The organism is Actinoplanes sp. GCM10030250, assembly GCF_042666575.1.
Lineage (GTDB): Bacteria > Actinomycetota > Actinomycetes > Mycobacteriales > Micromonosporaceae > Actinoplanes.
Map to the genome: position 1 here is coordinate 1 of NZ_JBHTDO010000026.1, position 57,119 is coordinate 57,119.

The window sequence follows — 57,119 nt, forward strand, 5'->3', positions numbered from 1 at the left end:
AGGGGAGGGGGAAGGGGGCGGGGGAGCTAGCGGAGGTGAGAGCTATGACTGCGACGGAGCAGGAGCGGCGCGAGAAGGTCACCGCGATGGTGAAGGACGCGCGGATCGCCATGGTGACCACGATGACCGAGGACGGGCGGCACGTGAGCCGGCCGATGGCGTTGCAGGAGGTGGAGTTCGACGGTGACCTGTGGTTCTTCGCGTACGCGGACTCCGACCTGGTGGAACAGATCAACCACCACCCGCAGGTGAACGTCTCCTTCAGCGACCAGAAGCAGAACAACTGGATCTCCATCGCCGGTGCCGCCGCGCGGGTGGAGAACCGGGCGAAGGCCGAGGAGCTGTGGAACCCGCTCCTCAAGGCGTGGTTCCCGGACGGGCTGGAGACGCCGAACCTGACGCTGGTGAAGGTGACCGCGCAGACCGCCGAGTACTGGGAGGCGGCGCACAGTTCGAAGGTGGTCACTCTGCTCGGATTCGCGAAGGCGGCCGTGACCGGAAAGACGCCGGACGCTGGGGAGAACGAAACAGTCAGGCTTTAGCGGGGCGCCTTCGACCGGGTCCGGGGCGGCGACTAGAGTGCCGGTTGCGGCCCGCCCCGGGCCCGGCAACGCTGCCGACGTCAACGTCCCTGGGGCCTCAAGGGCTATCCGCATCTCGCTACCCGATCCAGGGGGAAGAATAATGCGTATCGGCGTGCTCACCGGCGGCGGCGACTGCCCCGGTCTCAACGCGGTCATCCGTGCCGTGGTCCGCAAGGGCGTGACCGCTTACGGTCACGAGTTCGTCGGGTTCCGCGACGGCTGGAAGGGCCCGCTGGAGGGTCTGACGAAGCCGCTGGGCATCGCGGAGGTGCGTGGCATCCTGCCGCGCGGCGGCACCATCCTGGGCTCCTCCCGGACGAACCCCTTCAAGATCGAGGGTGGCGTCGAGAAGATCAAGGCCAACCTCGCCGAGCAGGGTGTCGACGCGCTCGTCGCCATCGGCGGTGAGGACACCCTCGGTGTCGCCACGAAGCTGAACGACCTCGGCGTGAACGTCGTCGGCGTGCCGAAGACGATCGACAACGACCTGAACGCCACCGACTTCACCTTCGGCTTCGACACCGCGGTCAACATCGCGATGGAGGCCATCGACCGGCTGCACACCACCGCCGAGTCGCACCACCGCACGCTCGTCGTCGAGGTCATGGGCCGGCACGCCGGCTGGATCGCGCTGCACGCCGGTCTCGCCGGTGGCGCGAACGTGATCCTGCTGCCCGAGCGCAAGTTCGACGTCGAGCAGGTCGCGACGTACGTGACCAAGCGTTTCCAGGTCGAGTACGCGCCGATCGTCGTCGTCGCCGAGGGCGCGCAGCCGCTCGACGGTCAGATGGCGCTGGCGAGCCAGGAGCTCGACTCGTTCGGCCACGTCCGCCTCGGCGGCATCGGCCAGTGGCTCGCCCAGCAGCTGGAGGAGAAGACCGGCAAGGAGGCCCGTACGGTCGTTCTCGGTCACATCCAGCGCGGTGGCACGCCGACCGCGTTCGACCGGGTGCTCTCCACCCGCTTCGGCCTCCAGGCGATCGACGCCGTCCACGAGGGCGACTTCGGCAAGATGATGGCGCTGCGCGGCACCGACATCGTCCGCGTCCCGCTGATCGAGGGCACCGGCGAGCTGAAGACCGTGCCGATCGAGCGCTACGAAGAGGCCGAGGTCTTCTTCGGCAACTGAGCCGCAAACGAGACGGGGCCGGGGACATCCCGGCCCCGTTTTCACGACAGGGGTGCGTGTTGACCGAACACACCGTGGCCGTCCTGGGCGTCGGAAAGATGGGCGAGCTGGTCCTCGCCGGCCTGCTGCGTTCCGGCCGGCCGGCCGCGGGCGTCCTGGCCACCGCCCGGCGGCCCGAGCGCGCTGCCGAGCTGACCGAGAAGTACGGCGTGACGGTCGTCAGCAACACCGAGGCGGTGGAGCGGGCCGGCATCCTGGCGATCGGGGTGAAGCCGCAGGACGCCGGAGCTCTGCTCGACGAGATCGGGCCGGCGGTCACGCCCGGGAAGCTGGTGGTCTCGCTCTGCGCCGGGCTGCCGACGGCCTTCTTCGCCTCGCGGCTGCCCGAGGGCACGCCCGTCGTGCGGGTCATGACGAACACCCCGGCGATGGTCGGCGAGGCGATGAGCGGGATCTCGGTGGGCGCGCACGCCACCGCTGAGCATCTTGATGTCGCCGAGGAGTTGTTCCGGCCGCTGGGCCGGACCGTGCGTGTGCCGGAGAAGCAGCAGGATGCGCTCACCGCTCTGTCCGGGTCCGGGCCCGCGTACTTCTACCTGCTGGTCGAGGCGATGATCGACGCGGGTGTGCTGCTGGGCCTGCCGCGGCAGGTGGCGCACGAGCTGATCGTCCAGACGGCTGTCGGGTCGTCGGTGATGCTGCGCGACTCGGGGGAGCACCCGGTGAAGCTGCGTGAGGCGGTCACGTCGCCGGCCGGGACGACGGCTGCGGCTCTCCGCGAGATGGAGAAGCACGGTGTGCGCGCGGCACTGCTGGCAGCCCTGGAGGCGGCCCGGGACCGGGCGCAGGAAATCGCCGGCCAGGCGCGCTGAGAAGCGCGACCACCGAGCTCAGCCCGGCGGTCGCGGCAAAGGCTCGCGTTGCAGTGGGTCGCGCTGACCCTCGAGAGCTCTGCGTCGGTCGTACGATAAAAGGGTTTCAGTACCAGATTGCGATCTTGCTGTTCTTGTCCTCCTCGGGAGGGTCGGGGTGGCTCAGAGCGGCACCCGTCGCGACGCGGTGGGCGGTCCAGGCGACGGCCGCGGCGTCCAGGATGTCGTCCGGCGGCGCCTGGCCCGCGGGGCCGAGACGATCCGGCAGGACGATGCCGTGCCGGGCGAGGAGCTCACGGCGGCGGGCCTGACCGCTCCAGGTCTTCTTGGCGTACGGAAGCGGCTCACCCGCCATCGTGCGGAACGACACCTCGGGGTGCGCCTCGAAGAGCAGGCCCGGGTGCCGTTCCCAGATGGCGTTGGCCTCGAGCAGCTTGGGACGCAGTGCCCAGGACTGTCTGCTCAGCCCGGCGCCGGTGAGTTCCCGGCAGAGGCGGTTGGCCGAGGTGAAGTCCTGCTCCTCCCAGACCGCGCGCGGCGGAACCCGGAAGACGCTGCTGCGGCGTGGGCCGAGCTGGTCGGCGGCGAGGGTGTCGGCGGCGCGCCAGCGGTCCGGAAGCATGCCGAGGGGGATGTCGACACCGATCACCGCGGCACCGGAACTGCCGGCGACGATCTCGTAGAGCGTGGAGGCCAGAATGGCCCGGCCGAAGGCGCCGTCGCGCAGCTCGACGCCGACCCAGCCGAGCGCGTACGCGTCGACTCCGATGACGTGGAGGCTCATCAGTGCGGCAGCAGCTTCTCGATCGCGGCGATGAGCTGGCTGTCGTCCGGGGCGGTCCCCGGGCCGAACCTGGCGGCGACGGTGCCGTCGGGGGCAACTATGAACTTCTCGAAGTTCCACTGGATGTCGTCGCCGCTGCCCACCAGTTCCCGGTAGAGCGGGTGCCGCCCTGGGCCGTTGACGTCGACCTTCTCGGTCACCGGGAAGGTGACGCCGTAGTTCACGCGGCAGAAGTCGGCGATCTCGTCCGCTGTTCCCGGCTCCTGGCCGCCGAACTGGTCGCAGGGCGCGCCGACGAGGACGAGGCCCCGGTCGCGGTAGGTCTCGTAGAGGGTCTGCAGTCCGGCGTACTGCGGGGTCAGTCCGCAGAGTGAGGCCACATTGACCACCAGGACGACCGATCCGCGGTAACGGTCCAATTCGGTCGGGCCACCGGTGAGGGCGTCAATGTCGACGTCGAAGATGGTCATGACGGAAGACTACGCGCAGTGTCCGGGCGAATGCACGCCGTCGCGAGCCGTCGTTCGATGTTAAAGCGACCTTAAAGCTGTTCACCTGGCTTGACTGTTGTTAATCAATGTGACTACGGTCTCTTCAACCCTCTCTGGAAAGTTTCCTAACTGTTGAGGAGACACCCCCGTGTCGAAAACCTCCCGCCGGGCGATCTTCGCCGGTGCGGTCGTGGTCGCGGCAAGCATCGCGGTCCCGGCTGTGTCCGCGTCCGCCGCTGCCGCGTGTGCCACCCCCTGGAGCTCCGCCGCCGTCTATGTGAAGGACAACGTCGCTTCGCAGAACGGCCACAACTACACCGCTAAGTGGTGGACGCAGAACGAGTCGCCGGCGACCAACAGCTCCCAGTGGGCCGTCTGGATCGACAACGGCGTCTGCGGTGGCGGCACCACGCCGCCCACCACCCCGCCGACCACCACGCCGCCGACGAAGCCGCCGACCACACCGCCGACGACTCCGCCGACGACGCCGCCCACGACCAACCCGCCCACGGGCAGCAAGTGGGTCGTCGGCTACTTCGCCGAGTGGGGCGTCTACGGCCGCGGCTACCACGTCAAGAACATCGACACGTCGGGCTCGGCCTCGAAGCTGACCCACATCCTGTACGCGTTCGCCAACACCACCGGCGGCAAGTGCTCCATCGGTGACTCGTACGCCGACTACGAGAAGGCGTACACCGCGGGCGAGAGCGTCGACGGCGTCGCGGACACCTGGGACCAGCCGCTGCGTGGCTCGTTCAACCAGCTCCGCAAGTTGAAGAAGAAGTACCCGCACCTCAAGGTGATCTACTCGGTCGGCGGCTGGACCTGGTCCGGCGGCTTCAGCGACGCTGCCAAGAACCCGGCCGCGTTCGCCGAGTCCTGCTACAACCTGGTCGAGGACTCCCGCTGGGCCGATGTCTTCGACGGCATCGACATCGACTGGGAGTACCCGAACGCCTGTGGCCTGAGCTGTGACACCAGCGGCCCGGCCGCGTACGCCAACGTGCTCACCGCGCTGCGCAACAAGTTCGGCTCGGGCAACCTGATCACCTCGGCCATCTCCGCCGACGGCAGCAACGGCGGCAAGCTGGACGTGGCCGACTACGCGGCCGGCATCGCGAAGCTCGACAAGGTCTTCCCGATGACGTACGACTACTTCGGCGCCTTCGCCCCGCAGGGCCCGACCGCCCCGCACTCGCCGCTCACTTCGTACACCGGCATCCCGCAGGCCGGCTTCAACTCCGACGCGGCGATCCAGAAGCTGAAGAGCAAGGGCGTTCCGGCCAGCAAGATCCTGCTCGGCATCGGCTTCTACGGCCGCGGCTGGACCGGGGTCTCCCAGGCTGCTCCGGGCGGTTCCGCCAGCGGCGCCGCGCAGGGCACCTACGAGCCCGGTATCGAGGACTACAAGGTCCTCAAGACCAAGTGCCCGGCCACCGGCACCGTCGGCGGCACGGCGTACGCCTTCTGCGGCAACAACTGGTGGAGCTACGACACCCCGTCGACCATCGCCGGCAAGCTGACCTACGCGAAGAACCAGGGTCTCGGCGGCGCGTTCTTCTGGGAGCTCTCCGGTGACACCACCAACGGTGAGCTGATCACCGCCATCAAGAACAACCTCTGACAGTTCTCTTGAGGGGGGCACCGGCCGCGTGGCCGGTGCCCCCCTTTCGTAGGCTTTAGCGTTATGCGCCGTGAGTGGCATCAGCTCAGTCACCCGGGGGTAGGCAACCCGGCTCTGCAGACGTCCCGCCCGTCCACCGACTCCGCCGAGGATTCCGCCCTCGGCCTCGACCACTGGCGAAGCCTGCCGCGTGTGCAGATGCCGCCGTGGCCGGACATGGGCGAGGTCGCCGAGGTCTGCAAGGTCCTCGACAACGTCCCGTCCATCGTCGCTCCGTACGAGGTGGACCAGCTCCGGGTCCGCCTGGCCGAGGTGTGCGAGGGGCGCGCCTTCCTGCTCCAGGGCGGCGACTGCGCGGAGACCTTCGCCGACAACACCGAGAGCCACCTGCTCGCCAACGCCCGCACGCTGCTCCAGATGGCGGTCGTGCTGACCTACGGCGCGTCGATGCCGGTGGTGAAGGTGGCCCGGGTCGCCGGTCAGTACACCAAGCCGCGATCCGCGCCGACGGACTCGCTGGGGCTACCGGCCTACCGCGGCGACCTGATCAACTCGCTGGACGCGAACGAGGCGGCCCGGGTGGCCGACCCGCAGCGCATGATCCGGGCGTACGCGAACTCGGCCGCCGCGATGAACATGCTCCGGGCGTACCTCTCCGGTGGCCTCGCCGACCTGCACGGCCTGCACGACTGGAACAAGGACTTCGTCCGCGCCTCCCCGGCCGGCGAGCGCTACGAGGCGATCGCCCGGGAGATCGACCGGGCCCTCGACTTCATCCGCGCCTGCGGGATGACCGACAGCGAGGCTTTGCGTACGGTCAGCCTGTACTGCTCCCACGAGGCTCTGGCCCTGGAGTACGACCGTTCGCTGACCCGCGTCTCGGACGGCCGCGCCTACGGACTGTCCGGCCACTTCCTCTGGATCGGCGAGCGCACCCGGCAGCTCGACCACGCGCACATCGACTTCATCAGCCGGATCGCCAACCCGATCGGCGTGAAGCTCGGCCCCGGCACCTCGCCGGAGACCGCCATCGAGCTGTGCGAGAAGCTGAACCCGTCGAACATCCCGGGCCGGCTGACCCTGATCAGCCGGATGGGCAACGGCAAGGTGCGCGACACGCTCCCGCCGATCGTGGAGAAGGTGCACGCCTCCGGCGCCAAGGTCGTCTGGCAGTGCGACCCGATGCACGGCAACACCCACGAGTCCTCGAACGGGTACAAGACCCGCCACTTCGACCGGGTCGTCGACGAGGTGCTCGGCTACTTCGAGGTGCACCGCGGCCTCGGCACCCACCCGGGCGGCATCCACATCGAGCTGACCGGCGAGGACGTCACCGAGTGCCTCGGCGGTGCGCAGGGCATCGAGGACCTCGACCTGCCGGGCCGGTACGAGACCGCCTGCGACCCGCGCCTGAACACCCAGCAGAGCCTCGAACTCGCCTTCCTGGTGGCGGAGATGCTCCGTGGCTGACCTCCGTTCGGACACCGTGACCCGTCCCACCCCGGCGATGCGGGAGGTGATGGCCACCGCGGCCGTCGGCGACGACGTGTTCGGCGACGACCCGACCGTCAACGCGCTGGAGAACCACGTCGCGGCGCTCTTCGGGCACGAGGCGGCGCTGTTCGCACCGTCCGGCACGATGGCCAACCAGATCGCCCTTCAGCTCGTCGTCGCGCCGGGTGGTGAGCTGCTCGCGGGGGCCGACGCGCACGTCGTCACGTACGAGCTGGGTGCCGCCGCGGCCTATGGGGGGATCTCCACCCGTACCTGGTCGCCGGACGGCGCCGCGCTGGACGTGGACCGGATCGCCGGGATGATCCGGCCGGCCGGCTACCCCTCGGTGCCGACCGCCGCGATCGCCGTCGAGCAGACCCACAACCTCGGCGGTGGCGGTGTCGTCAGCCTCTCGGTACTGCGTGACCTGCGCGCGGTGGCCGACGCACACCGGATCGCCCTGCACTGCGACGGCGCCCGGATCTGGCACGCGCACGTCGCCGACGGCGTGCCGCTCGCCGAGTACGGCGCCCTCTTCGACACCCTGTCGGTCTGCCTCTCCAAGGGTCTCGGCGCGCCGGTCGGCTCGCTGATCATCGGCAGCCGGGACCGGATCACCCGGGCCCGTGTGATCCGCAAGCGGATGGGCGGCGGCATGCGGCAGGTCGGCATCCTCGCCGCCGCCGGCCGGTACGCACTCGACCACCACATCGAGCGGCTCGCCCAGGACCACGAGCGGGCACACCGGATCGCCGAGGCGCTCGCTCCCTACGGTGTGGTCGACCCGGACCGGGTACGCACCAACCTGGTGCCGCTGGACCTGTCGAAATCCGTCCTCGACGCGCCGACGCTGGCGGCCGAGGCGGCGAAGCGGGACGTGTTCATCGCCGCCATGCTGCCGCGGACCGCCCGGCTCGTCACCCACCTGGATCTGGACGACGACGGCGTGGATCACGCGATCTCAGTGTTGCGCGGGTTGCTTTCCTGAAACAGGGAATCCCTTGAAGCCCGGGGTGGGTCGCCGATGGTGCTCCACGTTATGGCGAAATCATCCCGGGCCCGCAGGGCCACCGCACTGGCCGCCACCACCGCTGTCGTTCTCGGCAGCGTCGGGGCGTCCGTCGTCCAGCCGAGCGCCGCGTTCTCCGCAGCGCAGTCTCGGGTCGCTCTGACCGCGCTCGCGGCGCCGAAGATAGCGAGCCTCACGCCGGCACTGGGCGACGTCCAGGGTGGCACTGTCGTCCAGATCGCGGGCACCAATCTGAAGAGCACGACAGCGGTCATGTTCGGTGACGCGCCGGCGACCAGGGTCGTGGTTCTGTCCGACACCCGGGTCATCGCTGTCGCACCGCCCGGCTCGGCCGGCAACACCCAGATCACCGTGACCACCGGGTCCGGCACGGTGATGAGCAGGTTCGGATACCGGCAGTCGCTGGGTGCCGAGTTCTTCAGCGTCAGCGCCGATGCCCGCGGCGGCACGCCGATCACCGTCGCCGTCACCGGCGGCACCGTCGGCGAGACGGTGGCCGAGTTCCGGACCATGCGGATCACCGCGCAGGTCGGTGGGGCGGCCGCGACCGTCGCGTACGTCGACTCCACCCACGTGCGGATCACCGCGCCGCCGGTCACCCGGTCGGGCTCCGTCACCCTTCAGCTCGTCCACGACGGCTTCGCCGGAACGATGTCCACCTCCACCGTCGACTACATCCCCGCCGTCACCGCGGTCACCGCCGCGAGGGCCAGCACCGAGGGCGGCGACACCGTCAAGATCACCGGTGCCGGCTTCCTCGGCGTGGACGAGGACGATCCGGAAGCCGTGACGTTCGGTGGCGTACCCGCGCTGACGGTCGGGGTCGTCTCCGGGACGCAGATCTTCGCCGAGGTGCCGCCCGGCAGCAGCGGACTCGCGGACGTCAGGGTGACCGCACCGGACGGCAGGGTCAGCGCGGAGTCCCCGAACGCGCAAATCAGATACCGTGCGCCGCTCGCCGTCGACGACTCCGGCGACCTGGCTCTCCGGGGTGGTGGCGGCGCCACCGTCCTGACCGTCACCGGCGGGACGCTGGGCGACGACGCCAAGGCCTTCGCCGCGGAAGCGGTGAGCGTCCTGGTGGGCCGGCAGAGGCTGCTGGCCTCGTACGTGGACCGGACACACCTGCGGGTCATGCTGCCGCCGCTGACCGCCGACTCGGTGGACGTCCAGCTGGTGCACGACACCGTCGTGGGCCCGGTGACCACTCTCTCGGTCGTTCCGGCCGTGATGGCCCTCTCCGCGGTCACCGACTCGGTCGCCGGCGGCCGGAAGATCAGCGTGCGGGTGGCCGGCCCGCGGGCCGTGACCGGCACCGGCTTCATGTTCGGCGAGAATCCGGCCACCTGTGAGAAGCAGGGCACGGCATCGTCGCTGGTGTTCATCTGCACCGTCCCGCCGGCGTCCCAGGCCGGCCCGGTGTGGGTCAGCTTCACCTCCGGCAGCGGTGTTCCGAGCCGGTTCACCTCGGCCGCGACCTTCAGCTACACCGACCTCGACTGAGAGACCGATATGAAGAAGTCTTTGGCGATCACCGGCGTGGCCGTCGTCGCGGCCGGTGTCTCGATCTCCGCGGCGGCGTCCGCGGCACCGGTTCCCGTCCCGGCCGTGTCCACGATCAGCCCGGCCAAGATCAGTGCGGCCGGCGGTACGACGGTGACCATCACCGGCGCCAACCTCACCGGTGCGACAGCGGTCACCATCGGCGGCAGCAGTGCCAGCTCGGTGACCGTCGTCTCCGCCACGAAGATCACCGCGGTCGCACCGGCAGGCACGAACGGTGCCGCCGCGGTGGCCGTGACCACCTCCAACGGGACGAGCGTGGCCTCCACACGGAGCAGCGTCACCTATCGGGTGCCGCTCGGCATCGACGTCTCCGGCGGCCCGGTGGCCAAGGCCGGCGGCGGCCCGCTGCTCCTCGAGATCACCGGCGGGGAGCTGGGCGACACGGCCAAGGCGTTCGCCGCCGAGAAGATCACGGTGATGATGGGCCGGAGCGTGCTGAGGGCCACCTACGTCGACGCCGGTCACCTCAACGTGACGATGCCGGGCCTCGCGGCGGACGACGCCGAACTGACCGTCGTGCGCGACACGGTCGCCGGCCCTCCGGCGACGGTGACGCTGGCGCCGGTCGTCACCAGCCTCTCCGCGAAGGAGGATCTGGTCGTCGGTGGCAAGAAGGTCTCGGTCCGGGTGGCCGGCGCGGCCGTCGCCCAGGCCACCGGCTTCATGTTCGGTGACACCCCGGCCGACTGCACGGCGAAGGGCACCGGGTCGGCCCTGGCGTTCGAGTGCGTGGTCCCGGCGGCCGCGGCGGCCGGTCCGGTCTGGGTGAGCTTCACCTCGGGCAGCGGCAAACCGAGCCGGTTCACCGCCGCGTCGACGTTCAGTTACACCGACTGAGGTTCCGCCGCGCGCAGGCCCTTGAGCAGCGCGATGTCCGCCGCATGACCCACGTGCTCCTCGGTCGGTGTCTCGACGATGATCGGGACACCGGCCGTTGCCGGGTGCGAGAACAGCGCGGCGAACGGCGCCGCCCCGATCCGGCCCTTGCCGATGGTCTCGTGCCGGTCCCGGGTGGAGCCGCACTCGTCCTTCGAGTCGTTGGCGTGGAGCAGCTGGAGCCGTCCCGGCCCGGTGGCGGCGACCAGGGCGTCCAGCGTCTCGGTCATGCCGTGCGGGGTGGACAGGTCGTGACCGGCCGCCCAGGCGTGGCAGGTGTCGAAGCAGACGCCCAGCCAGGGGTGCTCCTCGACGGCCGCCAGATAGGCCGAGAGGTCCTGCACCTTCGACGCCAGGCTGCGCCCGCCACCGGCGCTCGGCTCGACCAGCAGCCGCGGCAGGCCCTCGGCCGCGGCCCGGTCGAGCAGCGGCAGCAGCGACTCGTGCAGCTGGTGCATGGCCTTCTCGGCGTGCGCCTCGTCGACCGAGCTGCCGGCGTGGAAGACCACCGCGGTGGCGCCGATCGCCTTACCCCGTTGCAGGGCGTGCGCCAGGGTCTCCACCGAGCGTTCCACGGTCAGCTCGGTGGGCGAGCCCAGGTTCACCAGCAGCGAGGCGTGAATGTACGCGGGTACCCCGCGCTCACCGCACCCGTCCCGGAACAGCGTGTCCTGCTTCGGGTCGCCCGGTGGAAGCGCCCAGCCGCGGGAGTTGGAGACGTACACCTGCAACGTCTCCGAACCCGCGGCGTCCACATACGGCAGGGCGGCCTTGGCCAGCCCTCCCGACGTCTTCGTGTGTGACCCGATCCTGCGGTCTAGATGCACGTGAGAATGACCTCGGTCTGCGGGGGAACCGGCGTGTTCGGGCCCGGGTTCTGCGCCCGGACGAACGCGTTCGGGTTGATGTCCAGCCGGGCCCGCAGGTTCATCCCCTGGAGGGTGGCCGCGGCCTGCTGGCAGGGCTGGTTGGTCAGGTCCGGGACGGTGACCAGCGGCGGGCCCTTGCTGACGTCGAGAGTGATCTCGGCGCCACGCTCGACACCCGTGCCCGGCTTCAGCGACTGGGCCAGGATCGTGTCGGCCGGCTGGTCGCTGTCCTTGGGCCGCTCGAGAGCCGTCAGGCCGAGCTCCTGGAGCTTCCCGCTGGCGTCGTTGATGTTCTGACCGACCAGGTTCGGCACGGTGACCGGCGCCCGGCCCTTGCTGAGCACGACCGTGACGGTCTCGCCCGGCTTGAGCTGCTCGCCCGCCTTCGGGTCGGTGGAGATCACCACACCCTCGGGCGCGGTGTTGCTGTACTGGCTCTTGCCCTCCTTGACCTTCAGCCGGACGGCTTCCAGGTCGGCCTTGGCCTGCGCCAGCTCCACACCGACGACGTCGGGGACGGGGTGGACCTCGGGGCCGAGGGAGAGGTTGACCGTGATGGTGTCGCCCTTGACGATCTTCGCCGTCGCGGCCGGGTTCTGGTTGACCACCGCGTCCTTGGGCACCGACTCGCTGTAGACCCCGTCACCGACGAGGATCTTGAAGCCGTCGCTCTCGGCGGCGGCCTTGGCGTCCGCCTGGCTCAGGTTGGTCAGCGCCGGCGTCTCGGAATATCGCCCGAGCGTCACCCACCAGGTGCTGCCCAGGATGACCATGGCCATCACGGCGATCAGCGAGGTCAGCACGACCTTGCGGCGGTCGTCGAAGAAACCGCCACCGCCCGGGGCAGCCGAGGCCGATCGGCGGTGCGGCGCGCTCGGGCCGCCGCCCTGCTCGGGCAGCCGGGCCCAGGACGGCCGCTGGCCCGCCTGATAGGTGCCGGCCGGCACCGGGGGCACCAGCGCGGTGGCGTCGGCGGCCGGCACGGCGGGGACGATGCGGGTGGCGTCCGCCGCGCGGGACGGGACCTGCCGCAGCAGTGCCGTCTCGGCGTTGGCCGCGCCGAGCCCGTCGCGGACCGCCTGCACCTCGGTGAGGAAGGCGCCGGCGTCGGTGGGCCGGGACCCGGGGTCACGGCGGGTGGCCCGGGCGACGAGCGCGTCCAGGACCGGTGGCAGGCCCGGCGTCACCGTCGACGGTGCCGGCACGTCGTTGTCGACGTGCTGCCAGGCCACCTCGACCGGCTCGGAACCGTCATAGGGCACACGGCCGGTGAGCATCTCGAACAGCACGATGCCCGCCGAATAGACGTCGGTGCGCGCGTCGGCGTGGCCGGTCTGCACGAGCTCGGGCGCCACGTAGGCCACCGTCGCCATGAGCTGGCCGGAGTCGTCGACGGTGCTCGCCTCGATGGCCCGGGCCAGACCGAAGTCGGCCACCTTGACCACCGCGTCGACCAGGTCGGCGGTGCCGCCGCTGGGTGCCTCGGCAACCAGCACGTTCTCCGGTTTGACGTCGCGGTGCACCAGGCCCGCCCGGTGCGCGGCGGCGATCGCCGAGAGCATCTGCTCCAGGATCGCGAGCGCCTCGACCGGGCTCAGCTTGTGCCGCTGGCTCAGCATCTCGCGCAGGGTGCGGCCCTGCACGAACTCCATCACCAGGTAGGGGAGACCCTGGTGGCGGCCCTGATCGTAGACCGCGACGACGTTGGGGTGGGTGAGCCGGGCGATCGTCTTCGCCTCGTCGGTGAACCGGTCCACGAAGTGGACGTTCGTCGCCTGCGAGGGATGAATGATCTTCAGCGCGACCGGGCGCTCGAGCCGCTCGTCGGTGGCGCGGTAGACGGTCGCCATGCCACCACGGGCGACGCGACCGGTGATCCGGTAGCGCCCGTCAATCGTTGTGCCGATCAACGTATCGGCGACTGTGGTGTCCATCGGCGTGAAGTGTATGTGTCTTTCCGGTGGGGGTAAGTCAGGATGTCACAGCTGAGTCCAAACGGGTATCTGCGAGCTTGTGACCTGCACCTATTCATCCGGACCGGATTCGCAAAAGGGATCTTCAGGGCTGATGGTGGTGCCGGTACCGGCGGCGGCGGTCACCGTCACGCCATCTTCCGGTGCCGTCCGTCGCCACGGGCGCCGATCCGCTGGGGTCCACTGAAGGGCCGGGATTGCCCGAATTGCTGGGATCCGTGGACGGCGAACCGGACGTCTCGGACGGCGACGGTGATCCGGTTCCCGGCGTGCCGGTGGTGGCGGTGGCCGACGGCACGGTCGGCGTCGGCACCGGCGGGGTCGCGCAATGGCACTCCGGGTCAGCCGGGCGGGTGGCGGGACGACCCGGACGGGTGACACCGGCCACGCGCGGAGCCTTGCCCGGCGTACCGGCGGGCTGGGCGGCGGGCGCGTCGGTGACCCTGCCGGTGACCGGATCGACCGGCGGCACCGTGCCCGGCCGGACGATCTTCCCCGGTCCGGATCCCATGCCCTCGGCGCCCGTGCCCTCGTCCTGCCCGTTGATCTCCACAGGCGCGGGTGCGGCCGCCGGCCGGTTTTCCGGGACACCGGCCGGCTCCTCCGCGAACACGCTGGTAGCGGCGAAGTAGGAGCCGCCCGCGCCGAGAACCGCGAGCATGCAGAACGCCGTAACCGCGACAAATCGCCGTGGTGGGCGGGCATCCGTCTCCGGCGGCGAGACGGGCAGATCCACCAGGGACCCGGGGAAGGTTCCCATCCCGGTCGACGTGACGTCCGGGCCGTCGACCGGCTCGTCCGGCCGCCGCCCGAGGTCATAATTGACCGAACGCCATGCGCCGGCCACCTCGCCGCGCATCCTCCGCAACAGGCTCATCAACTGTTCTCCGATCGGTCTGGCACGCTGTACCCGTGAGCGAACCCGTAACCGCCCCGACCGGATGGATCACCCTGCCGGACGTCTCCGAGAAGCTCGGCGTGTCGATCAGCAAGGTGCATCAGCTGATCCGCGAGGGAGCCCTGCTCGCCGTCCGGCGTGACGGCGTCCGACGCGTCCCCGCGGAACTGGTGGCCAACGACATCGTGCTCAAGCACCTGCCCGGCGTTCTCAACTTGCTGCATGATGCCGGGTACAACGACGAAGAGGCCTTGGAGTGGCTCTACCGCCCCGACCAGGATCTCGGCGGCAGCGCAGCGGTCGCCCTCAGCGGTGACCTGGCCCGCGAAGTGAAACGCCGCGCCCAAGCGGTGGGATTCTAGCCATCAAGATCAAATTCAAGGGCGTGCTGTCGTAGCGGGGTGGTGGGTGCGGACCGTCGCTCACGCCGAGGGCCCGGCGGCCCGAGCTGGCCGCTGGCGCGTCCAAACCACTCGACCCACCGGGCGGCCTGCGTGAGTGGGCGCGCCCGAAAGTCAACCGCCGGTCACGCCTGCCGCCGGTCACGCCTGCCGCCGGTCACGCCTGCTGCCGGTCGCGCCTGCTGCCGGTCGCGCCTGCCGCCGGTCGCGCCTGCTGCCGGTCGCGCCTGCCGCCCGGTCACGCCTGCCGCCCGGTCACGCCGACCGCCCGGTCACACCGAGCGGTGGGTGGCGGCTTCGGCGAGGGCGTGGAGGGTGGAGCGGGCCTCGTCGGTGATGGGTGCCTGCTGGAGGGCTTCGAGCGCCTCGGTGTTGAGGATGTCGATGCGTTCCTCGGTGGCCTTGAGGGCGCCGCTGTCGCGGATGATCGCGCGGAGACGCTCGACGCCGGGATCGTCGAGGTCGTGGTCGCCGAGGCCGGCGTCGAGTTCCGCGCGCCCGGCCTCGTCGAGCGCGGCGAACGCGGACGCCACCAGGTAGGTGCGCTTGCCCTCGCGCAGGTCGTCACCGGCGGGTTTCCCGGTCTGCGCCGGATCGCCGAAGATGCCGAGCACGTCGTCGCGCATCTGGAACGCCTCACCGAGCGGCAGCCCGAAAGCGGCGTAGGCGGCGAACACGTCCGCACCGCCCCCGGCCAGCGCCGCGCCGAGCAGCAGCGGGCGTTCGACCGTGTACTTCGCGGACTTGTACCGGGCCACCTTCCCGGCCCGCTCCACGGACGTGTCGCCGGTCGCCTGGGTGAGCACGTCCAGGTACTGGCCGACGGTCACCTCGGTGCGCATCTGATCGAAGACGGGCCGGGCCCGCGCCAGGTCGGCCAGCGGCAGCCCGCTGCCGTGCAGCATCTCGTCCGACCAGACCAGCGCGAGGTCGCCGAGCAGCACCGCCGCCGAGTCGCCGAACCCGCTCGCCGGCCCCCGCCAGCCCGCGCCGGCGTGCCGCGTCTCGAACCGCCGGTGCACCGACGGCTCACCGCGCCGGGTGTCCGAACGGTCCATCAGGTCGTCGTGGATCAGCGCACTGGCCTGGACCAGCTCCAGAGCCGCGACGGCCGCCACCACCTCGTCCGAATCCATCCCGCCCGCGCCCCGGAACCCCCAGTACGCGAACGCCGGCCGCAACCGCTTCCCACCACCGAGCACGAAGGCCGCCACCGCGTCGGCCACCTCGTCGAGCGCCGGGTCGATCTCCAGCAGCAGGGTCCGCTGCGTCGCCAGGAACCCGGCGAGAGCCTTGTCGACACGCGGACGCAGCCCGGCCCGCTCGAGGGGAGAATTCGTCACACCGACGACGCTATCTCCTCCGATACCGCCCGGCTCGGCCAGATCACCCGCTCCCCGCCCCGAGCTCGGCCGGACCGCTGCCCCCGGCTCGGCCAGATCACCCGCTCCCCGCCCGAGCTCGGCCGGACCGCTGTCCCGGCTCGGCCAGATCACCCGCTACTCCCGCCCGGTACAGTGCGGATGTGTCTCTCGGACTTCCCTCACGCCTGCCCGGTACGCCGTCGATCGGCGCGCTGATCCGCGGGGAGACGCCGACGTTTTCGTTCGAGTTCTTCCCGCCCAAGACGGCAGCGGGTGAGCGCCTGCTCTGGCAGGCCATCCGCGAGCTGGAGTCGCTGCGGCCCAGCTTCGTGTCCATCACCTACGGCGCCGGCGGCACCACCCGCGACACCACGGTGGCCGTGACCGAGCGTGTGGCGACCGAGACCACGCTGCTGCCGATGGCGCATCTGACCGCGGTGAACCACTCGGTCGCCGAGCTGCGCAACGTGATCGGCAGGCTGGCCGGCGCCGGGATCCGCAATGTGCTCGCGGTCCGCGGCGACCCGCCCGGCGACCCGATGGGCGAGTGGGTGCGGCACGCCGAGGGTGTGCTCTACGCCGAGGACCTGGTCCGCCTGGTCCGGGAGGCGGGCGATTTCAGCGTCGGGGTGGCGGCCTTCCCGTACAAGCATCCGCGCTCGGCGGACGTGGAGAGCGACACCCGCAACTTCGTCCGCAAGTGCCGGGCCGGCGCCGACTTCGCGATCACCCAGATGTTCTTCGACGCCGACGACTACCTGCGGCTGCGTGACCGGGTGGCCGCGACCGGCTGCGACACCCCGATCGTCGCCGGCGTCATGCCGGTCACCCGGATGGCGACCATCGAGCGGTCGGCGCAGCTCTCCGGCGCACCCTTCCCGCCCGAGCTGCTGCGGCGTTTCGAGGCGCTGGCCGGTGACGACGAGGCGGTGCGGCAGCTCGGCATCGAGACGTGCAGCGAGATGTGCGCCAGGCTGCTCGACGAGGGTGTGCCCGGCATCCACTTCATCACCCTGAACCGTTCCACCGCGACCCGCGAGGTGTGGCAGCAACTGGCACCCGCTCAGGTCGCCGCGGCCGCCTGAACCCGTCGGTGACCTGGGACGAGTACGTGACAGCCTGGTCCGGGCTGCACGGTGGCTTCGACCCCCGGCGGGCTTCGGTGCTGGTGCGTGGGTGGGTGCGTTGTGCGTACATCATCGGGGTCTGGCTCGGTGGTAAGCGTGTCGCTCCGCTCACGGTGACCACCGCCGGGGTCCTGCTCTGCCTGGCCGTGCCGTTCGCGGCACTCGGCGGTCCCGCGGGTCTCGCGCTCGGCGCGCTGCTGGTCCTGCTCGCGGCCGTCGCGGACGGCCTGGACGGCGCGGTCGCTGTCGTCACCGGCCGCACCAGCCGCGCCGGCTTCGTCTACGACTCGGTAGCGGACCGCCTCGGCGAGATCGGCTGGCTCGCGGCCTTCTGGGTGGCCGGCGCGCCGGGCCCGCTCGTCGTCGGGGCCGGTGTGGCGAGCTGGCTCCACGAGTACGTGCGAGCGCGCTCCACCGCGGCCGGCATGGCGGAGATCGGCCAGATCACGGTCGGCGAGCGCCCCACCCGGGTCGCCGTCACCGTCACCGGCTTGCTCGTCGCCGCCGTGGCCGGCCTGGTCCACTCCACCTGGACGACGCCCGTGCTCGTGATCGCTGTCGCCGCCTGGGCTGCTCTCCAGCTCATCGGTCTGGCCCAGCTGACCGCCGCCGTCCGCCGCGCCCTTCACTGAACCCGCCCCGCCAGCCTTTCCCTCCGCGCTGAACCCGCCCCGCCGGCCTTTCCCTCCGCGTTGACCCCACCCGCCTGCCTTTCCCTCGCGCCGTGATCGTTATTCGGTTGTCGGCGATCGATGGCGCGCCTATTTTCTTTCTCAGCAGGATGGCTCCTGACCTGCGGATTCCTTCTCTCCTATCTGGCCGGAGGTGACGAACAATGAGCGCGGTACTGGTGTTGAACGCCGACTGCGGACCGCTGCACCGGGTCAGCCTCCGGCACGCGATCCGGATGCTGTTCCGCCAGGTGGCCGTGGTGCACGAGGCTCGGCCCGACGCGACGATCGGTGTCTACCAGGTGCCCACCGTGGTGCGGCTGGTCAGCTATGTCGTCACGCGCTGGCGGCGCGGGCGCGGCCCGGCCTGGTCCCGGGCCGGTGTGCTGGCACGGGACGGACGGTCCTGCGCCTACTGCGGCGACGCGGCCTCCACGATCGACCACGTGCTGCCCCGTTCGCGCGGCGGCCGCAACGAGTGGACGAACACCGTGGCCGCCTGCGGCCGGTGCAACAACCGCAAGGGCAACCGCACGCCCGCCGAAGCCCGCATGCCGCTGCGCGTGACCCCGTCCGCGCCGCGCTGGTCGGCCTTCGCCTGATCCGACGGCCGGCGGGTGAACACGGGGACCCGCCGGCCGTCCCCACCGTCCCCACCGTCCCCACCGTCCCCACCGTCCCCACCGTCCCCACCGTTACGTCCACCTGTGCCGGCTGGCGTCGCTCGGCCGGCGCCCATGGACCGTATGGAGCCTCGATTACGTCCACCTGTGCCGGCCGGCGTCGCTCGGCCGGCGCCCATGGACCTTATGGAGCCTCGATTACGTCCACCTGTGCCGGCCGGCGTCGCTCGGCCGGCGCCCATGGACCTTATGGAGCCTCGATTACGTCCACCTGTGCCGGCCGGGATGGGGGTCAGTTGTGGTGGAGGCCGGTGAAGAGGACGGCGAGGGTGCGGGTTTGGAGGGGGGTGTCCCAGCCGCCGTGGAGGGCGCCCTGGCAGACGCTGACGAGTAGGGCCATCACCTCGGGCAGGGCTACCCGAGGTGAGACGGTGCCGGCGTTCTGAGCCTGGGTGAGCAGGGAGCCGACTGCCTCGTTCAGGTGGCTGACGGCATCGGGGAGGCGGATGTCCACCCCGGAGCCGGCCAGCAGGTCGACGACGGTCTTCTTCGCGGCTGCCTGGGCGACCATGTGGGTGAAGAAGGCGAACAGGTCGTGCTTGCCGGCTTCCTCGACGAGCTGGGCGAGCAGCCGTTTCATGATGGCGGCGAGCAGGGCGTCCTTGGTGGGGAAGTGGCGGAACACCGTACCGATGGCGACGCCCGCCCGCCGGGCCACCTCCTCGGTGGAGCCGCGGGGGCCGAGTTCGGCGAAGACTGACTCGGCGGCGTCGAGGATGCGTGCGCGGTTGCGCTGCGCGTCGGCGCGGAGTGGCGGGCCCTCTAGCAAAATGAGTCTCCACTCATTATTGTCGGCGACGGGAAGTCGAGTGCTGACTCAGTTTAGGGGAGGATCCGCATGACACCCAGGGAGATCTTCGATCGGATGCGCGATCGGTGGCTGGCGAACGTGTCCACCTACGATCCCGAGGTGCTCGCCGACGACGTGGTCGTGGAGATGCCGTTCGCGGCCCCGGGTCATCCCCGGCGGCGGGAGGGCAAGCGGGAGGTGCTGGCGTTCACCGAGGCGGGGCGGGCGGCGTTTCCGGTGCGGTTCGAGGATTGCCGCAACGTGGTGGTGCACGAGACCGCGGACCCGGAGGTGATCGTCGTGGAGTACGAGCTGGTCGGCACCCATACGAGGACCGGGGTGACCGCGTCGGCGCCGTTCATCGGGGTGCTGCGGGCCCGTGACGGGCGGCTGGCCCACTGGCGGGAGTACCAGCACACGCTCGCCATCGCCCAGGCTGTCGGGCAGGGGTAAGAGCGCGGCAGGCGAGGGTGGCCGGGAGCGAGAGCGCTCCAGGCGTACCAGAAAAAAGGTCTTGAAAAGAACCTGGTGCCGGGCACGCCATTGTGCCCGGCACCGGGGGTCTTGCTGATCGATCGCGGTCAGTGCTTAGCGATTGCCTTGCGGTAGTCGCTGTTCAGGCGGCCGATCAGGCTGAGCGGAATGCCCTTTGGGCAGACCTCGGAGCATTCGCCCATGTTGGTGCAGCCGCCGAAGCCGGCGTCGTCCTGCGCCTGGAGCATGTCGATCACCCGGGTGTCGCGTTCGGGCTGGCCCTGGGGCATCAGGCCGAGGTGGGTGATCTTCGCGGCGGTGAACAGCATCGACGAGCCGTTCGGGCAGGCCGCGACACAGGCGCCGCAGCCGATGCAGGTGGCTGCCTCGAAGGCGGCGTCGGCGTCCTTCTTCGGGACCGGGGTGGCGTGCGCGTCCGGTGCGGTGCCGGTCGGCGCGCTGATGTAGCCGCCGGCCTGGATGATCTTGTCGAAGGCGGTCCGGTCGACCACCAGGTCCTTGATCACCGGGAAGGCGGCGGCCCGCCACGGCTCGACGTCGATCACGTCGCCGTCCTTGAAGTGCCGCATGTGCAGCTGGCAGGTGGTGGTGGCCTTCTCCGGGCCGTGCGCCACGCCGTTGATCACCATGCTGCAGGCGCCGCAGATGCCCTCACGGCAGTCGTGGTCGAACGCGATCGGGTCGTCGCCGTCGAGGATCAGCTTCTCGTTCAGCACGTCGATCATCTCGAGGAACGACGCGTCGGGGGAGATGTCCTTGACGTCGTACGTGACCATGCGGCCCCGGTCGGTGGGACCGGACTGGCGCCACACGCGTACCTGGATGTCCATTACTTGTAGCTCCGCGTGCTCGGGTGGACGTACTCGAAGTTGAGCTCTTCCTTGTGCAGGACCGGCCGGCCGTCGGCGCCGAAGTACTCCCACGCCGCGGCGTAGCTGAACTCGTCGTCGTGCCGCAGCGCCTCACCGTCGGGGGTCTGGCTCTCGGCCCGGAAGTGGCCGCCGCAGGACTCGCGGCGGTGCAGCGCGTCGATGCACATCAGCTCGCCGAGCTCGAGGAAGTCGGCGACCCGGCCGGCCTTCTCCAGGTTCTGGTTGAGCTCCTCGCCCTTGCCGGGCACCTTCACCCGGGTCCAGAACTCCTCCTTGAGCCCCCGGATCAAGCCGATCGCCTTGGTCAGGCCCTCCTCGGTGCGCTCCATGCCGCAGTACTCCCACATGATGTGGCCGAGCTCGCGGTGGAAGGAGTCGACGGTGCGGTCACCGTCGATCGACAGCAGCTTCTCGATCTGTCCTTCGACGGCTGCTCGCGCCTGGGCGACTTCCGGCGCGCCGGAAATATCGGGGAACGGCCCGGCGGCGAGGTAGTTGTTGATCGTGTTCGGGAGCACGAAGTAGCCGTCGGCCAGGCCCTGCATCAGCGCGGACGCGCCGAGCCGGTTGGCGCCGTGGTCGGAGAAGTTCGCCTCGCCGATCACGAACAGGCCGGGGATCGTCGACTGGAGGTCGTAGTCGACCCAGAGGCCGCCCATCGTGTAGTGCACGGCCGGGTAGATCCGCATGGGAGTGAGGTACGGGTCGTCGCCGGTGATCCGCTGGTACATCTCGAAGAGGTTGCCGTACTTCGCCTCGACCGCCTTGCGGCCCAGCCGCTTGATGGCGTCCGCGAAGTCCAGGTAGACGCCGAGCCCACCCGGTCCGACACCGCGGCCCTCGTCGCACACGTTCTTGGCCGCGCGCGACGCGATGTCACGGGGGACCAGGTTGCCGAACGAGGGGTAGATGCGCTCCAGGTAGTAGTCGCGGTCCTCCTCCGGGATGTCGGCCGCGGGCTTCTGGGAGTCGGAGGAGCGCTTCGGCACCCAGACCCGGCCGTCGTTGCGCAGCGACTCCGACATCAGGGTCAGCTTCGACTGGTGCGAGCCGGACTCCGGGATGCAGGTCGGGTGGATCTGCGTGTAGCAGGGGTTCGCGAAGAGCGCGCCCTTGCGGTGCGCCCGCCACGAGGCCGTGACGTTGCAGCCCTTGGCGTTCGTGGAGAGGAAGAAGACGTTGCCGTAACCGCCGGACGCGAGCACCACGGCGTCCGCGAAGTCGGTGGTGATCTCGCCGGTGACCATGTCGCGGACCACGATGCCGCGGGCCTTGCCGTCGACGATGATCAGCTCGAGCATCTCGTGCCGGGCGTTCATCTCGACGTTGCCGAGGCCGATCTGCCGCTCGAGAGCCTGGTACGCGCCGAGCAGCAGCTGCTGACCCGTCTGGCCCCGGGCGTAGAACGTCCGGGACACCTGGGTGCCGCCGAACGAGCGGTTGTCGAGCAGGCCGCCGTACTCACGGGCGAACGGCACACCCTGGGCCACGCACTGGTCGATGATGTTCACCGAGACCTGCGCGAGCCGGTACACGTTGGACTCGCGGGCGCGGAAGTCGCCGCCCTTGACCGTGTCGTAGAAGAGCCGGTAGACGGAGTCGCCGTCGTTGCGGTAGTTCTTCGCGGCGTTGATGCCACCCTGCGCCGCGATCGAGTGCGCGCGCCGCGGGCTGTCCTGGTAGCAGTACGACTTGACCCGGTAACCGGCCTCCGCCAGGGTCGCCGCCGCGGAGCCGCCGGCCAGGCCGGTGCCCACCACGATGACCGTCAGCTTCCGGCGGTTGGCCGGGTTCACCAGCTTGGCGGCGAACTTGCGCCGCTCCCAGCGGGTCTCGACCGGGCCGTCCGGCGCGGCCTCGTCGGCGATGGGCTCGCCCTCTGTCCAGAAGTCGTTCATGTCAGGCCACCAATCCGGTCAGAACCGCGAACGGCACCGAGAGGTACATCGCGACGAGCACCACGGACAGGACCAGGGCGATCGCCTTGGCGCGCCGCTCGCCCTTCTTGGTCTGCTGGCCCAGGGTGCGTACGGCGCTGAAGATGCCGTGCCGCAGGTGCAGGCCGACCGCGATGATCGAGACCGTGTAGAAGAGCGTCACGTACCAGCGGTCGGGAGCGAAGTCGGCGATCACGTTGGCGTGCGGGCGCGAGCTGTCGCCGACCGGGTTCAGGTGACCGGTGGTCAGGTCGAGCAGGTGATAGACGATGAAGAGCAGGACGATCACGCCGCCCCAGCGCATCGTCCGGGCGGCGTAACTGCCCTGGACCTTGGGGCGGTGGGCGTACTTGACCGGCCGGGCCTTGCTCGCCCGCCTGGTCAGTACCGTCGCCGCGTAGATGTGCGCGACGATGGCGACCAGCAGGCCGATCCGCATGATCCAGAGGAACCACACGTCCGGCAGCAGGGGCGTGCCGAGGGTGCGCAGCCAGTGCGCGTAGTGGTCGAAGTCCTCGTTGCCGACGAAGATCTTCAAGTTGCCCGCCGCGTGCGCGAACAGGAAACCGACCAGGGCGATGCCGCTGGTTGCCATGATCAGTTTAAGGACGACCGACGAGGGCCGGACCGACTTGCGCGGCGCGGGGCGTGCCGTCGCACCCGCTGCGTTCGTCGTTTTGGGAATTGAAGTGTCTACCGCCACAACTTGGACGGTAGAAAGTCCCTGGCGATTCGTCTAATGCATGATCGGGCAGCTCACGATAGCTGTAGGCTATTACGGTGCAGCTGCAACAACTCAGGTACTTCGTAGAGGTGGCGGACACCCGACATTTCACCCATGCGGCGGACAATCTGGGCGTCGCTCAGCCGACCTTGAGTAAGCAGATTCACACCCTGGAAGCCTCACTCGGAGCGCCACTTTTCGAGCGGACCAGGGGCGGTGTGACCCTCACGATAGCCGGGGCGGCGCTGCTCCCCCTCGCCCGGCGGATGGTCGCCGACGCCGACGCCGCCCGCGACGCTGTGCAGGACATCGTCGGTCTTCGACGCGGTGAGGTCCGGCTGGGCGCCACACCGAGCCTCTGCTCGTCGCTGGTCCCGCCGGTTCTGCGGACCTTCCGCGCCGGCCATCCCGGCATCAAGCTCTACGTGAGCGAGGGCAGCTCGCAGGACCTCATCGCCGACCTGCTCGCGCACTCCCTCGACCTCGCCCTGATCGTCCAGCCCGAGCACGGTGTCGACGCGGCGCTGGAGACCACCGAGGTGCTGCGGGAGAGCCTGGTGGTGGCCTCGGTCGCGGACGGCCCACCGCTCACCGTCGCCCGCCAGCTCGATCTCATCGAGCTCCGGCACACGCCGATGGTCATGTTCCGCGCCGGCTACGACATCCGCGACGTCACGCTGCACGCCTGTGAGCGGGCCGGGTTCACGCCGAAGTTCGCCGTCGAGGGTGGCGAGATGGATGCGGTGCTGGCCTTCGTTGAAGCCGGTCTCGGCGTGGCGCTGGTGCCCAGCATGGTGCTCGCCAACCGTCCGCTGCTGCGCGCGACGCCGCTGGCGCCGCCGGGGATGCGCCGGACCATCGCGCTGGCGCAGCGCAAGGCGGTGGTGCTTCCGCATGCCGCGGCGGCGTTGCGCGAGGTGGTGCTCGAGCACATTGCGTCAGGTCAACTGCCGTTCGGCGTACGGGCAATGTAGCTCTTGACGCCGGACTGTCCACATCGGGTGGTCAACCGGTCACCACGCGCTTAGCATCCCAGTGTGTGGCATGGCGAGTTCCGGCATCCCCGACTGGTCGAGGTCTACGACGCTGAGTGTCCCTGGGGCTGGGAAGACGATTTCTTCATGGCGGTCCTCGCCGAGCGCTCCTCGCTCCGGGTCCTCGACTTCGGCTGCGGCACCGGCCGCCTGGCGATCGCGATGGCCGCCGCCGGGCACGAGGTCACCGGTGTGGATCCGGCCCGCGCGAGCCTGGACGCGGCCGTGTCCAAACCGGGTGCGGATCGGGTCCGCTGGATCGAGGGTTCCGCCGAGGTGCTGCCGGAGCGGGCCTTCGACGCGGCTTTCATGACCAGCCACGTCGCTCAATTCTTTGTGGACGACGAAGAGTGGGCGGCGGCGCTGCGCGCGTTGCGGCGCTCCCTGGACACCGGTGGGCGGCTGATCTTCGACAGCCGGGACCCGGCGGGTCGGGCCTGGGAGGAGTGGAATCCGGAGGCGAGCCGGCGTCCCGTGGTGCTCGCCGACGGTGCGGTGGTCGACGTCTGGACCGAGGTGACATCGGCCGGGGTCGACGGTGTCGTGGCGTTCACCCATCACTACCTGTTCCCTGACGGCTCCACCGGCGACTTTCCTGGCGGCTCTTCCGGCGGCTCTCGCGATGGCTCTTCTGACGGCCGGGAGCTGACCAGTTCGGCGAGATTGCGCTTTCGGGGCGAGGAGGAGCTGCGGGACTCACTGTGGACGGCGGGCTTCCGGGTGGACCGTGTTTACGGCGGCTGGGGGCGGGAGCCGGTGGGCCTCAGCGCGGACGGTGAACTCATCGTGATCGCCGTAGCCGAAAACCGGACGATCACATGATCTTGACCTGAATGTGCCGAGATCTGGCCAGAACAGATCGAACCCATTGCGATGCTTGAATCCGCGACTACTATCCGCACCCATCGGTCCCGACCGTGCACGACCTCTACATCCACAAGATGAGGTGGCATGTCCGACAACGAGTGGCCAAGGCCAGCGCCCCCGCCGGGCGACGGCGAGTGGGGCGAGCCTCCGCACGCTCCACACCGGATCGTCATCTCCACAGTGCTGGTGCTCGTGGTCCTGCTCGTCGCGGGCGGGGTCACCTGGCAGCTGATGCGCAACGGGTCCTCGCAACCCGCCGCGCAGGCGAGCGCCCCGCCCTCACCGGCGGCGACGCAACCCAGCGTCACGCCCTGCCCCGATCCGGAGCTGACGGTGGTCGTCGCCCCCGAGATCGAGCCGGTCGTCAAGGAGGCCGCGGACACGCTCAACCCCGACGGGCAGCGGTGCGCGCCGATCACTGTGCGTGCGGAAGAGCCCGGCGTCACCGCCGCGGCGGCGGCGAGGGCTGACGTGTGGGTGCCGTCGAGCAGCGCGTGGCTGCCGATCGCCGCGGAAAACGGCGCCGCCTACACCGTCTCCGGCAAACCGGTCGCCTACTCACCGGTTCTGCTGGCCGGGCCGGAAGCCGTCGGAAGCCTCTACATCGAGGACGGCAAGAGCGCCTGGACCAGCCTGATCCAGGGCATCGCCGGCGGGCGCATCCCCAGCGTCACCATGCCCGACCCGCTGCGGTCCACCGTCGGGCTGCTCAGCGTGCACGGCGTCAACACGGCAACCGCCCGGACCACTCCGGACGCCGGGATCGCCCAGCTCCGGGCGCTCACCCTGCGCAGCCGGGTCAACGTGGCCGGAGCCGACCAGGCCTCCCTGCTCAACCGGATGGCCGGCCAGCCCGACAGCAGCACCGCGGTCTACGAGATCGGCATCTTCCCGGTCACCGAGCAGCAGTTCCGGGCCTACGAGAAGGCGAACCATCCGGTACGGCTGGTCGCGGCACCTCCGGTCGACGGACGGGTCGAGGCCGACTACCCGTACGCGATCAGCAAGTCCGCCAAGAAGGATCTGGCCGAAAGCCTGCGCGCGGCGATCGGCAAATCGGCGGTGACGGCAGCCGGCTTCCGCACCGAACCGACCGCCGGGGCGATGCGCCTGCCCGGACGGGCGGCCCAGCTGCTCGCGCCGGCCCGCCAGTGGTCGCAGTACCAGAAACTCGAGGACCAGGTGCTGCTCCTGATCGACTCGTCCGGCTCGATGAACGAGAAGATCACCGACCGGGGCGGGAGGAGCACCACGAAAGCCGAGCTGCTGAGGCAGTCCGGTGCCACGGCCGCCGAACTCTTCGACGACGACACCAACATCGGCATGTGGTTCTTCGGCTCCGCCGGCCGCGGCGGCCCGGCACACACCGAACAGGTCTCGTTCGGCCCGATCAACAGCGACGCCGGCGGCAAGCCCCGCCGTGCGGCACTCGTCGACGCGATCAAGGCGTACAAGCCGCAGGCCGGCGCGGGGACCCCGCTCTACCAGGCGGTCCTCGACGGGGTCAGCGCGATGCGCGAGCAGGCCAAACCGGGAACGGTGACCACCGTGGTCGTGCTGACCGACGGCGCGGACGGCGGCAGCCGGTTCGCCATGTCCCAGCCGGAGTTCCTGAAGCGGCTGGCGGCCGGCCAGGACCCGCAGCGCCCGGTGCCGATCTTCGCGGTCGGCTACGGGCCGGCGGCCAACACCGCCGCCCTTCAAGGCATGGCGAAGGCGACGGGCGGCAAGGCGATCGAGGCCCGTAATCCCGCCGACCTGGCCGGCGCCATGGCACAGGCCTTCCTGGCGGCACACACCCGCTCCTGACGGCGGCCCGCGGCGGCCTGGTTGTTGCGGCGCCGCGAGCGGCGCCGCTCGGTGATGTCGCCGCCGCCGCTGTTTGTTGCCGGCGGGCTGGTCAGGCGGGGCCTATCTGGTCGGCGACGATGGCGGCGGAGAGGGTGACCATGGGGAGGCCGCCGCCGGGGTGGGCTGAGCCGCCCACCAGGTAGAGGCCGTCGACCGGGCCGCGGTTCGCCGGGCGGAGCAGGCCACCCGCGGTGCCGTAGATGGCGCCGCCCGGTGCGGCGGTGGCGTCGGCGAGGTCGGCGGGGGTACGGGTTTCGGTGAACACCAGCCGGTCCCGGACGTCGAGCCCTCGGCGGGCCAGGACGGTGAGGAGGTGCGCGGCGTACGCGTCGGCGAGCCCCGGGCGCCGCCAGTCCACAGCGGACCAGCCGGTGCCGTGCCGGGCTGCGTTGACGAGTACGAACCAGGCCTCGCAGCCGTCCGGCCGGACCAGTGGATCAGCGGCCCGGGTGATGAAGATCGCCGGGTCGTCGACCGGTCGTGCCCGGCGCTGCGCCGACCCGAAGATCGCGTCGAACTCGGCGTCGTAGTCGGGCGGGAAGAACACGGTGTGGTGCGCCAGCTCGGGGGTGTCGCCACGAACGCCGAGCAGCAGCACGAACCCGCCCAGGCTGCGGTCGGCGAGCCCGGTCAGCCGGTTCGGGACGGGCAGCAGATCACGGTAGAGCGTCACCGCGTCCACGTTGGAGACAACGATGTCGGCCGGTACGAAGTCGCCCGAGGTGAGGCGCACTCCGCGCACGGCATTATCCGCTTCGATGCGGGCGACGGGGGAGTGGAGCTCTAGGCGTACGCCAAGAGAAACGCACCTGGCGTGCAGCTCACCGGCCAGGGTGCCCAGGCCACCCGGCAGGTACCACCCACCGTGGGTGAGTTCGGCGTACGGGATCGCGGCCAGCGCTGCCGGCGCGCGACGGGGATCGGTGCCGGTGTATGTCGCGTAGCGATCCAGCAGCATGCGCAGCCGCGGATCACGCAGATAGCGCCGGCCCAGCGAGCGCAGCGACCGGCCCGGCGCGATCGCGGCGAGATCACTGAGCCGCCAGGAGAGGCGGGCCAGCGACGCGGCGGTGACCGGGCGGCTCAGCACCGAGTCGTAGGAGGCGTGCCAGATGCGGGCGGCCCGGCGCCAGAAACGGTCCCAGTCGGCGGCGGCGGCGGTGCCGAGGGCGGCGGTGATCCGTTCCAGGAAGACCTCGTGCGACGAGGAGGAGTCGAGGACGGTGCCGTCGGGGAAGACGTGCCGGACCACCGGGTCGAGAGGTTGCGGTTTCAGGTCGAGGCCCAGGTCGTCGAAGACCTGCGGAAGGGTGAGCAGGCTCGGGCCGGTGTCGAAACGGAAACCGTCCCGCTCGTGGACGGCCAGCTTGCCGCCGACGGTCCCGGACCGCTCGTGCACGGTCACCCGGTGCCCGGCGGAGGCCAGGCGCACGGCGGCGGCCAGGCCGCCCACGCCCGCGCCGATCACCACGATGTCGCTCACCGTTCCACCCTCCCATCCCGGAGGGGTCGCGCACCCGCCCACCCCGCCGCTGGGGGCCGAGGCAGGACTGAGCGGGGAGGCTGCGGCGGGCGGCGGGCGGCGGGCGGCGGGCGGTAGGGTTAGACGGGGCGGCCGCGCCAGGTCAGGCGGTGGTGGCGGTGGAGGTGGAAGGAGCGGGCGACCAGCCAGGCGAACACGGCGACGGAGAGGGGGTGCGCGAGCGGATCCGGGAACACCCGTCCGCCGGTCGCGGCGGCGCTGATCATGCGGCCGGTCACGCCGAGCAGGTAGGCGGCCAGCGCCCAGATGCCGGTCGGTAGCAGGGCGAGCGGTAGCCCGTACAGGAGGAGGAGAAGGACCACCACGGTGGCCGCGCCGGACGCCGAGCCGAATGACGCCCACAGTGATTTGCTGTAGCCGTCGGCCAGTTCGGGCCAGGAACCGTACATGTGGCAGGTGGCCAGCCGGGAGCCGTCGGCGAGCGCGATGCGGCCGCCGGACCGTTTCACCGCGCGGGCGAGGCCGATGTCCTCGAGGATGTCGTCGCGCACGGCGGCGTGACCGCCGGCTTTCTGATAGCCGGCGCGGTCCAGGACGAGCCATTGGCCGCCGGCGGCGGCGAGCGACGGGCGCGGGGAGCGTTCCATGGCGCGCAGTGGCAGGAAGGTGAGCCAGGACCACTGCAGCAGTGGCTGGACCAGGCGGCCCGCACCGGCGATTTTGGGGTACGGCGAAAGCAGCGTCACGCCGGCGTCGCGCAGGAGGGTGACTGCTCCGGCGATCGCGTCGGGTTCCAGGACGACGTCCGCGTCGATGAAGATCAGTACGTCGGTGTCGCCGGCTGCCTCGGCCAGCTGGTGGCAGGCGTGCGGCTTGCCGAGCCAGCCGGCCGGCGGGGGAGCGCCGGTGTGCAGGTGGACCCGGTCGCCGGCTGTCGCACCGACCACGTCGTCGGCTATCGCGCGGACGACGTCGGCGGTGCCGTCGGTGGAGCCGTCGTCGAGGACGTGGATGGTCAGGCCGGGCACTCCCCGCTGGGCCAGCAGCGATCGCAGGCACGGGGTGACCCGGTCGGCCTCGTCACGCAGCGGCAGCAGGACGGCGACACGTTCGGTGGTGGTCGCGCCTCGGCGAGGGCGGCGCAGTAACAGCGCGTTGACCGCGGTGTGCCCGGTGAGCAGCAGCAGCGGTATCAGCACCAGCCAGGTCACGCGGGTGTCCGGAGCGGACGGCCGGCGCGCAGCCGCAGCACGAGGGGCAGCACGGCGGCGCCCATCAGCACGCCACCCCAGGCGGCGGAGGCGGGCAGGGCGAGGAAGGCGGCGTGGGCGAGCACCGAGGAGAGGTAGGTCCACAGCCAGAGGGCGTACATCGGAGTGTCCTGCGGCGATGGATCCCGTTGCATGGTGACGCTCAGTGCTGTCATCAGCAGCAGGGCGAACCCCAGCCAGCCGAGATAGTTGCTGATCGGGATGCCGGAGAGGCCGGGCAGCGCGGGCACCGGATCGTGCCATCGCCAGTAACCCTCGGCGACCATCTGGGGGTCGAGGAAGAGGTCCCAGGTGGCTAGCCCGGCGGCGGCGAGCACGATCCGGGCCGCGCGGCCGCGGGCCACACGCAGGGCCGCGAGCCACGCCGGCCAGGCCATCCAGGTCCAGGCGAGCGGGATGATCAGGGGTACGCCGAGAAGCTTCGGACCGAGCTCGCCGGAGTAGTCGTACGTCCCGAACGGAAAGCCCGTCGCCACACCGACCGCCTCGACCACGAACCCGCCGAGCATCGCCGTCCCGATCAGAGCGGCCGCAGCACGGTGACCGCCCGTCAGACAGGCATGCGTGACGGAGAGCAGCACCCCGATCAGAACTGTCGCCACCGTCAGGGCCGCACGCAGGTCACCGCTCGTCAGCGGATAGCAGATCTGCACCAGGACCAGAATGCCGAGCAGCGCCCAGGGAGCCTTACGCACGTGCTCAGCCGCCGACCATTCCCGGGGTCTCGCCGACCGGGCGCTCGGCGGGCAGCGGCAACTCCCGCCCGAGGATCGCGAAGGCCCGCTCATCACCGGGGAACAGGAAGTTGCGCAGCACGTCGCGGAAGTCGAACCGCCGGTACAGCCGCCAGGCGCGGGACGCCTGCTCGTCAGCCTCCGGGGTGGAGAGCAGCACCGTCTTGCCCTCGGCCATGGCGAGCAGCGCGCGCAGTTGCCGGGCGCCCACCCCGTGGCCCTGGGCGACCGGGCGGACGTGCAGCTCGACCACCTCGAAGCAGTTGCCGAGCCAGTGGCGGCGGGCGGGTTCGCCGAGCGAGGAGCGCACCTGGTCGTGCCACCACTGTCCGGGGGCGGAGGTGTAGCCGTACCCGAAGCCGGCCAGCCTGCCCTCCGGTGTCAGCGTGGCGACCGCGCGGAACCCGGGGCGGCGCACGTGCGAGCCGATGTAGCCGCGCCTCGTCTGGAGGAGCTCCGGGCGGTAGCCCATCGCCTCGCCGTAGACCGTCACCACGTCGTCGAGCCGCCGCAGCAGGTCGTCCGGCTGCCAAGCAACGAGCCTCATCGCTTCGTTCGCTCCTTATCGTCGGCCGTTTCGGTCCAGCCCAGCACTGTGCGGTCCCCGCTGATGTCGAGTACCGCGAAACGGGCGAAGAGCTCCTCCGCGTACCAGCGGTCGGCCGGGGTTCGGGCGATCGCCGCGCGGTGCTCCGGCTGACGGTACGCGAACGCGGTGAGGTCCGCCGCGCTGCGCCACACGCTGACCGTGCCCTGCCAGCCGATCGGCGCCTCACCGATCCCGAACCGGGCGAGCAGCCCCTCGGCGGTGGCCAGCTCCCGGGCCACCGGTGGCACGGCCCGCCAGAAACGGACCGCCCGCGAGGGCCGCAACCGTGCCCGGGTGACGGCCAGGATCGGCCCGTCGGCGCGGCGGCCGGTCGGCTGGAACGGGCTGTGCCCGGACCACTCGCCGCGGCTGACAAGTGGTTCCAGGTCGACGCGGGCCTGCTGGACGGCGATCCGATCCCACACCGGGAAGCCGACCGGGCGGTCGCTGACGGTGATCGCCGCGTAACGGGTGAGGTCGGAGTCGCCGGGGCCGAAGCTGAGACCGGTACCCGTACCCAAGAATTTGGCGAACCGGACGCCTGGCCGGCGGCGGCGCGCGAAAGCCATGCGCAGCATGGCCGAACCGACGGCGCGGCGCGGCACCCGCCAGACGTGCAGGGCGACCAGATCGGCGGTCATCGCGCCACGTTACCGTCCGATCCGGGTTACGCCACCTCGGCCGGGGTGCCTGCGGTGATTCGCACCAGTTCGGCGTAGGTGATCGGGAAGACCGACCGGGGTACGCCTCCCGCCGCCCAGATCACCGGGTACTGCTCGAGGTCGACGTCGACGAGCGTGCGCACCGGTTTCGGATGGCCGAGCGGCGCCACACCGCCGATCGCCTGGCCGGTGTGTTCACGGACGAACTCCGGGGTGGCCCGGCGCAGCTTGGTGACGCCGAGCGAGGCGGCGACCTTGGCGGTGTCGACCCGGTGCGCCCCGGACGTCAGGACGAGCAGCGGCTCACCGTCCGCGTCGAAGATCAGCGAGTTCGCGATCTGACCGACTTCGATCCCCAGGGCGGCGGCCGCCGCGGCGGCGGTGTGCACCGCCTCGTCGAGGATGACGACCTCGATGGTGAGGCCGGCGTTCTCCAGGGCGTCGCGGACGGCGATCACGTTCGGATGGTTGTGCATCGCACCATCCTGCCGGTCTTTGCTATCGCATGGTGGCCGCGGCGCTCGCGTCCCAGAGTTTTGCCGCGAGGGAGTCGTCGCGGGCGTGCGGTGCCGGGCTGGTGAGCTTGTGTCCCACGTAGTAGCCGCCGTCGACGAGCTCCGAAACGGGCGCCGTGGCGAGCCAGACCAGCAACTCGCCGGCTTTCTGCGGTGTCACCAGGCCGGGTGCGTACTTGTAGAACAGCCGGGTGACCCGGCCGGTGCCGAAGTTGCTGCGCACCACACCCGGGTGGAAGGACACGCTCGTCACGTCCGGCCAGCGGCGGGCCGCCTCCGAGGTGAAAAGGATGTTCGCCGCCTTGCTCGCACCGTACGCCTGCCAGGAGCTGTATTTGCCGGGGTCACCCGCCAGCCGGTCCGGGTCGGGGCGGCCCTGCGCGTGCGCCCGGGACGCGGTGTTGACCACCCGGCCGCCGCGCAGCCGCTCCAGCAGCAGGTTGGTGAGCAGGAAGGGCGCGAGGTGGTTGCCCTGGACGGTGGCCTCGTAGCCGTCGGCGGTCCGCCGGTACTCGCCGACCATGCCGCCGGCGTTGTTCGCCAGGACATCGATCTTCGGGTACGCGGCGAGTAGCTGGTCGGCGAGGGCGCGCACCTCGGTGAAGGACTCGAAGTCGGTGCGGAAGTGCGCGGGCTCCCGGCCGCCGGCCTGCCGCACCCGGGCGACGGCATCGGCCAGGCGTTGTGGATCACGGCCCACGAGGACGACCTCGTCGCCTCGGGCGGCGAACTGCTCGGCCGCTGCCAGGCCCACGCCGGAGCTGCCGCCGGTTACCACGATCGTCGATGCCACTTGATGCCTCCGCTCGGGTGCCGGCCTCCATCGTGCACGGTGCCGGCGGTTCCCGCTCCCTCTCCTTCAGGTTACTAGCGCTAACCAGTTTGCTATGCAAACCTGTTGGCATGACTTCCATCGAGGAAACCTCATGATCACCGCATCGCCGATCGGCCGGGACGGACTGTCCCGGCGCGGCGTCATCGCGACCGCGCTGGCCGCCGGGGTCACCGTGCCGCTCGGACTCGCCGGCCGGGCCGCCGCGGGGCCGGCCCGGCCGGTCCTGCCCGCGCCGGCCGGGCCCTTTCCGATCGGTACGGTGCCACTGCACCTCGTCGACCGGTCCCGGCCCGATCCCGTTGCCGGCCCGGGGCGCCACCGCGAGCTCATGGTCAGTGTCTGGTACCCGGCCCACGACACCGCCCGGTACCCGCGGGCGCAGTGGATGGCCGACGCGCCCCTGAGCGCGCTGCTGACCCACCACGACTTCCCGGCGGACGCGATGCGGTCACCGCTCACCGCCGGACGGGTCGGCGCACCGGTGCGGCGGGCGGGCGGCCGGCTGCCGGTCGTGGTCTTCTCGCACGGCGCCCACGACCACCGTGCCGACCACACGATCATCGTGCAGGAGCTGGCGAGCCACGGGTACGTGGTGATCACCGTCGACCACACCTACGACGCGTATGTCGAGTTCCCCGACGGCCGGGTCCTCCAGCCGATCATCGACTCGCTGGGTTCGGCGGACTTCGCCGCCGACATCCCGTTCGTTCTCGACTGCGTCGAGGACCTCGCCGCCGGCCGCAACCCGGACGCCGAGGGCAAGCCGCTGCCGGCCGGCCTGCGCGGTGCGCCCGACCCGCGGCGCGTCGGCATGTTCGGTACGTCCAAGGGCGGGACGGCGACCGCCCTGCTGATGGGCATGGACTCGCGTGTCCGGGCCGGGCTCAGCCTGGACGCCCCGATGGAGCCCTATGTCGAGAGCGACCTCGACCGGCCGTTCATGTTGATGACCGCGGACTACACCCGGGCCGAGCCCCCGGTCGCCCAGTTCTGGTCGCACCTGACCGGATGGCGGCTCAACGTCCAGCCGGACGGGGCGGTCCACCGCACCTACGGGGATTATCAGGTGGTGCTCCCGTACCTGGCGGCCGCGGTCGGGATGAGCGACGAGGAGCTGCGTAACTGGGTCGGCACCTTCGATCCCGTCCGGGCGGTGCGGATCCAGCAGGCGTACCCGTTGGCCTTCTTCGACCTGCACCTGCGTGGCCGGCGGCAGCGTCTGATGGAAGGGCCGTCGCGGGCCTTCCCCGAGGTGCGGTACATCCCCTGAGGCGTCCCTGCTCCCGGCGCGGAGTTCTCCCGGCTCAGTCGATCATGTGTTCTAAAAGATGGGCGGCGTGCTGCCGTGGAGGTTGCTTTTTTGTCGTACGGGGGTGTTAGTCTCTGCGGTAGTTAGAACGGATGTTCGAACGGGGTTTCCTCGCTCGGGCGTCGTTCTGATCCGGGAGCGTGTTTCGCGGCGCGCTTCCGGGCGGCACCCGCGAAGTGCCGCATACGTGGTTCGGGCTTTCGCGGGCCCGGATCCGTTCAAGGCAGGCCGTCGCTCGCTGCCCCCGACCCCCGGTGGCGGGCGGCGGACCCGCCGGGCGGTGTCGGCCGGGTGTGGTGTGGGGAAGCTTCGCACCCGGCCGGTTCGCCGCCGGGGTGGCCTTCGTGGCCGGCCTGACGGGGCTCCGGCACTGCCCGCTGGAGCCCCGTTCCGGCCTCGAGGGCCGTCTCGGGACGGCCTTGAGGCGATGCCTGGGGGCATGGAACGCCTGAGGGCATGGAACGCCTGGGGGCTGGGCCGGCTTTGAGGGGTGGGCCGGGTCATGTAGTGCGCTGTGTCTTCCTCCGCAGCGGTTCGAATCCATCACGTCGGATGCGGAACAGGCGAGGGAGAAACGACAATGGCGAGCACCACTGCCCCGGACCTCGAGCCGGCTCCTGGTTCGGCGCACGCCGGCGCGACCACCAGGGCGGATGCGCCCACGGTCCCGGCGCACATGCTGCCGCACCGGAGCCCGGCGCAGCTGCTGACGATCGCCCGGGAGGGGCTGGTCGAGGCGGCGCACACGACACCCGACGGCTTGCGGTATGCGGCGGCGCATCTGGCTGCCCTGCGCGCGGCCGCCGCCCTGCTCGCCGCCCGGGCCCGTCCTTCCGTCTCGGGCCGCCGGACCAGAGCGGCGACCAGCGTGTGGTCACTGCTCGTCATGGTGGCACCGGAGTTCGGCGACTGGGCCGGCTATTTCGCACTCGGCGCCGGCAAGCGCGCGGCTGCGGAGGCCGGCATCCCCCACGTGGTGAGCGCCCGGGAGGCGGACGACCTGCTGCGGGCGGCCGAGCAGTTCGTCACCGTGGTCGAGGGCTCGCTGGGCCTGACCTATCAGCCGCGCCTCGCTGCGTGAGCCGACCGTGATCTGAGCGTGGATCAGGCCGGTCGGACCTGAGCACGGAAGGCCGGCGGTGATCTGAGCACGGGGAAGGCCGGCCGTGACCTGAGCACCGAAGGCCGGGTGAGTTACAGAGCGGGGCATGGACGTGGCCGGGCGCATGATCAGTGGTTCAGCCGCCCTCGCGGAGCTGGTTCAGGCGGGGGCAGCCTCCGATGCGCGGGGGGTGCATCGGATGCTGCCGGTGGCGCCCGAGTTGAGTGGGCTCCTGCCCGGCCAGGGACTTCGCCGGGGCAGCACGGTGGCTGTCGCCGGGGGGCGCGCGGCACCCGCCGGTGGGGGCACCTCGTTGATGCTCGCGCTGCTCGCCGCCGCCTCCCGTACCGGCTCATGGTGTGCGGTCGTGGGTGTGCCCGCCCTGGGCGCGCTGGCCGCCGCCGAGAGTGGCCTGGCGCTCGACCGGCTCGCTCTCGTGCCGAACCCCGGTCCGGACTGGCCCACCGTGGTGGCGGCGCTGATCGACGGTGTCGACCTGGTGGTGACGGCGGTTCCGGGTCCGGTGTCGGCCGGTATCGCCGGCCGGCTGGCGGCGCGGGCCCGGCAGCGGGGGAGTGTGCTGGTGCCGTTCGGGGACTGGTCCGGCGCGGATGTGACCCTGCAGGTCGATCGGAGCCGGTGGGAGGGGCTCGGGGCGGGTCGCGGCCGGCTGCGCCGCCGGGAGGTCACCGTCACGGCGCGTGGGCGGGGTGCGGCCGCTCGGCCGCGGGAGGTCACCCTGTGGATGCCGGGTGTCACCGTCCGGGCGGCTGCCATCCCGCCGGTCCGCTCCGAGCCCGGACCAGGACCGGCGGGGGAGCCTGCCGGACCAGGACCGGCGCGAGAGCCCGGCGGGCTCGGGCCGGCGGCAGATCCTGCCGGGTTCGGGCCGGCGGCGCAGATGTGGGAGCCGGCCGGTGCGATGGCTGAGGTGAGGGTGCTCGGCGAGGCGCGAGCCGGACTCAGCCGGGGAGACACAGCGAGCCGGGGAGACACAGCGAGCCGGAGAGACGCGGCGAGCCAGGGAGACGCGGCCGAGAACGGGAAGCGTGGCGGGCGGCTGCGCGAGATCCCGCCGGTGGGTGCCTGATGGAGACGGCCGTGCGTACGTTGCTGGTCTGGTGTCCGGACTGGCCGATCGTCGCCGCGGAGATCGTGGAGGGGGTGCCGGTTCACGAGCCCGTCGCCGTGATCTCCGGCAACCGGGTGCTGGCGTGTTCGGAGGCCGCGCGCCGGGACGGGGTGCGGCGGGGGCTGCGGCGGCGGGAGGCGCAGAGTCGGTGCCCGCGGCTGATCGTGGTGGAGCACGACCCGGGGCGGGACGCGCGGGCGTTCGAGCCGGTGGTGGCGGCGATCGAGGAGGTCGTGGCGGGAGTGGAGGTGATCCGGCCGGGGGCGTGCGCGGTCGCGGTCCGGGGCCCGGCGCGGTACTTCGGCGGCGAGGAGGCGGCGGCCGAGCGGATCGTCGAGCAGGTGGCGCAGGCGTGCGCGGTGGAATGCCAGGCCGGGATCGCCGAAGGGGTGTTCGCGGCCGGGATCGCCGCGCGGACCGGGCTGGTCGTGGCGGAGGGTGGGACCCGGGCGTTCCTGTCGGGCGTACCCGTGGAGGCCCTGGAGAGGCCGGACCTGACCGACCTGCTGCACCGGCTCGGGGTGAAGACGCTCGGCGAGTTCGCGGCGTTGCCGGCGGGAGACGTGCTGACCCGGTTCGGGTTCGACGGCGCGCTGGCGCACCGGCTCGCGTCGGGGGCCGATCACCGGCCGCTCGCGGTGCGACAGCCACCGGTCGACCTGGCTGTCGAGGAGACCTACGACGACGAACCGCTGGAACGGGTCGACGTGGCGGCCTTCGCCGGGCGCGCTCTGGCCGAGCGGCTGCACGACGGGCTGGCGGCGCACGGGCTGGCCTGCACCCGGCTCGGTGTGGAGGCGGTCACCGCGGACGGCCAGGAGCTCTACCGGGTGTGGCGGCACGACGGCACCCTGACCGCCGCCGCCATCGCCGAGCGGGTGCGCTGGCAGCTGGACGGCTGGCTGACCGGGGCCCGGCGCGGCGGACCGGCCCGGCCCACCGCGGGACTGGTCCGGCTGCGGCTGGTGCCGGACGGGGTGCTGGTCCACCTCGGCCTGCAGCCGGGGCTCTGGGGTGACGCCGGTGCCGAACGGGACCGGGCGCATCGGGCCTTCAGCCGGATACAGGGTCTGCTCGGCCCGAACGCGGTGGTGACGCCGGTGCTGGGCGGCGGGCGGTCGGCGGACGATCAGGTGCGGCTGGTGCCGTGGGGTGACGAGCGGGAACCGGCCCGGCCCGCCGCGGTGCACCACGATCCGCTGCCGGGCGTCGAGACCGTCTCCCTGCTCGAGCACGCCACCCCGGCACCGCGGCGCGCCGAGGGGTCGCACCTGCGCCCGGTGCCGCCGGCACCGGCGGAGACGGCAGACGCCTTTTCCATGGTGGAGCTCCGTCCCGGCCGGGCGAAACGCGCACGCCGCAAGCCGATCGCCCGGCCGCCCTGGCCTGGCCGTCTGCCCCGCCCCGCGCCCGCGATCGTCCCCGAGCGACCCCTCCCCGCGGTGGTGCTCGACTCCAAGGGCCGCCCGGTGGGGGTGAGCGCCCGCCTGGAGCTGACCGGGGCGCCGGCCAGCCTCACCGTCGAGGGAGTCGAGGGGGGCACCCCGGCGGAGATCGTCGGCTGGGCGGGACCGTGGCCGGTCGACGAGCGCTGGTGGGCGGACGAGGAGGCGCGCCGGCAGGCCAGGTTCCAGGTGATGCTGGCCGACGGGCGGGCGCTGCTGCTCTCCCTGGCCGGTGGCCGGTGGACGGTGGAGGCGCTGTATGACTGACGGACAGAGGTGAACGGATGGGCTTCCACAACCCCGAGATGCCCTGGTCGCAGCTGGAGCGGACGCTCTCCGGGCCGGCCGTGGCCGACCCGCTGGTGATCGACGGTGACGGCGGTGACTCCCCGGCGTGGAGCCGTAAGCGGGAGCCGTACCGCGCGGCACCGAACCTGGTCCGGGCCGAGAGCACCACGCCGTACGCCGAACTGCACTGTCACACGAACTTCAGCTTTCTGGACGGCGCCAGCCATCCCGAGGAACTGGCCGAGGAGGCGGCGCGGCTGGGCCTGACCGGGCTGGCCGTCACCGATCACGACGGCTTCTACGGTGTGGTCCGGTTCTCCCAGGCGGCCCGGGAGCTGGGCCTGCCCACCGTCTTCGGCGCCGAGCTGTCGCTGGGCCTGTCCAAGCCGCAGAACGGTGAACCGGACCCGGAGGGTGTCCACCTGCTGGCCCTGGCGCACGGCCACGAGGGTTACTCCCGGCTGGCCCGGGTGATCTCACAGGCCCACCTGCGGGGCGGTGAGAAGGGCAAACCGGAGTACGGCAGCCTGGAGGAGGTCGCCGCCGTCCTGCGGGACCACGTACTGGTGCTGACCGGCTGCCGCAAGGGCCCGGTCCCGCTGGCGCTGACCACCGGCGGCGTGGACGCGGCGGCGTACGAGCTGGACCGTCTTGTCACCCTGTTCGGCGCCCCGAACGTGGCCGTCGAGCTGACCGATCACGGCGACCCGTACGACGACGACCGCAACGACTTCCTGTTCGACCTGGCCGGCAGCCGCCGCCTGGAGGTGGTGGCGACGAACAACGTGCACTACGCGACCCCGTCCCGCCGCCGCCTCGCCACCGCGCTGGCCGCCGTCCGGGCCCGGCGCAGCCTGGACGACATGGACGGCTGGCTGCCCGCCGCCGGTACCGCGCACCTGCGCAGCGGTGACGAGATGGCCCGCCGGTTCGCCGCGTACCCGGGTGCCGTGGCGAACGCCGCGATCTACGGCCAGGACCTCGCCTTCAACCTCGACCTGGTGGCGCCGAGGCTGCCGGACTACCCGGTTCCGCCGGGGCACACCGAGATGAGCTGGCTGCGCGAGCTGACGATGGACGGCGCCCGCAAGCGCTACGGTGAGGACAACCCGAAGGCCTACGCGCAGATCGAGAAGGAACTGCGCATGATCGAGGAGCTGGGTTTCCCCGGCTACTTCCTCGTCGTGTACGACATCGTCGACTTCTGCCGGCGGGAGAACATCTACTGCCAGGGGCGCGGGTCGGCGGCCAACTCCGCGGTCTGCTACTCGCTCTGGATCACGAACGTCGACGCCGTCCACTACAACCTGCTCTTCGAGCGATTCCTGGCCCCCGAGCGCGACGGCCCACCCGACATCGACGTCGACATCGAGTCGGATCAGCGGGAGAAGGTCATCCAGCACGTCTACGGCAAGTACGGCCGGGAGCACACCGCGCAGGTCGCCAACGTCATCTCCTACCGCCCGCGCTCGGCGGTGCGCGACATGGCCCGGGCGTTCGGTTTCTCCCCCGGCCAGCAGGACGCGTGGAGCAAGCAGATCGACCGCTGGGGCGACGTGGTGACGGCCGAGGACATCCCGGAGAGCGTCGTCAGCGCCGCCAACGACGTGCAGACCTTCCCGCGGCACCTGGGCATCCACTCCGGCGGCATGGTGATCTGCGACCGGCCGATCATCGAGGTCTGCCCGGTGGAGTGGGGCCGGATGCCGGGCCGCAGCGTGCTCCAGTGGGACAAGGACGACTGCGCCGCCGTCGACCTGGTCAAGTTCGACCTGCTCGGGCTGGGGATGCTGTCGGCGCTGCACTACGCCTACGACATGATCGACGACGAGCTGGACATCGCCACGATGCCTCTGGACGACGAAGAGGTCTACGCGATGCTGCGGCGGGCGGACTCGGTCGGGGTGTTCCAGGTGGAGAGTCGCGCGCAGATGGCCACGTTGCCCCGGCTCAAGCCCGACAAGTTCTACGACCTGGTGATCGAGGTGGCGCTGATCCGGCCAGGTCCGATTCAGGGTGGTTCGGTTCACCCGTACATCCGCCGCAAGAACGGCCTGGAGGCGCCCAGCGTGCCGCATCCGCGGATGGAGAACGCGCTGGCCAAGACCTTGGGCGTGCCGCTTTTCCAGGAGCAGCTGATGCAGCTCGCCATCGACGTGGCCGGCTTCGATCCGTCCGAGGCTGATCAGCTGCGGCGGGCCATGGGCGCGAAGCGGTCCGTGCAGAAGATGGAAAGGATCAAAAAGCGACTGTACGAGGGGATGGCCGGCAACGGCATCACCGGTCCACTGGCCGACGACCTGTTCCACAAGCTCTCCGCGTTCGCCAGCTACGGCTTCCCGGAGAGCCACGCGATGAGCTTTGCCTACCTGGTCTACGCGAGTGCCTGGCTGAAGCGGTATCACCCGGCGGCGTTCTGCGCGGCGCTGCTCAACGCGCAGCCGATGGGCTTCTACTCTCCACAGACCCTGGTGGACGACGCGCGGCGGCACGGTGTGGAGGTGCGGCGGCCGGACATCAACGCCAGCGATGCGACCGCGACCTTGGAGACCACGCCGGCGAGCCGTCGTAAGAGCGAACCGGGGGAGCCTCCGCAGGCTTGGGGAATCGGTGGCCCGGCCGTGCGCCAAGGACTTTCCAGCATTCGTACGATCGGAGCCGATCTCGCCGAACGGATCGAGCAGGATCGGCGTACCCATGGCCCTTTCCGGTCAATGACCGACCTTGCCAGGCGTACCGGATGCTCTGCCACCCACCTGGAGGCGCTCGCCACCGCCGACGCCTTCGCCGGCTTCGGCCTCTCGCGCCGTGAGGCGCTCTGGGCAGCGGGCGCGGCCGCCCAGGACAAGCCGGACCGCCTGCCCGGCACGGTGACCGGCACCGAGGCGCCGATGCTGCCCGGCATGAGCGAGGTGGACGTGCTGGTCGCCGACGTGTGGGCGACCGGGCTCTCGCCTGACACGCACCCCGCCCGGTTCATCCGGGAGGAGCTGGACCGTGGCGGCGCGCTGCCGATCGACAGGCTGTCCGAGGTGGAGGCGGGCACCCGGATCCGGGTCGGCGGGATCGTCACCCACCGGCAGCGGCCCGCCACCGCCGGAGGGGTGACGTTCGTGAACCTGGAGGACGAGACCGGGATGCTGAACGTCACCTGTTCACCGGGGCTGTGGCAGCGATATCGGCGTGTGGCCCGGAGCAGCACGGCCCTGCTGGTCCGGGGCCGGCTGGAGAAGGCCGAGGGTGTGCTGAACCTGGTGGCCGACCGGCTCGAGGCGGTCCACCCGCCGGTCACCCCGGCATCCCGCGATTTCCGATGAATTGCACCCTTTGAGGAGTAGGGTGCTCCACCATGAGTCAAAAGCTGATCGGTTTGGCGGTGGTGGGAGCCGCGCTCCTGAGCACGGCGAGCCCGGCAGTGGCCGCGCCGCGTTCCACCTTCTCGCTCAGCTACACCGGAGCCACCACGGTCGTCCGGCTCACCTGCGACCCGACCGGCGGCGGGCACCCGCAACCCGCGCGGGCCTGCGCCTCGCTGCGCCGGGCCGGCGCCGACCCGGCCAAGCTCCAGGCGGGCGACTCGATGTGCATCCTGCTCTACAAGCCGGTGACCGCGCGGCTCAAGGGCACCTGGCGCGGTAAGCCGGTGAAGTGGGAGAAGACCTACGGCAACTCCTGCGAGATGAACCGCGCAACGGGTGTCCTGTTCGACTTCTGAGCAGGACTATCCTTCCGCTGTGGAAACTTCAGCGCGCACTGGACGGCCGCTCGTCACGGCCCGCAACGCGGCGGTCTGGGCGGTCCTCCGCCGGGAGCTCGACCGGCACGCCGGTCGTGAGCTGACCGTTCTCGACGTGGGCGGGGGGACCGGCGGGTTCGCCGTGCCGCTGGCCGAGGCGGGGCACACCGTCACGGTGATCGACGCCAGCCCCGACGCGCTCGCCGCGCTGACCCGGCGTGCCGCCGACGCGGGCGTCGCGAGCCGGGTGCGTGCCGTGCAGGGCGACGGGGATGCGCTCGCCTCGCTCGTCGAGCCCGGCAGCGCCGACCTGGTCCTTTGCCACTCGGTGCTCGAGGTCGTCGACGACCCGGCCCGGGTGGTTGCGGCGATCGCCGCGGCGCTGCGGCCCGGCGACGCGGCTCCGCGGCCGGGTGGTGCGGCGCTGCAGCCGGGCGACGCGGCTCCGCGGCCGGGTGGTGCGGCGCTGCGGCCGGGCGGCGCGGTCAGCTTGCTGGTGGCGAGCCGTGCCGCCGCGATTTTGGGCCGGGCGATAAACGGCCATCTGAGTGCGGCCGCCGCCCTGGTCACCGATCCGGCCGGCCGGTCCGGGCCGAGAGACACCCTGCTGCGCAGGTATGACGCGGACAGCGCCACCGCTCTGCTCGAGACCGCGGGCCTCACCGTCGAGCAGACCCATGGGGTACGAGTGGTTGCCGACCTGCTTCCCGCCACAGTGCTCGAGGAGGACCCGCGGGCCGTCCTCGAGCTGGAACTCGAGTTGAGCTCCCGCCCGCCGTTCCGGGACATGGCCTCCCAGCTGCACCTGTTCGCCCGGCTCTCATGAGCGGCCCCGAGGACGGCCTCCACCCGGACGCGTTGCGGGTGCTGCCCCCGGCGTACGGGTCGGGCAGCCTCGCCGACCTGCTCCCCAGCGTGTGCGCGGTGCTCGGGGTGCCGGGCGCGGAAGACGTCCTCGGGCTCGGAGCCCGCCTGGACGGGGTGCGCAAAGTCGGTGTGCTGCTGGTGGACGGGCTCGGCGCGTACCAGTTGCCACTGGCCGCACCGCACGCTCCGGTCCTCGCCGACCTCGCCGCCGGGGGCCGTGGTCACGCCGGCACCCTGACCGCGGGTTTCCCGTCGACCACCCCGGTCAGCCTGGTCACCCTCGGTGCCGGGGTGCCGCCGGGTGCGCACGGCATCCTCGGGTTCACGGTCCGCCGTCCGGACGGGCGGACCCTCACCCACATCTCCTGGGGTGACGATCCGGATCCTCGGCAGTGGCAGCCCGTACCGACCAGGATGGAGACCGCCGCCGCCGCCGGGGTGCAGGTCACCGTCGTGAGCCGACCGGCGTTCGAGGGGAGCGGGCTGAGCCTCGCGGCGAACCGGGGCGCCGCCTATCACGGCGCCGGTGACGGTCCGGCCGTCGCCGCCGGGATGGCCGCGGCGCTGCGCTCGGCGACCGGACCGGCGCTGGTCTACGGCTACCACCCGGACCTCGACCACTTCGGCCACGAGGACGGTGTCGGCTCGCCGGCCTGGCGGGAGGCCGCTCGCGGGGTGGACGACCTGCTCGACCGGCTGGTGCACGACCTGCCCGCGGACGCCGCACTGCTTGTTGTCGCCGACCACGGCCAGCTCAACATCCCGGAGACCGGCCGGTACGACATGGCCGCCATCCCGGAACTCAGCGACGGGGTGATCGGTGTCGCCGGCGAGCCCCGCGTCCGCTATCTCTACACCGCTGACGGCGCGCTCGACTCGGTGCTGGCGAACTGGCGCGGGGTCTTCGGTGCGGACGCCCGGGTGCTCAGCCGGGACGAGGCGATCGCCGAAGGCTGGTACGGGACGGTCGCCCCGGCCCACGCGAACCGGATCGGGGACGTGGTGGTGATGTGCCAGGGCCGGGCCGTCTCGGTCGCCTCCGGATGGGAACCGGACAAGGCGGGGCGGCTCGTGGCGTACCACGGGTCCGCCACGGCAGCCGAGATGACCGTCCCACTGTTGATCATCAGGTGAGGCCATCGATTGGCACGGATTGACCAGCAGCGCCCGCCGATCATGTGGCGGTCCAGCTCACCGGCGGTGATCGGGGCCACTTCAGCCGGTGATCGACGCCCGAACGGCCGAGGCAGACGGTCTTTTGGGACGAACCGATCTTCCCGGCACGGAAAATCACCCGCACTCGGCGGTCGTCCCGCTTTCCGACCCGCCAACCCGCTCGTAGACTTGCGTGATAAGGCAGCCGACGGCTGCCCCGTAACTACACCTGCACCACCCCGACTCCAGCACGGAGTCGGACATGCGCCCGGGGAGGAATGCCGTGCCGCTCTCGGAGCACGAGCAGCGGCTGTTCGATCAGATCGAGCGGTCGCTTGCCGAGGACCCCAAGTTCGCCTCGGCTGTGCGGGCCAGCGACCCGCGTTTCCACGCACGGCGCCGGCTCCTCTTGGCCGCGTTCGTGATCGTCCTTGGTCTCGCCCTCGTCGTCTACGGGACCGTGAGCCGCAGCACCCCGCTCGGTGTGGCGGGCTTCGTCGTCATGCTGGGCTCAGCCGCGTTCGCGATGCAGTCGCGGCGCAAAGGCCAGGCACCCGACCTGAAATCGGTCGGCGGCACGGCGACACGGCGCACACGGCAGGGTCGCAAGGGCGGTCTGATCGACAGACTCGAGGACCGCTGGCGTCAACGCCCGGAGGGACATCGCTGACCCACTGAGTCGGCGTCACCGCGCCGGCTCCCGACGAACGGCGGCCGACCTCCGGCCGCCTTCGTCGTCTCACCATGCCGTTACCCAGCTTCTCCCACCGCTCCGCCGCTCCTTGCGCCAGGACCGTCCGTCCTTCCGTCCTTGCTTGCGCCGGGCCGGTTGCCTGCGCCGGGACCGTCCTTGCTTGCGCCGGGCCGGTTGCGTGCGCCGGACCGTCCTTGCCTGCGCCGGACCGTCCTTGCTTGCGCCGGATGCGGGGTGTCGCCAACCCGGCTGGCTCCCAGTGCTGCCTCCCGCGCGCCGAGACAACACTCACGCCCAGCCGGCTCGCCGCGGCTGGCTCTCAGCGGTGCCTTCGGCCTCGAAAACCACCGCTCACGTCCAGCCGGCTCGCTCGGCTGGTGCTCAGGGGTGCCTTGCGGCCCGAAAATCGCCGCTCACGTCCAGCCGGGCGGGTCCGGGTGGCTCGGCTGGTGCTCAGGGGTGTCTTGCGGCCCGGAAACCACCGCTGACGTCCAGCCGGCTCGCTCGGCTGGTGCTCAGGGGTGTCTTGCGGCCTGAAAAGCGCCGCTGACGTCCAGCCGGGTTGCTCGGCTGGTGGTCAGGGGTGGTTTGCGGTTTGAAAAGCGCCGCTCGCGGCCAGCTGGCCTGGGCTGGGCTGGGCTGGGCTGGGCCGGGCCGGGCCGGGTTGTGGAGGTGGGACGGGCTTGGGGTGAGCTTGACCACGACGTTCAGCCCGGCGGGGGCGCTGCGGCCTGGAGTGGGCAGTCAGGTCGCTGCGCGAGGGCAGGGCCCCGTGGTTTCGGCTTGAGCGCTTGTCTCGTACCAAAGCGCTTGTCTCGTATCAAAAGACTTTGATGTTCTGAAACGCACCGGGCCGGGCATCTGACGATGACCCGGCCCGGTTTGTGGCGATTTCAGCGAGCTCGGTTCAGTAGGCGGCGGGGGTTGAAGCGGCTCAGCGACTCCCGCAGGCGGCTTGCGGATTCGGCGGTGCGTGCCGACCACTCGGAGGTGGCCAGCCGCCAGTTCAGCAGGACCGACGGTGGTAGCAGTGTCGCGCGCAGCCTGGTCCGGAAGGTGGCGGAATGTGCCAGCCCGGACCGGACCCGCCCGAGCGCCGCGGTGAGTTCGGCGCCCTGCATCGGGCGGCGCGCATACCTGGCGCGTTCCTCGGCAGTGCCGAGCAGCGCCGCGGAGTCGGCGGCGTCGCCGGTCAGTTCGGTCTCCCGGACCAGCCGCTGTGCGGTGATGCGCGGCGTTTCCGTCGGATCCACCGGCACCTGGAAGTCGATCATCGTGTCGATGAGTTCGTCCCAGGCCGCGTGGGCGTCCGCCTTGGCGCGCACCGACTCGGTTGTCACGACGATGTCGGAGACCGAGCCGGCCTCGCCGGGATCACCCTGTGCGACCATGGCCGGTGCCGCCGGGCCGGTCGTGGCCGAGTGCCGCCGCCGGCGCAGCATCGCCCGGCGCATGGCCGGGATGAGCAGCACCAGGATGACCAGCACGATCCCGCCGGCGATCAGGAACGGCGTCCAGGATCCGCTGTCGGTGACCGTGCCGCCGCCGGCAGCCGAGTTGTTGCCGTCGTTGGCCTGGTCGGGGCGCTCCGGAGTGTTGGGTGCCGCCGACGAGTCGGCGCCCGGGGCGGTGGTCCCGGTCGAGGCGCTGGCGGTCGGCGCGGGCTGGTCGACGTTCTCCGCCCATGCCGTACGCGTGGACCCGAGCACTCCGGCGGCGGGTGTGGCGTCGAACGGCACCCAGCCGAAGCCCTCGAAGTAGACCTCGGTCCAGGCGTGCGCGTTGCGGTTGGTGATCTGGAAGGTGCCGTTGCCCTGCGAGGTGCCCTTGGTGAACCCGAACGCCACCCGGGACGGTATGCCCGCGGCGCGGACCATCCACGCCATCGCGGCCGCGTACTGCTGGCAGTAGCCGGACTTGTTCTGCAGGAAGGCGGCGATGTCCGAGGCGTTGCCGGTGTTCTGGGTCTGCAGGTCGTACTTGAAGCCGTTCTTCACCGAGAAGGACTCGTAGATCGCGGTGACCTTGTCGTAGTCGGTCGTCTCGCCGGCGACGAGCTCGGCGACCCGGCCCTCCACCGTCGCATCCCGCGGCGCCTCGGTGTACTTGCGGAGCGGGCTGTTCGGTGGCACCTCCGGCGCGCCGCGCAGCTGCGACTTCGTGTATTCCGGCCGCTGGAACGTGAACGAGTAGTTCTGGTTCCCCGTCGTCGTACGCCCGGAGAACAGCACCTGCTGGTTCGAGTCGTACGCCCACGTGCCGGACAGGTCCTGCACGTCGGTCGGGAACGTGTAGAGCGGCACCATGCTCTGCCGCAGCGCGTCGCTGATCTCCACCTCGGCCGTGTACTCGGTCAGCTCCGCCTCGGGCATGATCTGCCCCGGGTCGGGCAGCCCGCTGCGGGAGAGCGAGTTGCCCCGCGGCGACTCGTTGCCGAAGCCCTCGGTGGTCAGCACGTCGGCGACCGCGAACCGCAGGTAGAACGGCTCCGGGTCGGTGGTCTTCACGCGGATGATGTTGATCGTCGCGTTCTGGGTGAGCTGGCCGCTGAGCGCCGCGAACAGGTTGATCCGCCCGCCGCCGGCGCCACCACCGCCGACGCCGACCCCGCTGCCGCTCTGGGTCAGCTGGGAGAGCAGCCCGCCGGAGACGGTCGGCACCACGAGCGGCAGGAGCACCGCCACGAGCACGCCGACCACGCCGATCCGGCGGCCGGCCGCGGCGAGCGGTGACGGTTCCCAGACGTCGACGTCACGGCCGTCACCGGTGAAGCGGCGGCCGAAGCGGCGGACCCGGTCGACGTTGTCGGCAACCAGCAGCCACATGTAGCCGGCCGCGCCGATGACGAACGGGAGGACCGGCACGCTGTCGAGGTAGACGGCGACCGGGATCGAGTAGATGGCGAGCATCGGCAGCCCGGCGAGGGCCGGGCGGCGGAACACGGCGGTCAGCAGGTCGACCACGATGGCCACCGCGCCGATGCCGAGGACGGCGACGAAGTGCAGGCTGTCGCGGTCGGGAACGGGTACACCGTACGAGCGGGTGTCCTCGCCCGCCTGCCGGATCAGGTCCGCGAAGTGCGCGAACGTGGCCGGCTGCGGTATCAGGATCTCCTTGCCGCTCGGGAAGATCCAGGTGAGGGCGAGCGCCATCGCCACGACCATGCACACGACCTGTGCCCAGGTCGGGAACCGGAATGTTCGCGCGCCCACCGCGGCACCGGCGATGAAGAGGACGGTGAGCAGGCTCTGCAGCAGCCAGGTCCAGGATTCGAAGATCGCCGAGAGCGGCGCGGCGGCGAGCAGTGTGGCGGCCGCGGCGACCAGTCCGAGGCGCCGGCGGCCGGTCATCGGACCACCCCGCTCACGGTCTCGGCCATCGCCGCCCGGTAGGCGAAGCCCTGCGAACCCCGGCCCACCGAGGGCCAGAGGGCTGACAGGGTGTCGCCGTGCGACACGGGCAGTGACCGCCAGCCGCTGCGGACCAGGGACAGCGTGGCGGCGGCGTGCTCCTGGTCGGAGGTGTCACGGTCGCCGTCGGTCATCGGCACCCAGGTCGCGGTGTCGATCGCGAAGCCGACACAGCTGGCACCGTTGCCGCGCAGTTGGCTGAGCAGCTCGGCCTCGGCGACGGTCAGGGCGCCGAACAGGCCGATCACCAGGCCGCCGTCGGAGCGGCGGCGGACGTGCTCGACCAGGTTCGAGATGTCGCCGGTCGGCGAGAGCGTGACGTCGGCCAGGGTGTCCAGGATCAGGCCCTCGCCACCGGCCTCGGAGGCGTCGATGTCGACGCCCGAGCCGGTCACCAGCCGTAGCTTGTAGCCGGCGTGCCGCAGGTGGACCGCGATGCTGGCGGTCGCCGACACGGCCCACTCGAAGCTGGCGGTCGGGCCCTCACCACGATGTGCGTAGAGCCGGGTGTCGAGGACCACCGTGGCCCGGCTCTCCCAGGGCTGCTCCTCACGGCGGACCATCAGCTCACCGGTCCGCGCGGTCGAGCGCCAGTGCACCCGGCGCAGGTCGTCGCCGCGCCGGTACTCCCGGGTCGCCGCGTCGTCCTCGCCGTGCACCGCCACCGAACGGGCCCGGCTCTCGCCGGTGCCCGCGTACTCACCCGCGAGCCGGACCCGGGGGAGCGGGGCGACCTGCGGGATCACGGTGAGGCGGTCCACGCTGGGGAACGAGCGGGTCAGCTCACAGAGCCCGAACGGGTCGGTGAGCCGGACCATCAGCGGGCCGATCGGATAGCGGCCGCGGACGTCGGCCCGCACCGTGTACGCCACTGAGCTGGCCTGGTGCGCGCCGAGGCGCTCCAGCACCACCCGGGGACGGCTGCCCAGCGCGTAGGGCAGGCGGTCCTCCAGCAGCATGGTGCCGGTGGGCAGCCGGGACAGGTTCTGCAGGCGCAGGATCACCCGGGCGCTGGAGCCGACCGGTGCACGGCCCGGCTCCAGCGATCGGGTGCAGGCCAGTTTGTAGCGGCTGCGCCCCACGTACCAGGCGGCCAGCAGCGGCAACGCGGCCAGCAGCACCGCGACCCGGAGCAGGTCGCGTTCGCCGAGGATGAGCGCGGAGACCGCGGCGGCGATCGCCGCGGCCAGGAACGAGCGGCCGCGCGTGGTGAGTCCCCGCAGCGCCTCCCGCATGGTCACCGCCCCCGGGACTCGTACGAGGTGCGGCCGTCACGGGTGTCATACGGATTGCGGGTCCGGTCGTGCGGCAGCGGCAGCCGGTGCACGATCTCCGACACGATCGCATCCGTGGTACGCCGGTTGAGCTGGGCGTCCGCCGTCGGGATGATCCGGTGCGCGAGCACCGGCACCGCGAGCTGCTGGAGGTCGTCGGGAAGCACGTAGTCCCGGCCCTCGAGCGCGGCGACCGCCTTGGCCGTACGGATGAGCTGCAGGGTGCACCGCGGTGACGCGCCGAGCCGGATCTCGGGTGCCTCGCGGGTGGCCGTGACGAGCGCGATCGCATACTGCTGGACCACGTCGGCGGCGTGCACGTGGCGCACCGTGTCGATCAGCCGGCGGACCAGGGCGGCGTCGGCGACCGCGCGCAGGTCGTTGAGCGGGTCGTGGTCACCGTGCCCGCTGAGCATGGCCAGCTCGGCCCGGGGGTCCGGGTAACCCATCGCGATCCGGGCGGTGAACCGGTCCCGCTGCGCCTCGGGCAGCGGGTAGGTGCCCTCCATCTCGATCGGGTTCTGCGTCGCGACCACCATGAACGGCGCCTGCAGCTCATAGGTGGTGCCGTCGACGGTGACCTGCCGCTCCTCCATGCACTCCAGGAGGGCGGACTGGGTCTTCGGCGAGGCCCGGTTGATCTCGTCACCCACCACCAGGTTGGCGAAGACCGCGCCCGGCTTGAACTCGAAGTCGCGCGTCTCCTGGTTGTAGACGCTGACCCCGGTCACATCGCTGGGCAGCAGGTCGGGGGTGAACTGGATGCGCCGCACCGAACAGTCGATGGAGCGGGCGAGGGCCTTGGCCAGCTTCGTCTTGCCGACGCCCGGCACGTCCTCGATGAGCAGGTGCCCCTCGGCCAGCAGCACCGCGACCGCCAATCGCACCGTCGCGCTCTTGCCCTCGATGACCTGCTCGATGTTGGCCATGATGGCTTGCGTCGCGGCGGCGAACTCGGCGTTCGTCAGCGGGCCTGCAGGCTCGCCCCAGGTCGGCGTTGTCACGGGCCTCCTCCAAAATCGTGTATACCCCGATCAGGAGGAGATCACCCACCGTCAAGGGGTACCGAAGTTTGCGGGCGCCCAGCGGCCGTGGGCCTCCGGCACTCGCCGCCCGTCCCCACAGGTTAGCGCCGTCCGCAACCAACGCCGAACGGCCTGATCGACGAGATGTGATCACCGGACCGGTCGATCCGTGCCATCTTCTCGCACGGGTATACCGGTCGCCGAGCGTGACGGCCGCCGGGTATCATGCACCCATGGCTCGGTCCGTTCTGCTCCTTAGAAGGCCGTGCTGATCCGTTAGTTCGGACCAGGCACGGCGTCCCCTCCTGCGAGAGGGGCTTTTTTATGCCCCGAGAGCAGCGTCGACCCCGCCCGCATTGACTTCGACGAGATGGTGAAGATGAGCGAGACCGAGACCCCGCCGTTCCGTTACACCGCTGCCCTGGCCGGTGAGATCGAGCTGCGCTGGCAGGCCTACTGGGCTGAGAACGGGACGTTCCACGCACCCAACCCGGTCGGTGAGCTGGCCGACCCCGAGCACCCTCGCGCGGGTGCGCCCAAGCTGCACGTCCAGGACATGTTCCCGTACCCGTCGGGTGCGGGCCTGCACGTCGGGCACCCGCTGGGCTACATCGGCACCGACTGCTACACCCGCTATCAGCGGATGGCCGGCTACAACGTGCTGCACCCGATGGGCTTCGACGCGTTCGGCCTGCCCGCCGAGCAGTACGCGGTGCAGACCGGCACCCACCCGGCGGTCACCACGGCCGCCAACGTCGAGCGCTACCGGCAGCAGCTGCGCCGGCTGGGCCTGGCCTACGACGAGCGGCGCTCGTTCTCCACGACCGACCCGGAGTACTACCGCTGGACCCAGTGGATCTTCCTGCAGGTCTTCAACTCCTGGTTCGACCCGTCGGTGGGCAAGGCGCGCCCGATCAGCGAGCTGATCACGACGTTCGAGGCCGACCCCGAGTGGGCCGGCCTGAGCGCCGTGGAGAAGCGGAAGCGGATCGACGACCACCGCCTGGCGTACGTCTCCGAGGCACCGGTCAACTGGTGCCCCGGCCTGGGCACCGTGCTGGCCAACGAGGAGGTCACGCCGGACGGTCGCAGTGAGCGCGGCAACTTCCCGGTCTTCCAGCGCAGCCTGAAGCAGTGGATGATGCGGATCACCGCCTACGGCGACCGCCTGGTCGACGACCTGGACGCGCTGGACTGGCCCGAGCCGGTCAAGCTGATGCAGCGCAACTGGATCGGCCGGTCCCGCGGCGCCCACGTCGACTTCCCGGTGGCCGCGGGACAAGCGACAGAGAACATCCGGGTCTTCACCACCCGCCCGGACACGCTGTTCGGCGCCACCTACATGGTGCTGGCGCCGGAGCACGAGCTGGTCGAGCGCATCGTCCCCGCCGTCTGGCCGCGGGAGACGAAGGACGTATGGACCGGCGGGCACGCCACACCAGCCGAGGCGGTGGCCGCCTACCGCGCGACCTCGGCGGCCAAGACCGACGAGGAGCGGACCGCCGACGGCAAGGTGAAGACGGGCATCTTCACCGGCGCGTTCGCGGAGAACCCGGTCAACGGCGTACGCGTTCCGGTGTTCATCGCCGACTACGTGCTGGCCGGTTACGGCACCGGCGCGATCATGGCGGTGCCCGGGCAGGACGAGCGCGACTGGGCCTTTGCGGAGGTCTTTCAACTGCCGATCATCCGTACGGTCGAAGCGCCCGAGAATTTCGAGGGTGCCTTCACCGGTGAGGGCCCGGCGATCAACAGCGACTGGCTGGACGGCAAGGGTGTCGCCGAGGCCAAGGCCGCGATGATCACGTGGCTGGAGGAGAACGGCAAGGGCTCCGGCGCCACCACCTACCGCCTGCGGGACTGGCTGTTCAGCCGGCAGCGCTACTGGGGTGAGCCGTTCCCGATCGTCTACGACGAGACCGGCCTGCCGATCGCGCTGCCCGAGTCGATGCTGCCGGTCGAGCTGCCGGACGTGGACGACTTCTCACCGCGGACCTTCGACGCCGACGACGCGGACACCGAGCCGGAGACCCCGCTGTCCCGCAAGAAGGACTGGGTGCAGGTCGAGCTGGACCTGGGCGACGGCCCGAAGACCTACACCCGCGAGACCAACACGATGCCGCAGTGGGCCGGCTCCTGCTGGTACGAGCTGCGCTACCTGGACCCGCACAACGAGAAGGTGCTGGTCGACCCGGAGAACGAGGCCTACTGGATGGGCCCGCAGCGACCCGGCGACCCGGGTGGCGTCGACCTGTACGTCGGCGGTGTCGAGCATGCCGTTCTACACCTGCTGTACGCGCGGTTCTGGCACAAGGTGCTGTTCGACCTGGGGCACGTCTCGTCCTTCGAGCCGTTCCGCAAGCTGTTCAACCAGGGCTACATTCAGGCGTACGCGTTCCGCGACGCCCGGGGCGTCATCGTGCCCGCCGAGGAGGTCGTCGAGCGCGACGGCACGTACTTCCACGGCGACGTCGCGGTCACCCGGGAGTACGGCAAGATGGGCAAGTCGCTGAAGAACGTCGTCACCCCCGACGAGATGTGCGACCAGTACGGCGCCGACACGTTCCGGGTGTACGAGATGGCGATGGGCCCGCTGGACGTGTCCCGCCCGTGGGAGACCCGCGCGGTCGTCGGCTCGCAGCGCTTCCTGCAGCGTGCCTGGCGCCTGGTGGTCGACGAGGACTCCGGCTCGGTCCGGGTCACCGACGAGCCGCTGGACCCGAAGACCCGCAAGGTGCTGCACCGGATCATCGCGGGTGTCCGTGAGGACCTGAACGAGCTGCGGTTCAACACCGCGATCGCCAAGCTGATCGAACTGACGAACACGCTGACCCCGCTGCCGTCGGTGTCCCGCGAGGCGGTCGAGCCGCTGGTGCTGATGCTGTCGCCGTTCGCCCCGCACCTGGCCGAGGAGCTGTGGGGCAAGCTGGGGCACTCCGGGTCGCTGGCTTACGCGGGCTTCCCCGAGGCCGACCCGGCGCAGCTGGTCGCCGATTCGATCACCTATCCGGTCCAGGTCAACGGCAAGGTCCGAGGCCGGGTCGAGGTGGCGCCGGAGACCGGCGAGGCAGATGTACGGGCAGCCGCGCTGGCCGCCGTCGCCGACGTCCTGGCAGGCCGTGACCCGAAGAAGGTCATCGTGGTTCCCGGCCGCCTGGTCAGCGTCGTCATCTGAGCCGTCCGGCCTGCGGCCGCTGTCGTGCTCGGGGTGGCCCGGCTGTCGTCTTTGCGCCGGTTTGCGCCGGCGGTGAGGTCGCGGGAATGGCCCGTCATGTGGAAACGTGGCGGGCCATGTCCTACGACCTGATCGCGACCGAGTTCCTGGTCCGCGCGGACATCCTCGCCCCGGGCCTGGTGGAGGGCCTCTACCTGCAGGGTTCGGTGGCGCTCGGCGACTACCACCCCGGCGTCAGCGACATCGACTTCGTCGCGGTCACCCAGGACCCCGCCGATCCGGCACTGGTGCGGGAGATCCACCACGGGATGCCCCGCCGTCCCCACTTCGACGGCCTCTACGTCACCTGGGAAGACCTGCGGGCCGACCCCTCCACGGTGCCGCCCGGTCCTGCCGTCCACGAGAACCGGATACTGCCCTCCTCCCGGTTCGAACGCCACCTGGTGACCTGGCACGTGCTGGCCCAGGCCGGTGTTGCGCTGCGTGGCCCCGCCAAGCCGGAGATCTTCACCGACTGGCCCGCGCTGGCCGCCTCGACCCGGGAGAACCTGGAGTCCTACTGGCGGCCGTGGTCCCAGAGCATCCGCCGCCACCCCGGCAGCCTCACGTCGTGGGCCGTCTCCTGGGGTGTCCTGGGCGTCACCCGGCTGCGGCACTCCCTGGTCCTGGGCCGGGTCACCTCCAAGACGGAAGCGGGCCGTTACGCCCTCCGCAGCTATCCCGGCTGGGACCGCATCCTCGAAGAGGCTCTCCGGCTTCGTTGCGGCGGCGCTCCCCAGTACCGCAATCCGTTCCACCGCCGCACCGATTTTCTCGGGTACCTCGACTACGCCCTCCACCCCACCGCCCCACCAGACACCCCATTACTCCACTGACCCACCGCTCCCGCCCCGCCCGCCATCCGCGCTGCTCGCGCCATCCGCGCTGCTCGCGCCATCCGCGCTGCTCGCGCCATCCGCGCTGCTCGCGCCGCGCCATCCGCGCTGCTCGCGCCGCGCCGCGTCGCCCTTCCGCGATCTTGTGGACTTGCGGAGCAACGGTTGGCGCGATCTTCACAAGATCGCGGTGGAGGAGCGAAAGGAGGGGCCGGTGGCGAGTGGTCGGACTGTAGAACGGTGGGAACGACGAAGCCGGCGGCCCTCAGGGCTGCCGGCTTCGTGCGGGTTTGTGGGGTTCGGGCTGGGTCAGCAGGGGACTGCGGACGCGGCGGCTCCGGGCTGGGCGGCTGCGGAGGCGGGCTGCGGACGCGGCGGCTGCGATCAGGCGGCGGCTGCGACGGCGGCTGCAGAGGCGCGGCGGGAGGTGTAGCGCCAGCGGAGGACGATGGCGGTGGAGAGGGCGAAGCCGATGGCCGCGGGGGCGAGGGTGGCGGCGTTCATGTCGCCGGGGGCGGCCACGGCGGCGCCGATCACGGCGTAGGTGACCGTGGAGGGGATGGCGGCGATCGTGGTGCCGAGCAGGTAGCGCTTGCGGCAGACGCTCGTGGTGCCGTAGGCGTAGCCGACGAGGCCGAACGGGGCCAGCGGGAGGAAGCGCACCAGCAGGACGGCGGCCAGTCCCCGGCGGTTGAGCCAGCCGTCGAGGCGGTCGAGGCGGCTGCCGGCGCGGGCCTTCAGGGCGCCGCGGCCTGCCCAGCGGCCGGCGTAGTAGGTGGCGGTGGCCGCGATGATGGCGGCCGCGAGGGCTGCGATCGCACCGGTGGCGGCGCCCAGCAGGAGGCCGCACAGGAGGGTGATCGCGGTACGGGGTACCAGCACCGAGAGCAGCAGCCCGCCCACCACTGCCACGGCGGCGGGTGCGCCGGGGCCGAGGTTGTCGACGCTGGTGCCGATGTCGCGCAGAGGGAGCGTGGCGGCGGCTACCGCGAGGGCACCCACCACGACGCCGAGCATGCCGAACCGGGCGAGGCGGCGCTTCCAGCTGATCGGAGCGCCCTCCGCCCCAGCCGCAGCCTCGGGGGCCACAGCCTGGGGAGCTGTGGCGGATGGCGCAGCGTGAGCAACTGCCTGAGGGTCCGCGGAGTCAACGCCCCGCGGGGCGATCAGGATGTCGGTCATGCAGGCATACCGCCCCAACTGTCGTCGGTTCAGGTCAAGGTCTAGCGGGTCAGGCCGGGGTCGCGGCGGCGAGCCGTTCGCCCCTCAGCCGGTCGGGCCAGGTGTCGTCCAGGGGCGCAAGCCTATCCGCGCCGGTGGACCAGTTCAGTAGCAGATCGGCTATCGCTGGGTTGCGGGCGAGCGCCGGGCCGTGCGAGTAGGTGCCGAGGATCTTGCCTGCCCAGGCGCCTTCGGTCTGGCCGTCGTTGCCGACGCCGGCGGTGACCCGGGCCAGTGGTGCGGCGTGCTGGCCGAGATGCGTACGACCGCCGTGGTTCTCGAAGCCGGTGAGCGGCGGCAGCCCGAGCCGGGGGTCGATGTCGCCGCGCAACTCTCCGACGGCCCGGGTCTCGCCCCGGTCCGAGGAGATGTCGAGCAGGCCGAGCCCGGCGACTTTGGCCCCCTTGGCGAAGAACGAGTGACCGAAGAGTTGGTAACCGGCGCAGATCGCCAGCACGGCGGCACCCTGGTTGACCGCCCGGTGCACGCCGCCGTCGGCGATCAGGCGCTGCGCGGCGAGGGACTGGGGGCCGTCCTCGCCGCCGCCGATCAGATAGATGTCGGCGGTGGTGGGCATCTGCTGGTCGGAGCGGACCTCGTAGGTCTCGACCGGGATGCCGCGGGCCGCCGCCCGGTGCGCCAGGATCAGCAGGTTGCCCCGGTCACCGTAGGTGGACAGCAGGTCGGGGTAGATCCACACGATCCGCAGGGCCTCAGTTGACACGGTCCAACTCCGCTCGGATGTCCTGGAACGCCGTGTAGTTGGCGATCACTTCGAGGCGGCCGGGGGGTACGGCCCGCAACGCCTCGTCGAAACTGAGTACGTGCCGGAACGGCACCTGGTTCACCTCGAGCCGGACGGCGAGGTCATACGCACGGTCACCGGTGATCAGCACGGGGCGGGTGCGCAGCGGTGCGAAATCGACGTCCCACAGCCATGAGGTGTCCAGGCCGTCGGGGTCGCGTGCGTTGATGGAGAGCAGCGTAGGGGCATGATCAGCCATGTCGAACGCCTCCAGCCAGCTGGCCGGGTTCTTCGCGAGCAGCAGCCGGATGTTGCGCCCGTCCCGATCCACCTGTGCGTAACGGCCGGCGATCGACGTCACCCGGGAGAGGCGGGGGAGTGCCTCTATCGGGCGCACCCCGAACTCGGCCGCGACGGCGAGAGCGGTGGCCGCGTTGCCGACGTTGACGCGGCCCGGCAGCTGGAGTTTCACCATGTGCCAGTCGCCGCGCGGGTCGATCACGCCCTCCTCCTCGACCGTCCAGTTCGGCCGGGGGCGGCGCAGCGGGCAGCCGGCGCACCACCAGTCGCC

General features: G+C 71.2%; 49 protein-coding genes and 1 pseudogene (1 of these 50 running past the window's edge). 27 read left to right on the top strand and 23 right to left on the bottom strand.

Translation table 11 applies throughout. The features are described from left to right. Nucleotides 1–44 precede the first annotated feature (44 nt). From ACFQV6_RS28690 to proC, 3 genes are all read left to right on the top strand, one after another. Nucleotides 45–542 carry a pyridoxamine 5'-phosphate oxidase family protein gene (locus tag ACFQV6_RS28690; RefSeq protein WP_378030722.1) on the top strand — a complete coding sequence of 166 codons (498 nt, stop codon included), beginning with the start codon at nt 45–47 and terminating at the stop codon, nt 540–542. 142 nt (nt 543–684) lie between these two features. Next, nucleotides 685–1,713, top strand: coding sequence for a 6-phosphofructokinase (locus tag ACFQV6_RS28695; protein WP_378030723.1), 1,029 nt, complete (start codon nt 685–687; stop codon nt 1,711–1,713). A 59-nt stretch (nt 1,714–1,772) separates the two neighbouring features. Next, nucleotides 1,773–2,585 carry a pyrroline-5-carboxylate reductase gene (proC, locus tag ACFQV6_RS28700; RefSeq protein WP_378030724.1) on the top strand — a complete coding sequence of 271 codons (813 nt, stop codon included), beginning with the start codon at nt 1,773–1,775 and terminating at the stop codon, nt 2,583–2,585. Nucleotides 2,586–2,691: 106 nt separating this feature from the next. On the opposite strand, the gene ACFQV6_RS28705 is transcribed toward proC, so the two are convergent. Next, nucleotides 2,692–3,369 (bottom strand): DUF429 domain-containing protein, encoded by a 678-nt coding sequence (locus ACFQV6_RS28705; protein ID WP_378030725.1) that lies wholly within the window; start codon nt 3,367–3,369, stop codon nt 2,692–2,694. Further along, nucleotides 3,369–3,839 (bottom strand): glutathione peroxidase, encoded by a 471-nt coding sequence (locus ACFQV6_RS28710; RefSeq protein WP_378030726.1) that lies wholly within the window; start codon nt 3,837–3,839, stop codon nt 3,369–3,371. The genes ACFQV6_RS28705 and ACFQV6_RS28710 overlap by 1 nt, the downstream gene beginning before the upstream one ends. 169 nt (nt 3,840–4,008) lie before the next feature. On the opposite strand from ACFQV6_RS28710, the gene ACFQV6_RS28715 reads away from it, so the two are divergent. The 5 genes from ACFQV6_RS28715 (at nt 4,009) to ACFQV6_RS28735 (ending at nt 10,411) form a co-directional block, all read left to right on the top strand. Beyond that, complete coding sequence (locus ACFQV6_RS28715) at nt 4,009–5,484, top strand: glycosyl hydrolase family 18 protein (protein ID WP_378030727.1); 1,476 nt, start codon at nt 4,009–4,011, stop codon at nt 5,482–5,484. A gap of 63 nt (nt 5,485–5,547) precedes the next feature. Then, on the top strand, nt 5,548–6,954 hold the full coding sequence (locus ACFQV6_RS28720; protein WP_378030728.1) for a class II 3-deoxy-7-phosphoheptulonate synthase: 1,407 nt from the start codon (nt 5,548–5,550) through the stop codon (nt 6,952–6,954). Continuing rightward, nucleotides 6,947–7,966: a threonine aldolase family protein gene (locus ACFQV6_RS28725; protein WP_378030729.1), complete on the top strand. Its 1,020-nt coding sequence runs from the start codon at nt 6,947–6,949 to the stop codon at nt 7,964–7,966. Before ACFQV6_RS28720 ends, ACFQV6_RS28725 begins: the two co-directional genes overlap by 8 nt. 51 nt (nt 7,967–8,017) lie before the next feature. Further along, on the top strand, nt 8,018–9,511 hold the full coding sequence (locus ACFQV6_RS28730) for an IPT/TIG domain-containing protein (protein ID WP_378030730.1): 1,494 nt from the start codon (nt 8,018–8,020) through the stop codon (nt 9,509–9,511). Between the two features lie 9 nt (nt 9,512–9,520). Continuing rightward, nucleotides 9,521–10,411: an IPT/TIG domain-containing protein gene (locus tag ACFQV6_RS28735; protein ID WP_378030731.1), complete on the top strand. Its 891-nt coding sequence runs from the start codon at nt 9,521–9,523 to the stop codon at nt 10,409–10,411. Here the strand turns inward: ACFQV6_RS28735 and ACFQV6_RS28740 are convergent. The 3 genes from ACFQV6_RS28740 to ACFQV6_RS28750 form a co-directional block, all read right to left on the bottom strand. Further along, a complete protein-coding gene (locus ACFQV6_RS28740; RefSeq protein ID WP_378030732.1) occupies nt 10,399–11,277 on the bottom strand; it encodes a deoxyribonuclease IV in 879 nt (292 codons plus the stop codon). The genes ACFQV6_RS28735 and ACFQV6_RS28740 overlap by 13 nt on opposite strands. Beyond that, a complete protein-coding gene (gene pknB, locus ACFQV6_RS28745; RefSeq protein WP_378030733.1) occupies nt 11,268–13,253 on the bottom strand; it encodes a Stk1 family PASTA domain-containing Ser/Thr kinase in 1,986 nt (661 codons plus the stop codon). The genes ACFQV6_RS28740 and pknB overlap by 10 nt, the downstream gene beginning before the upstream one ends. 124 nt (nt 13,254–13,377) lie before the next feature. Beyond that, nucleotides 13,378–14,169, bottom strand: coding sequence for a hypothetical protein (locus ACFQV6_RS28750; protein WP_378030734.1), 792 nt, complete (start codon nt 14,167–14,169; stop codon nt 13,378–13,380). 35 nt (nt 14,170–14,204) lie between these two features. Between ACFQV6_RS28750 and ACFQV6_RS28755 the strand changes: the two genes are divergently transcribed. Then, nucleotides 14,205–14,552 (top strand): Rv2175c family DNA-binding protein, encoded by a 348-nt coding sequence (locus tag ACFQV6_RS28755; protein WP_378030735.1) that lies wholly within the window; start codon nt 14,205–14,207, stop codon nt 14,550–14,552. A 311-nt stretch (nt 14,553–14,863) separates the two neighbouring features. On the opposite strand, the gene ACFQV6_RS28760 is transcribed toward ACFQV6_RS28755, so the two are convergent. Beyond that, on the bottom strand, nt 14,864–15,934 hold the full coding sequence (locus ACFQV6_RS28760; RefSeq protein ID WP_378030736.1) for a polyprenyl synthetase family protein: 1,071 nt from the start codon (nt 15,932–15,934) through the stop codon (nt 14,864–14,866). Between the two features lie 182 nt (nt 15,935–16,116). On the opposite strand from ACFQV6_RS28760, the gene metF reads away from it, so the two are divergent. The 3 genes from metF to ACFQV6_RS28775 all read left to right on the top strand — a co-directional run bounded on the left by metF (nt 16,117) and on the right by ACFQV6_RS28775 (nt 18,355). Continuing rightward, on the top strand, nt 16,117–17,040 hold the full coding sequence (gene metF, locus ACFQV6_RS28765) for a methylenetetrahydrofolate reductase [NAD(P)H] (protein ID WP_378030737.1): 924 nt from the start codon (nt 16,117–16,119) through the stop codon (nt 17,038–17,040). Then, nucleotides 17,037–17,714: a CDP-alcohol phosphatidyltransferase family protein gene (locus ACFQV6_RS28770; RefSeq protein ID WP_378030841.1), complete on the top strand. Its 678-nt coding sequence runs from the start codon at nt 17,037–17,039 to the stop codon at nt 17,712–17,714. Before metF ends, ACFQV6_RS28770 begins: the two co-directional genes overlap by 4 nt. Before the next feature lie 203 nt (nt 17,715–17,917). Beyond that, complete coding sequence (locus ACFQV6_RS28775; RefSeq protein ID WP_378030738.1) at nt 17,918–18,355, top strand: HNH endonuclease; 438 nt, start codon at nt 17,918–17,920, stop codon at nt 18,353–18,355. Nucleotides 18,356–18,668: 313 nt separating this feature from the next. Here the strand turns inward: ACFQV6_RS28775 and ACFQV6_RS28780 are convergent, their stop codons facing one another. Then, nucleotides 18,669–19,205, bottom strand: coding sequence for a TetR/AcrR family transcriptional regulator (locus tag ACFQV6_RS28780; RefSeq protein WP_378030739.1), 537 nt, complete (start codon nt 19,203–19,205; stop codon nt 18,669–18,671). Between the two features lie 69 nt (nt 19,206–19,274). On the opposite strand from ACFQV6_RS28780, the gene ACFQV6_RS28785 reads away from it, so the two are divergent. Next, entirely contained in the window at nt 19,275–19,679 is a 405-nt protein-coding gene (locus ACFQV6_RS28785) for a nuclear transport factor 2 family protein (RefSeq protein WP_378030740.1), read from the top strand. A gap of 128 nt (nt 19,680–19,807) precedes the next feature. Here the strand turns inward: ACFQV6_RS28785 and ACFQV6_RS28790 are convergent, their stop codons facing one another. Genes ACFQV6_RS28790 through ACFQV6_RS28800 form a run of 3 tightly spaced genes read right to left on the bottom strand, consistent with a single transcriptional unit; the run spans nt 19,808 to nt 23,233 of the window. Continuing rightward, nucleotides 19,808–20,551, bottom strand: coding sequence for a succinate dehydrogenase/fumarate reductase iron-sulfur subunit (locus tag ACFQV6_RS28790; RefSeq protein WP_378030741.1), 744 nt, complete (start codon nt 20,549–20,551; stop codon nt 19,808–19,810). Beyond that, nucleotides 20,551–22,491 (bottom strand): fumarate reductase/succinate dehydrogenase flavoprotein subunit, encoded by a 1,941-nt coding sequence (locus tag ACFQV6_RS28795; protein ID WP_378030742.1) that lies wholly within the window; start codon nt 22,489–22,491, stop codon nt 20,551–20,553. Before ACFQV6_RS28795 ends, ACFQV6_RS28790 begins: the two co-directional genes overlap by 1 nt. 1 nt (nt 22,492) lies before the next feature. Beyond that, nucleotides 22,493–23,233: a succinate dehydrogenase cytochrome b subunit gene (locus tag ACFQV6_RS28800; protein WP_378030743.1), complete on the bottom strand. Its 741-nt coding sequence runs from the start codon at nt 23,231–23,233 to the stop codon at nt 22,493–22,495. 71 nt (nt 23,234–23,304) lie between these two features. On the opposite strand from ACFQV6_RS28800, the gene ACFQV6_RS28805 reads away from it, so the two are divergent. From ACFQV6_RS28805 to ACFQV6_RS28815, 3 genes are all read left to right on the top strand, one after another. Next, on the top strand, nt 23,305–24,228 hold the full coding sequence (locus ACFQV6_RS28805; RefSeq protein WP_378030842.1) for a LysR family transcriptional regulator: 924 nt from the start codon (nt 23,305–23,307) through the stop codon (nt 24,226–24,228). A 63-nt stretch (nt 24,229–24,291) separates the two neighbouring features. Further along, complete coding sequence (locus ACFQV6_RS28810) at nt 24,292–25,110, top strand: class I SAM-dependent methyltransferase (protein WP_378030744.1); 819 nt, start codon at nt 24,292–24,294, stop codon at nt 25,108–25,110. Between the two features lie 129 nt (nt 25,111–25,239). Continuing rightward, on the top strand, nt 25,240–26,964 hold the full coding sequence (locus tag ACFQV6_RS28815) for a substrate-binding domain-containing protein (protein WP_378030745.1): 1,725 nt from the start codon (nt 25,240–25,242) through the stop codon (nt 26,962–26,964). Nucleotides 26,965–27,055: 91 nt separating this feature from the next. Here ACFQV6_RS28815 and ACFQV6_RS28820 read toward each other — a convergent pair whose 3' ends face one another. The 7 genes from ACFQV6_RS28820 to ACFQV6_RS28850 all read right to left on the bottom strand — a co-directional run bounded on the left by ACFQV6_RS28820 (nt 27,056) and on the right by ACFQV6_RS28850 (nt 33,053). Continuing rightward, a complete protein-coding gene (locus tag ACFQV6_RS28820; RefSeq protein ID WP_378030746.1) occupies nt 27,056–28,489 on the bottom strand; it encodes a phytoene desaturase family protein in 1,434 nt (477 codons plus the stop codon). A 119-nt stretch (nt 28,490–28,608) separates the two neighbouring features. Further along, complete coding sequence (locus ACFQV6_RS28825; protein WP_378030747.1) at nt 28,609–29,700, bottom strand: glycosyltransferase; 1,092 nt, start codon at nt 29,698–29,700, stop codon at nt 28,609–28,611. Beyond that, the gene (locus ACFQV6_RS28830) at nt 29,697–30,455 is read right to left on the bottom strand and encodes a carotenoid biosynthesis protein (protein ID WP_378030748.1); all 759 of its coding nucleotides are present in this window, start codon (nt 30,453–30,455) and stop codon (nt 29,697–29,699) included. Before ACFQV6_RS28830 ends, ACFQV6_RS28825 begins: the two co-directional genes overlap by 4 nt. A gap of 4 nt (nt 30,456–30,459) precedes the next feature. Next, nucleotides 30,460–31,041 carry a GNAT family N-acetyltransferase gene (locus tag ACFQV6_RS28835; protein WP_378030749.1) on the bottom strand — a complete coding sequence of 194 codons (582 nt, stop codon included), beginning with the start codon at nt 31,039–31,041 and terminating at the stop codon, nt 30,460–30,462. After that, nucleotides 31,038–31,724 carry a monooxygenase gene (locus tag ACFQV6_RS28840; RefSeq protein WP_378030750.1) on the bottom strand — a complete coding sequence of 229 codons (687 nt, stop codon included), beginning with the start codon at nt 31,722–31,724 and terminating at the stop codon, nt 31,038–31,040. The genes ACFQV6_RS28835 and ACFQV6_RS28840 overlap by 4 nt, the downstream gene beginning before the upstream one ends. A 26-nt stretch (nt 31,725–31,750) precedes the next feature. Further along, nucleotides 31,751–32,221 carry a YbaK/EbsC family protein gene (locus ACFQV6_RS28845; protein WP_378030751.1) on the bottom strand — a complete coding sequence of 157 codons (471 nt, stop codon included), beginning with the start codon at nt 32,219–32,221 and terminating at the stop codon, nt 31,751–31,753. Nucleotides 32,222–32,243: 22 nt separating this feature from the next. Further along, nucleotides 32,244–33,053: an SDR family NAD(P)-dependent oxidoreductase gene (locus ACFQV6_RS28850; protein ID WP_378030752.1), complete on the bottom strand. Its 810-nt coding sequence runs from the start codon at nt 33,051–33,053 to the stop codon at nt 32,244–32,246. A gap of 133 nt (nt 33,054–33,186) precedes the next feature. Between ACFQV6_RS28850 and ACFQV6_RS28855 the strand changes: the two genes are divergently transcribed. The 9 genes and pseudogenes from ACFQV6_RS28855 to ACFQV6_RS28895 all read left to right on the top strand — a co-directional run bounded on the left by ACFQV6_RS28855 (nt 33,187) and on the right by ACFQV6_RS28895 (nt 44,799). After that, nucleotides 33,187–34,365 (top strand): alpha/beta hydrolase family protein, encoded by a 1,179-nt coding sequence (locus ACFQV6_RS28855; RefSeq protein WP_378030753.1) that lies wholly within the window; start codon nt 33,187–33,189, stop codon nt 34,363–34,365. A 619-nt stretch (nt 34,366–34,984) separates the two neighbouring features. Then, entirely contained in the window at nt 34,985–35,485 is a 501-nt protein-coding gene (locus tag ACFQV6_RS28860; RefSeq protein ID WP_378030754.1) for an SAV_6107 family HEPN domain-containing protein, read from the top strand. Nucleotides 35,486–35,618: 133 nt separating this feature from the next. Then, nucleotides 35,619–36,323, top strand: a pseudogene (locus ACFQV6_RS28865) (hypothetical protein); the annotation flags it as partial. 272 nt (nt 36,324–36,595) lie between these two features. Continuing rightward, nucleotides 36,596–38,350, top strand: coding sequence for a DNA polymerase Y family protein (locus ACFQV6_RS28870; protein WP_378030755.1), 1,755 nt, complete (start codon nt 36,596–36,598; stop codon nt 38,348–38,350). A 17-nt stretch (nt 38,351–38,367) separates the two neighbouring features. Continuing rightward, entirely contained in the window at nt 38,368–41,688 is a 3,321-nt protein-coding gene (locus ACFQV6_RS28875) for an error-prone DNA polymerase (RefSeq protein ID WP_378030756.1), read from the top strand. A 32-nt stretch (nt 41,689–41,720) separates the two neighbouring features. Continuing rightward, nucleotides 41,721–42,086, top strand: coding sequence for an SSI family serine proteinase inhibitor (locus tag ACFQV6_RS28880; RefSeq protein WP_378030757.1), 366 nt, complete (start codon nt 41,721–41,723; stop codon nt 42,084–42,086). Nucleotides 42,087–42,105: 19 nt separating this feature from the next. Next, on the top strand, nt 42,106–42,933 hold the full coding sequence (locus ACFQV6_RS28885; RefSeq protein WP_378030758.1) for a class I SAM-dependent methyltransferase: 828 nt from the start codon (nt 42,106–42,108) through the stop codon (nt 42,931–42,933). Then, nucleotides 42,930–44,108, top strand: a complete 1,179-nt coding sequence (locus ACFQV6_RS28890; RefSeq protein WP_378030759.1) for an alkaline phosphatase family protein — start codon at nt 42,930–42,932, stop codon at nt 44,106–44,108. The genes ACFQV6_RS28885 and ACFQV6_RS28890 overlap by 4 nt, the downstream gene beginning before the upstream one ends. Nucleotides 44,109–44,412: 304 nt before the next feature. Next, nucleotides 44,413–44,799: a DUF3040 domain-containing protein gene (locus ACFQV6_RS28895; RefSeq protein ID WP_378030760.1), complete on the top strand. Its 387-nt coding sequence runs from the start codon at nt 44,413–44,415 to the stop codon at nt 44,797–44,799. A gap of 917 nt (nt 44,800–45,716) precedes the next feature. On the opposite strand, the gene ACFQV6_RS28900 is transcribed toward ACFQV6_RS28895, so the two are convergent. The 3 genes from ACFQV6_RS28900 to ACFQV6_RS28910 are packed head-to-tail and all read right to left on the bottom strand — an operon-like array spanning nt 45,717 to nt 50,511. Continuing rightward, nucleotides 45,717–48,173 (bottom strand): DUF3488 and DUF4129 domain-containing transglutaminase family protein, encoded by a 2,457-nt coding sequence (locus tag ACFQV6_RS28900; protein ID WP_378030761.1) that lies wholly within the window; start codon nt 48,171–48,173, stop codon nt 45,717–45,719. After that, nucleotides 48,170–49,468, bottom strand: coding sequence for a DUF58 domain-containing protein (locus ACFQV6_RS28905; protein WP_378030843.1), 1,299 nt, complete (start codon nt 49,466–49,468; stop codon nt 48,170–48,172). The genes ACFQV6_RS28900 and ACFQV6_RS28905 overlap by 4 nt, the downstream gene beginning before the upstream one ends. 2 nt (nt 49,469–49,470) lie before the next feature. After that, nucleotides 49,471–50,511, bottom strand: a complete 1,041-nt coding sequence (locus ACFQV6_RS28910; protein WP_378030762.1) for an AAA family ATPase — start codon at nt 50,509–50,511, stop codon at nt 49,471–49,473. Nucleotides 50,512–50,902: 391 nt separating this feature from the next. On the opposite strand from ACFQV6_RS28910, the gene leuS reads away from it, so the two are divergent. Continuing rightward, nucleotides 50,903–53,707, top strand: coding sequence for a leucine--tRNA ligase (leuS, locus tag ACFQV6_RS28915; RefSeq protein WP_378030763.1), 2,805 nt, complete (start codon nt 50,903–50,905; stop codon nt 53,705–53,707). A gap of 116 nt (nt 53,708–53,823) precedes the next feature. Then, nucleotides 53,824–54,582 (top strand): nucleotidyltransferase domain-containing protein, encoded by a 759-nt coding sequence (locus ACFQV6_RS28920; protein WP_378030764.1) that lies wholly within the window; start codon nt 53,824–53,826, stop codon nt 54,580–54,582. A gap of 384 nt (nt 54,583–54,966) precedes the next feature. Here ACFQV6_RS28920 and ACFQV6_RS28925 read toward each other — a convergent pair whose 3' ends face one another. The 3 genes from ACFQV6_RS28925 to ACFQV6_RS28935 all read right to left on the bottom strand — a co-directional run. Next, nucleotides 54,967–55,671 (bottom strand): TVP38/TMEM64 family protein, encoded by a 705-nt coding sequence (locus tag ACFQV6_RS28925; RefSeq protein ID WP_378030765.1) that lies wholly within the window; start codon nt 55,669–55,671, stop codon nt 54,967–54,969. Between the two features lie 142 nt (nt 55,672–55,813). Beyond that, nucleotides 55,814–56,527 carry a type 1 glutamine amidotransferase gene (locus ACFQV6_RS28930; protein ID WP_378030766.1) on the bottom strand — a complete coding sequence of 238 codons (714 nt, stop codon included), beginning with the start codon at nt 56,525–56,527 and terminating at the stop codon, nt 55,814–55,816. Next, nucleotides 56,517–57,119 carry the 3' portion of a MurT ligase domain-containing protein gene (locus tag ACFQV6_RS28935; protein WP_378030844.1) on the bottom strand. Its footprint extends 618 nt past the window's final position, so the window shows 603 of its 1,221 coding nt (coding positions 619–1,221); the start codon falls outside the window, past its right edge — the gene reads right to left on this strand; its stop codon occupies nt 56,517–56,519. Before ACFQV6_RS28935 ends, ACFQV6_RS28930 begins: the two co-directional genes overlap by 11 nt.

Excerpts from the sequence above, each read along its gene's own strand:
- ACFQV6_RS28690 (WP_378030722.1), top strand. The coding sequence starts at position 45 with ATGACTGCGACGGAGCAGGAGCGGCGCGAGAAGGTCACCGCGATGGTG.
- ACFQV6_RS28695 (WP_378030723.1), top strand. The coding sequence starts at position 685 with ATGCGTATCGGCGTGCTCACCGGCGGCGGCGACTGCCCCGGTCTCAAC.
- ACFQV6_RS28705 (WP_378030725.1), bottom strand. The coding sequence starts at position 3,369 with ATGAGCCTCCACGTCATCGGAGTCGACGCGTACGCGCTCGGCTGGGTC.
- ACFQV6_RS28710 (WP_378030726.1), bottom strand. The coding sequence starts at position 3,839 with ATGACCATCTTCGACGTCGACATTGACGCCCTCACCGGTGGCCCGACC.
- ACFQV6_RS28720 (WP_378030728.1), top strand. The coding sequence starts at position 5,548 with ATGCGCCGTGAGTGGCATCAGCTCAGTCACCCGGGGGTAGGCAACCCG.
- ACFQV6_RS28730 (WP_378030730.1), top strand. The coding sequence starts at position 8,018 with ATGGCGAAATCATCCCGGGCCCGCAGGGCCACCGCACTGGCCGCCACC.
- ACFQV6_RS28735 (WP_378030731.1), top strand. The coding sequence starts at position 9,521 with ATGAAGAAGTCTTTGGCGATCACCGGCGTGGCCGTCGTCGCGGCCGGT.
- pknB (WP_378030733.1), bottom strand. The coding sequence starts at position 13,253 with ATGGACACCACAGTCGCCGATACGTTGATCGGCACAACGATTGACGGG.
- ACFQV6_RS28750 (WP_378030734.1), bottom strand. The coding sequence starts at position 14,169 with ATGAGCCTGTTGCGGAGGATGCGCGGCGAGGTGGCCGGCGCATGGCGT.
- ACFQV6_RS28775 (WP_378030738.1), top strand. The coding sequence starts at position 17,918 with ATGAGCGCGGTACTGGTGTTGAACGCCGACTGCGGACCGCTGCACCGG.
- ACFQV6_RS28785 (WP_378030740.1), top strand. The coding sequence starts at position 19,275 with ATGACACCCAGGGAGATCTTCGATCGGATGCGCGATCGGTGGCTGGCG.
- ACFQV6_RS28790 (WP_378030741.1), bottom strand. The coding sequence starts at position 20,551 with ATGGACATCCAGGTACGCGTGTGGCGCCAGTCCGGTCCCACCGACCGG.
- ACFQV6_RS28795 (WP_378030742.1), bottom strand. The coding sequence starts at position 22,491 with ATGAACGACTTCTGGACAGAGGGCGAGCCCATCGCCGACGAGGCCGCG.
- ACFQV6_RS28815 (WP_378030745.1), top strand. The coding sequence starts at position 25,240 with ATGTCCGACAACGAGTGGCCAAGGCCAGCGCCCCCGCCGGGCGACGGC.
- ACFQV6_RS28835 (WP_378030749.1), bottom strand. The coding sequence starts at position 31,041 with ATGAGGCTCGTTGCTTGGCAGCCGGACGACCTGCTGCGGCGGCTCGAC.
- ACFQV6_RS28840 (WP_378030750.1), bottom strand. The coding sequence starts at position 31,724 with ATGACCGCCGATCTGGTCGCCCTGCACGTCTGGCGGGTGCCGCGCCGC.
- ACFQV6_RS28845 (WP_378030751.1), bottom strand. The coding sequence starts at position 32,221 with ATGCACAACCATCCGAACGTGATCGCCGTCCGCGACGCCCTGGAGAAC.
- ACFQV6_RS28855 (WP_378030753.1), top strand. The coding sequence starts at position 33,187 with ATGATCACCGCATCGCCGATCGGCCGGGACGGACTGTCCCGGCGCGGC.
- ACFQV6_RS28860 (WP_378030754.1), top strand. The coding sequence starts at position 34,985 with ATGGCGAGCACCACTGCCCCGGACCTCGAGCCGGCTCCTGGTTCGGCG.
- ACFQV6_RS28870 (WP_378030755.1), top strand. The coding sequence starts at position 36,596 with ATGGAGACGGCCGTGCGTACGTTGCTGGTCTGGTGTCCGGACTGGCCG.
- ACFQV6_RS28875 (WP_378030756.1), top strand. The coding sequence starts at position 38,368 with ATGGGCTTCCACAACCCCGAGATGCCCTGGTCGCAGCTGGAGCGGACG.
- ACFQV6_RS28880 (WP_378030757.1), top strand. The coding sequence starts at position 41,721 with ATGAGTCAAAAGCTGATCGGTTTGGCGGTGGTGGGAGCCGCGCTCCTG.
- ACFQV6_RS28890 (WP_378030759.1), top strand. The coding sequence starts at position 42,930 with ATGAGCGGCCCCGAGGACGGCCTCCACCCGGACGCGTTGCGGGTGCTG.
- ACFQV6_RS28900 (WP_378030761.1), bottom strand. The coding sequence starts at position 48,173 with ATGACCGGCCGCCGGCGCCTCGGACTGGTCGCCGCGGCCGCCACACTG.
- ACFQV6_RS28905 (WP_378030843.1), bottom strand. The coding sequence starts at position 49,468 with ATGCGGGAGGCGCTGCGGGGACTCACCACGCGCGGCCGCTCGTTCCTG.
- leuS (WP_378030763.1), top strand. The coding sequence starts at position 50,903 with ATGGTGAAGATGAGCGAGACCGAGACCCCGCCGTTCCGTTACACCGCT.
- ACFQV6_RS28920 (WP_378030764.1), top strand. The coding sequence starts at position 53,824 with ATGTCCTACGACCTGATCGCGACCGAGTTCCTGGTCCGCGCGGACATC.